General features: G+C 33.4%; 48 protein-coding genes, 1 tRNA gene and 1 pseudogene (1 of these 50 running past the window's edge). 19 read left to right on the top strand and 31 right to left on the bottom strand.

From position 1 onward, the window contains the following. Together ftsH and rsfS are read right to left on the bottom strand one after the other, a co-directional pair. On the bottom strand, positions 1–1,410 hold the 5' portion of the coding sequence (ftsH, locus tag FJV36_RS12760; protein WP_158729473.1) for an ATP-dependent zinc metalloprotease FtsH. The gene continues 516 nt to the left of window position 1, outside the view; only the first 1,410 of its 1,926 coding nucleotides appear in the window; it begins with the start codon at positions 1,408–1,410; the stop codon falls past the left edge of the window. 18 nt (positions 1,411–1,428) lie between these two features. Beyond that, a complete protein-coding gene (gene rsfS, locus FJV36_RS12755; RefSeq protein ID WP_158729472.1) occupies positions 1,429–1,800 on the bottom strand; it encodes a ribosome silencing factor in 372 nt (123 codons plus the stop codon). A 95-nt stretch (positions 1,801–1,895) separates the two neighbouring features. Here rsfS and FJV36_RS12750 point away from each other — a divergent pair, with 95 nt between their 5' ends. Continuing rightward, a complete protein-coding gene (locus FJV36_RS12750) occupies positions 1,896–2,624 on the top strand; it encodes a biotin--[acetyl-CoA-carboxylase] ligase (protein ID WP_158729471.1) in 729 nt (242 codons plus the stop codon). Between the two features lie 57 nt (positions 2,625–2,681). Here FJV36_RS12750 and FJV36_RS12745 read toward each other — a convergent pair whose 3' ends face one another. After that, positions 2,682–3,074 carry an SRPBCC family protein gene (locus FJV36_RS12745; RefSeq protein ID WP_158729470.1) on the bottom strand — a complete coding sequence of 131 codons (393 nt, stop codon included), beginning with the start codon at positions 3,072–3,074 and terminating at the stop codon, positions 2,682–2,684. Between the two features lie 22 nt (positions 3,075–3,096). Continuing rightward, complete coding sequence (gene pyrE / locus FJV36_RS12740) at positions 3,097–3,744, bottom strand: orotate phosphoribosyltransferase (protein ID WP_158729469.1); 648 nt, start codon at positions 3,742–3,744, stop codon at positions 3,097–3,099. A gap of 7 nt (positions 3,745–3,751) precedes the next feature. Here pyrE and FJV36_RS12735 point away from each other — a divergent pair, with 7 nt between their 5' ends. Further along, a complete protein-coding gene (locus FJV36_RS12735) occupies positions 3,752–4,354 on the top strand; it encodes an NUDIX hydrolase (RefSeq protein WP_158729468.1) in 603 nt (200 codons plus the stop codon). A 146-nt stretch (positions 4,355–4,500) separates the two neighbouring features. On the opposite strand, the gene FJV36_RS12730 is transcribed toward FJV36_RS12735, so the two are convergent. Next, entirely contained in the window at positions 4,501–6,231 is a 1,731-nt protein-coding gene (locus tag FJV36_RS12730; protein ID WP_158729467.1) for a M14 family metallopeptidase, read from the bottom strand. 154 nt (positions 6,232–6,385) lie between these two features. Between FJV36_RS12730 and FJV36_RS12725 the strand changes: the two genes are divergently transcribed. Further along, positions 6,386–7,732 (top strand): DEAD/DEAH box helicase, encoded by a 1,347-nt coding sequence (locus FJV36_RS12725; RefSeq protein WP_086453760.1) that lies wholly within the window; start codon positions 6,386–6,388, stop codon positions 7,730–7,732. A gap of 142 nt (positions 7,733–7,874) precedes the next feature. Here FJV36_RS12725 and FJV36_RS12720 read toward each other — a convergent pair whose 3' ends face one another. From FJV36_RS12720 to FJV36_RS12705, 4 genes are all read right to left on the bottom strand, one after another. Continuing rightward, positions 7,875–8,453: an alkylphosphonate utilization protein gene (locus FJV36_RS12720; protein WP_158729466.1), complete on the bottom strand. Its 579-nt coding sequence runs from the start codon at positions 8,451–8,453 to the stop codon at positions 7,875–7,877. Between the two features lie 124 nt (positions 8,454–8,577). Continuing rightward, positions 8,578–9,033: a pantetheine-phosphate adenylyltransferase gene (gene coaD, locus FJV36_RS12715; RefSeq protein WP_086453757.1), complete on the bottom strand. Its 456-nt coding sequence runs from the start codon at positions 9,031–9,033 to the stop codon at positions 8,578–8,580. A 44-nt stretch (positions 9,034–9,077) separates the two neighbouring features. Then, entirely contained in the window at positions 9,078–9,770 is a 693-nt protein-coding gene (locus FJV36_RS12710) for a DUF421 domain-containing protein (RefSeq protein WP_158729465.1), read from the bottom strand. Positions 9,771–9,779: 9 nt separating this feature from the next. Next, positions 9,780–10,754 carry a D-alanine--D-alanine ligase gene (locus FJV36_RS12705; protein WP_158729464.1) on the bottom strand — a complete coding sequence of 325 codons (975 nt, stop codon included), beginning with the start codon at positions 10,752–10,754 and terminating at the stop codon, positions 9,780–9,782. 242 nt (positions 10,755–10,996) lie between these two features. Between FJV36_RS12705 and FJV36_RS12700 the strand changes: the two genes are divergently transcribed. Both FJV36_RS12700 and FJV36_RS12695 read left to right on the top strand, forming a co-directional pair. Continuing rightward, the gene (locus tag FJV36_RS12700) at positions 10,997–11,620 is read left to right on the top strand and encodes a PASTA domain-containing protein (RefSeq protein ID WP_158729463.1); all 624 of its coding nucleotides are present in this window, start codon (positions 10,997–10,999) and stop codon (positions 11,618–11,620) included. Next, positions 11,610–12,650: an RluA family pseudouridine synthase gene (locus tag FJV36_RS12695; RefSeq protein WP_158729462.1), complete on the top strand. Its 1,041-nt coding sequence runs from the start codon at positions 11,610–11,612 to the stop codon at positions 12,648–12,650. The genes FJV36_RS12700 and FJV36_RS12695 overlap by 11 nt, the downstream gene beginning before the upstream one ends. A gap of 63 nt (positions 12,651–12,713) precedes the next feature. Here FJV36_RS12695 and FJV36_RS12690 read toward each other — a convergent pair whose 3' ends face one another. The 3 genes from FJV36_RS12690 to FJV36_RS12680 form a co-directional block, all read right to left on the bottom strand. Then, complete coding sequence (locus tag FJV36_RS12690) at positions 12,714–13,928, bottom strand: RsmB/NOP family class I SAM-dependent RNA methyltransferase (protein WP_158729461.1); 1,215 nt, start codon at positions 13,926–13,928, stop codon at positions 12,714–12,716. 131 nt (positions 13,929–14,059) lie between these two features. Further along, positions 14,060–16,021, bottom strand: coding sequence for a KUP/HAK/KT family potassium transporter (locus FJV36_RS12685; protein ID WP_158729460.1), 1,962 nt, complete (start codon positions 16,019–16,021; stop codon positions 14,060–14,062). Between the two features lie 115 nt (positions 16,022–16,136). Further along, positions 16,137–17,402, bottom strand: coding sequence for a hypothetical protein (locus tag FJV36_RS12680; RefSeq protein ID WP_158729459.1), 1,266 nt, complete (start codon positions 17,400–17,402; stop codon positions 16,137–16,139). Between the two features lie 110 nt (positions 17,403–17,512). Between FJV36_RS12680 and FJV36_RS12675 the strand changes: the two genes are divergently transcribed. Then, positions 17,513–18,580 (top strand): oxidoreductase, encoded by a 1,068-nt coding sequence (locus tag FJV36_RS12675; RefSeq protein ID WP_158981179.1) that lies wholly within the window; start codon positions 17,513–17,515, stop codon positions 18,578–18,580. Between the two features lie 58 nt (positions 18,581–18,638). On the opposite strand, the gene FJV36_RS12670 is transcribed toward FJV36_RS12675, so the two are convergent. The 4 genes from FJV36_RS12670 to FJV36_RS12655 all read right to left on the bottom strand — a co-directional run bounded on the left by FJV36_RS12670 (position 18,639) and on the right by FJV36_RS12655 (position 21,302). Beyond that, a complete protein-coding gene (locus FJV36_RS12670; RefSeq protein ID WP_158729457.1) occupies positions 18,639–19,097 on the bottom strand; it encodes a sensor of ECF-type sigma factor in 459 nt (152 codons plus the stop codon). A 23-nt stretch (positions 19,098–19,120) separates the two neighbouring features. After that, positions 19,121–19,540, bottom strand: a complete 420-nt coding sequence (locus FJV36_RS12665; RefSeq protein ID WP_158729456.1) for a hypothetical protein — start codon at positions 19,538–19,540, stop codon at positions 19,121–19,123. A gap of 33 nt (positions 19,541–19,573) precedes the next feature. Further along, positions 19,574–20,116: an RNA polymerase sigma factor gene (locus FJV36_RS12660; RefSeq protein WP_158729455.1), complete on the bottom strand. Its 543-nt coding sequence runs from the start codon at positions 20,114–20,116 to the stop codon at positions 19,574–19,576. Between the two features lie 61 nt (positions 20,117–20,177). Continuing rightward, positions 20,178–21,302, bottom strand: coding sequence for an SRPBCC family protein (locus FJV36_RS12655; protein WP_158729454.1), 1,125 nt, complete (start codon positions 21,300–21,302; stop codon positions 20,178–20,180). Between the two features lie 482 nt (positions 21,303–21,784). On the opposite strand from FJV36_RS12655, the gene FJV36_RS12650 reads away from it, so the two are divergent. Further along, entirely contained in the window at positions 21,785–22,174 is a 390-nt protein-coding gene (locus FJV36_RS12650; protein WP_158729480.1) for a nucleoside triphosphate pyrophosphohydrolase family protein, read from the top strand. A 53-nt stretch (positions 22,175–22,227) separates the two neighbouring features. On the opposite strand, the gene FJV36_RS12645 is transcribed toward FJV36_RS12650, so the two are convergent. Further along, complete coding sequence (locus tag FJV36_RS12645) at positions 22,228–23,295, bottom strand: branched-chain amino acid aminotransferase (protein ID WP_158729453.1); 1,068 nt, start codon at positions 23,293–23,295, stop codon at positions 22,228–22,230. Between the two features lie 297 nt (positions 23,296–23,592). On the opposite strand from FJV36_RS12645, the gene mnmD reads away from it, so the two are divergent. Then, positions 23,593–24,255 carry a tRNA (5-methylaminomethyl-2-thiouridine)(34)-methyltransferase MnmD gene (mnmD, locus tag FJV36_RS12640; RefSeq protein WP_158729452.1) on the top strand — a complete coding sequence of 221 codons (663 nt, stop codon included), beginning with the start codon at positions 23,593–23,595 and terminating at the stop codon, positions 24,253–24,255. 126 nt (positions 24,256–24,381) lie between these two features. Next, a complete protein-coding gene (locus tag FJV36_RS12635) occupies positions 24,382–24,579 on the top strand; it encodes a hypothetical protein (protein ID WP_158729451.1) in 198 nt (65 codons plus the stop codon). 25 nt (positions 24,580–24,604) lie between these two features. On the opposite strand, the gene FJV36_RS12630 is transcribed toward FJV36_RS12635, so the two are convergent. Further along, positions 24,605–25,546 carry a LysR substrate-binding domain-containing protein gene (locus FJV36_RS12630; protein ID WP_158729450.1) on the bottom strand — a complete coding sequence of 314 codons (942 nt, stop codon included), beginning with the start codon at positions 25,544–25,546 and terminating at the stop codon, positions 24,605–24,607. Between the two features lie 222 nt (positions 25,547–25,768). On the opposite strand from FJV36_RS12630, the gene FJV36_RS12625 reads away from it, so the two are divergent. From FJV36_RS12625 to can, 3 genes are all read left to right on the top strand, one after another. Then, entirely contained in the window at positions 25,769–26,062 is a 294-nt protein-coding gene (locus tag FJV36_RS12625) for a hypothetical protein (protein ID WP_158729449.1), read from the top strand. 74 nt (positions 26,063–26,136) lie between these two features. Then, entirely contained in the window at positions 26,137–27,963 is a 1,827-nt protein-coding gene (locus tag FJV36_RS16515) for a SulP family inorganic anion transporter (RefSeq protein ID WP_233264589.1), read from the top strand. Between the two features lie 58 nt (positions 27,964–28,021). Beyond that, the gene (gene can / locus FJV36_RS12610) at positions 28,022–28,657 is read left to right on the top strand and encodes a carbonate dehydratase (protein ID WP_158729448.1); all 636 of its coding nucleotides are present in this window, start codon (positions 28,022–28,024) and stop codon (positions 28,655–28,657) included. Positions 28,658–28,698: 41 nt separating this feature from the next. Here the strand turns inward: can and FJV36_RS12605 are convergent, their stop codons facing one another. Then, a complete protein-coding gene (locus tag FJV36_RS12605) occupies positions 28,699–29,898 on the bottom strand; it encodes an LETM1-related biofilm-associated protein (protein WP_158729447.1) in 1,200 nt (399 codons plus the stop codon). Positions 29,899–30,230: 332 nt separating this feature from the next. Next, positions 30,231–30,872: a superoxide dismutase gene (locus FJV36_RS12600; protein WP_158729479.1), complete on the bottom strand. Its 642-nt coding sequence runs from the start codon at positions 30,870–30,872 to the stop codon at positions 30,231–30,233. A 392-nt stretch (positions 30,873–31,264) separates the two neighbouring features. Here FJV36_RS12600 and FJV36_RS12595 point away from each other — a divergent pair, with 392 nt between their 5' ends. Beyond that, on the top strand, positions 31,265–32,185 hold the full coding sequence (locus tag FJV36_RS12595; protein WP_158729446.1) for a YihY/virulence factor BrkB family protein: 921 nt from the start codon (positions 31,265–31,267) through the stop codon (positions 32,183–32,185). Between the two features lie 147 nt (positions 32,186–32,332). Here FJV36_RS12595 and FJV36_RS12590 read toward each other — a convergent pair whose 3' ends face one another. The 5 genes and pseudogenes from FJV36_RS12590 to FJV36_RS12570 form a co-directional block, all read right to left on the bottom strand. Continuing rightward, positions 32,333–34,138 carry an acyl-CoA dehydrogenase family protein gene (locus FJV36_RS12590; protein ID WP_158729445.1) on the bottom strand — a complete coding sequence of 602 codons (1,806 nt, stop codon included), beginning with the start codon at positions 34,136–34,138 and terminating at the stop codon, positions 32,333–32,335. Positions 34,139–34,178: 40 nt separating this feature from the next. Continuing rightward, positions 34,179–35,360: an acetyl-CoA C-acyltransferase gene (locus tag FJV36_RS12585; RefSeq protein WP_158729444.1), complete on the bottom strand. Its 1,182-nt coding sequence runs from the start codon at positions 35,358–35,360 to the stop codon at positions 34,179–34,181. An 81-nt stretch (positions 35,361–35,441) separates the two neighbouring features. Further along, complete coding sequence (locus FJV36_RS12580; protein ID WP_158729443.1) at positions 35,442–37,832, bottom strand: 3-hydroxyacyl-CoA dehydrogenase/enoyl-CoA hydratase family protein; 2,391 nt, start codon at positions 37,830–37,832, stop codon at positions 35,442–35,444. Positions 37,833–38,011: 179 nt separating this feature from the next. Then, positions 38,012–38,464: pseudogene (locus FJV36_RS12575) on the bottom strand (MarR family winged helix-turn-helix transcriptional regulator); the annotation flags it as partial. Positions 38,465–38,735: 271 nt separating this feature from the next. After that, positions 38,736–40,511 carry a long-chain fatty acid--CoA ligase gene (locus FJV36_RS12570; protein WP_158729442.1) on the bottom strand — a complete coding sequence of 592 codons (1,776 nt, stop codon included), beginning with the start codon at positions 40,509–40,511 and terminating at the stop codon, positions 38,736–38,738. A gap of 478 nt (positions 40,512–40,989) precedes the next feature. Between FJV36_RS12570 and FJV36_RS12565 the strand changes: the two genes are divergently transcribed. Beyond that, positions 40,990–41,913 (top strand): LysR family transcriptional regulator, encoded by a 924-nt coding sequence (locus FJV36_RS12565; RefSeq protein ID WP_158981177.1) that lies wholly within the window; start codon positions 40,990–40,992, stop codon positions 41,911–41,913. Positions 41,914–41,991: 78 nt separating this feature from the next. On the opposite strand, the gene FJV36_RS12560 is transcribed toward FJV36_RS12565, so the two are convergent. The 6 genes from FJV36_RS12560 to FJV36_RS12535 all read right to left on the bottom strand — a co-directional run bounded on the left by FJV36_RS12560 (position 41,992) and on the right by FJV36_RS12535 (position 54,013). Continuing rightward, positions 41,992–42,951 (bottom strand): fasciclin domain-containing protein, encoded by a 960-nt coding sequence (locus FJV36_RS12560; protein WP_158981175.1) that lies wholly within the window; start codon positions 42,949–42,951, stop codon positions 41,992–41,994. 19 nt (positions 42,952–42,970) lie between these two features. Next, positions 42,971–43,855, bottom strand: coding sequence for a hypothetical protein (locus FJV36_RS12555; RefSeq protein ID WP_158981173.1), 885 nt, complete (start codon positions 43,853–43,855; stop codon positions 42,971–42,973). Positions 43,856–44,227: 372 nt separating this feature from the next. Further along, on the bottom strand, positions 44,228–47,890 hold the full coding sequence (gene purL / locus FJV36_RS12550) for a phosphoribosylformylglycinamidine synthase (RefSeq protein ID WP_158981171.1): 3,663 nt from the start codon (positions 47,888–47,890) through the stop codon (positions 44,228–44,230). A gap of 92 nt (positions 47,891–47,982) precedes the next feature. Beyond that, a complete protein-coding gene (locus FJV36_RS12545; protein WP_158729437.1) occupies positions 47,983–49,824 on the bottom strand; it encodes an endonuclease in 1,842 nt (613 codons plus the stop codon). Between the two features lie 385 nt (positions 49,825–50,209). Beyond that, positions 50,210–52,324 (bottom strand): endonuclease, encoded by a 2,115-nt coding sequence (locus FJV36_RS12540; protein ID WP_158729436.1) that lies wholly within the window; start codon positions 52,322–52,324, stop codon positions 50,210–50,212. 162 nt (positions 52,325–52,486) lie between these two features. Further along, positions 52,487–54,013, bottom strand: a complete 1,527-nt coding sequence (locus FJV36_RS12535) for a hypothetical protein (RefSeq protein WP_158729435.1) — start codon at positions 54,011–54,013, stop codon at positions 52,487–52,489. Between the two features lie 112 nt (positions 54,014–54,125). Between FJV36_RS12535 and FJV36_RS12530 the strand changes: the two genes are divergently transcribed. The 5 genes from FJV36_RS12530 to FJV36_RS12510 all read left to right on the top strand — a co-directional run. After that, a complete protein-coding gene (locus FJV36_RS12530; protein ID WP_086453826.1) occupies positions 54,126–54,563 on the top strand; it encodes a PaaI family thioesterase in 438 nt (145 codons plus the stop codon). After that, positions 54,563–55,654, top strand: a complete 1,092-nt coding sequence (locus tag FJV36_RS12525) for an isochorismate synthase (protein WP_158729434.1) — start codon at positions 54,563–54,565, stop codon at positions 55,652–55,654. Before FJV36_RS12530 ends, FJV36_RS12525 begins: the two co-directional genes overlap by 1 nt. 34 nt (positions 55,655–55,688) lie before the next feature. Then, positions 55,689–56,405: a bacillithiol biosynthesis deacetylase BshB1 gene (bshB1, locus tag FJV36_RS12520; RefSeq protein WP_158729433.1), complete on the top strand. Its 717-nt coding sequence runs from the start codon at positions 55,689–55,691 to the stop codon at positions 56,403–56,405. Positions 56,406–56,491: 86 nt separating this feature from the next. Then, positions 56,492–56,565, top strand: a tRNA-His gene (locus FJV36_RS12515). 681 nt (positions 56,566–57,246) lie between these two features. Further along, positions 57,247–57,671 (top strand): transposase (locus FJV36_RS12510; RefSeq protein ID WP_199251040.1); only part of this gene is annotated, 425 nt, incomplete at its 3' end.

The following is a 57,671-nucleotide window of genomic DNA, read 5'->3' as shown; positions in this document are numbered from 1 at the left end:
AGCTGCGTGCTCTAGCATCCAGCTCACAGTTGCGTGACCCGCCTCGTGTATTGCTATTGCTTTTTTCTCTTCTGGAGTTACAATTTTATTTTTCTTTTCTAAACCACCTACAATTCTATCAACAGCATCTAAGAAATCTTGTTTATCCACTGCAGATTTGTTGTTTCTAGCAGCTATTAAAGCAGCTTCGTTACATACATTTGCAATGTCAGCACCTGAAAAACCTGGAGTTTGTTTTGCTAAAAAGTCGGTATCAAGACCTTCAATTTTTTTCAAAGGAGCTAAATGTACTTTAAATATTTCGGCTCTTTCACGAATGTCTGGTAAGTCTACAAAAATCTGTCTGTCAAAACGACCTGCACGCATTAAAGCTTTATCCAGTACGTCAGCTCTGTTTGTAGCAGCAAGTACAATAACATTAGAGTTGGTTCCAAAACCATCCATCTCTGTTAATAATTGGTTCAATGTATTTTCACGCTCGTCGTTACCGCCTGACATGTTGCTTTTACCTCTTGCTCTACCTACAGCATCGATTTCGTCAATAAAAATGATAGCAGGTGATTTTTCTTTAGCTTGTTTAAATAAGTCTCTTACACGTGACGCACCTACACCTACAAACATTTCAACAAAATCAGATCCTGATAGAGAGAAAAATGGTACTTGAGCTTCGCCGGCAACAGCTTTTGCTAATAATGTTTTTCCTGTTCCTGGAGGCCCTACTAGCAAGGCCCCTTTTGGTATTTTACCACCTAGATTGGTGTATTTTTCAGGGTTTTTAAGAAATTCTACAATTTCTTGTATTTCTTCTTTTGCACCTTCAAGACCCGCTACATCTTTAAATGTAGTTTTGATATCCGTTTTTTCATCAAAAAGTTTCGCTTTGGATTTTCCAATGTTGAAAATTTGTCCACCACCGCCAGCACCGCCACCAGACATTTTACGCATAATAAATATCCATACTGCGATAATTATGATGATAGGAAGTAAACTGATTAAAATATCAGACCAATTGTTTTTTGGTAAAAAACTAAAATCTTTTAATCTTCCCTCAGCAACTGCTTTTTCTAATTTGTTTTGAAAAATTTGATCGTTACCAATGTCAAATGTGTAGTGAGGACCCTTGTTTTCTCTGTCAAAAACATCTTTCGATACTTTTTTGTGAGCTAATTCTTTGATAGCTTTTGCATTCAAAAATACTTCTGCTTCTGTTTTGTTGTAAACAATAACTTTTTCAATTTGTCCTTTTTGTAAGTATTCGTTGAATTTTGAAGCAGTTAATTGTCCTGGCTCATTTAGTCCATTTCCTTGGAAAGTGATACTTATGAATAAAAGAATTAAAATTACTGCTGAGTAAACAAGCCAAGGGCTTATTTTAAACTTATTCGGGTTTGGATTATTTTCTTTAGCCATTACTACGGATATGTGTCTTTAGTATTTGTTTTCTATGGTTGTTATTTTAGCATCGCCCCATAAGCTTTCGATGTTGTAGTATTCACGAATGTGTTTTTGAAATACATGAACTACGATATTTACATAGTCCATCAAAACCCATTCCGCATTATCAGTCCCCTCTACATGCCAAGGTTTGTCTTTTAATTCTTTGGATACTGTCTTTTGAATTGAATTTACAATTGCATTAACTTGAGTGTTTGAATTTCCATTTGAGATTATAAAATAGTCACATACTGCAGTGTCAATTTCTCTTAAATCTAGGATGGTGATGTCATTTCCTTTTACTTCTTCTATTCCTTTAATGATATTTGCCAGAAGGATATCATTGTTTATAGTCTTTTTCGCCATGAATTATTTTTATATAAGTTTGTAAAGTTACCATTTTTTGTGATTATTTTTGAACCTTAACACAATATTAAATTCTGTTTCACAAAAAACTATATATGAAACTAATCAAACTCGATGCCATAGATTCAACAAACGACTTCCTGAAAGGACTTGCGAGCAAACAAGACTTAGAAAATTTTACTGTAGTTACTGCAGAAAGTCAATCAAAAGGAAAAGGGCAAATGGGCGCTGTTTGGACTTCTGAAAAAAGTAAGAATCTAATAATGAGTGTTTTGGTTAAAAACGTTCTTTGTAATATAGATTCTATTTTTAATTTGAATATCGCTATTTCGTTGGCTGTAATAGCTGTTTTAGAAAAGTATCAAATTCCTAAACTAAGTATTAAATGGCCTAACGACATAATGTCAGATAACAAAAAAATAGGTGGCATCTTGATTGAAAATAGTATAAAAAGTGATGGTTCTATATTTTCAATTGTAGGTTTAGGTTTGAATGTGAATCAAACTAACTTCGAAAATTTACCCAAAGCTTCCTCTCTTGCATGTGTGAGTGCTGCGTCATTTGACATTTCAATACTAGTTCAGGAAATTGTTAGTGAGATGAAAGAAAAAACAAATCATTGGCCAGTTTCTAATTCCTTACATACTAAATTGTATACTCAATATTTGTTTAAAAAAGAGATCCCCACGGCTTTTAGTTTGCCTAACGGAGTTGCTTTTATGGGAATTATACAAGGGGTGTCAAGTACAGGAAAACTTCAGGTTTTACTGGAGGATGATACTATTAAAGAATTTGATATTAAAGAAATTCAAATGCTGTATTGAAAAAAAAGTCTTTAAGCTATTGCTTAAAGACTTTTTTATAGTTGTTAGAATAAAAAATTATAGTTTATTCATATTTGTAGCCAATGTTTCAATGAATTTGCCTATTGGACCTTTAATCATCATGGCCATCATAGGGTTAAAATCACCTTCGAAATCAAGTTTTACACTACTACTTGCCTCTGATATAGGCTCAATATTTGCAACAAGTGTAAATGGAAGTTTGTCACTAGCAGCTCCAAGAACAACTTTGTTAGGTGCTATTTTCTCTTTCATTTTTAATTTAATTTCTGGCATTCCTTTTAGTTCAAAAATGAAAGCATCTTCGCCAATTATCTCAAATTTAGCAATGTTGTCTGGCATTAACTTTTCAAAATTCTTGACATCACTTAATAAATTAAACATTTCAAGATCAGATTTTTCTACTGTAACTTTTGGGCTTTCTAAGTTCATATTTTGGGTTGTTTATTTCTGGTTAAACATTTTTATTCCAGGTTGATGGAGATAGATTCCATTCTCTTAAAGTTTGTTCTTCTTCTTCGGTGATGTATCTTTTGGCTACAGCCAAATTTAAAAGATTTTGATAGTTACTTAAGGTGAACAAATCAACATTTGCATTTTTGAAATTTTCTTCGGCTACGTTAAAACCATAGGTAAATATAGCTGCCATTCCTTTTACATTGGCTCCAGCTTCTTTCAAGGCTTCAACAGCTTGTAGACTGCTGTTTCCAGTACTGATTAAGTCTTCTACCACTACAACATTTTGGCCTTTTTGTAAAAATCCCTCTACTTGATTTTGTCTGCCATGTTTTTTTGGTTCAGGTCTTACATATACAAAAGGTAAACCCATACTCTCTGCTACGAGCATTCCTATGCCTATTGCTCCTGTGGCAACTCCTGCAATTACATCAGGTTTTCCAAATTGTTTCTCAATATTTTTGGAAAATTCATCGCGAACGTAATTTCTAACGGCTGGAAATGAAAGGATTAGACGGTTGTCACAATAAATTGGGGATTGCCATCCAGAAGCCCATGTAAAAGGATTTCTTGGATTCAATTTAATTGCATTTATTTGCAATAGAAATTCGGCTGTTTTTTCGGCTGTATCTTTATTAAAAATCATACCACAAATGTATAAAGTTTTTGTTAACGACAAACCACTTTTTTTGACAAATCATATTTCAAAGGAAACAGATTTTCAATTGTTTCTTCTAGAGAGTATTGATATTGAGCAGCTTATAGTGAAAATTTTTCAAAATAAAATTAATAAAGCCTATTTATATCATCCTGATGAGACCTTGATTATGAAGACTTTGAAAGCCAAAATTCCTGTTTGTAAAGCTGGTGGCGGACTGGTATATAATAAAAAAGGAGAGGTTTTATTCATTTTTAGAAACGGAAAATGGGATTTACCTAAAGGAGGAATTGAAAAAGGGGAAGATATTGAGGATACCGCAATGCGCGAAGTAGAAGAGGAAACAGGCGTAAATGGGTTGTCAATTTCTCACAAATTACAAAAAACGTATCATGTCTTTAAAAGAAATGGCAAGTATAAGCTGAAAGTTACTCACTGGTTTGAAATGCAGTCTACTTTTGAAGGAACGCCTCAAGGACAATTAGAAGAAGGAATTGAAAAAGTAGCTTGGATGAATCCAGAACAAGTAAAAGAGGCATTGAAAAACTCTTATGAAAATATAAAATTATTGTTTGAAGAAGAGAAGCTACTGGAATAGTGCTGCATTTCGGAAACATATAAAGCTGATTAAGCAGTTTTATACTTATGTATTAAAGTTAAACACGAATTTCACGTATTTCCACTAAATAATTAGTTTAAATTCGTGAAATTCGTGTTTTATAAATAATTCAACTGGAGTTTTTTTTATTTTAAAACTCGATATACAGGATATTGTAAATGTGCTTTTTCATAGTAAACCGAATGTTTGTATATCCAATCAAGTTGCGCTTCGGGATTTTTTAAAAAGGTGTTGTCATTTTGTTTTTTTAACTCAAATTCGGCTTTTAATGCTGGATTTTCTTTAAAAATTTGTGTTGCGGTATCTTCAAAAACATAGTCAGAATAGCCCTCTTTTTGTTGGAGTAGTGTATCAAAGAAATTCCAGTTGAAAAAAGAGTCCACACCTTCGGGTTCTAATGTTTCAAGGATGTATTTAATACCTTTTTGTTGCGTAGGAATCAGATAATCACCTTTGGCGAAAGCCTTTTTCTCAATTGTAGCGTTTACAGTTGTATTTCGATGTAAATAATGTCCTTCGTAGGCTGAACTGCTAGTTTTAAAATCAGCTATTTTATAACTTTCTACTTCAATAATAGTATCGTTTTTAAGTTGAGAATAAGTTATGGTATTGCTTTTTAATAAATCAATTACAGGCCAAAAACCTTTTGGAATAATGTAAGCATCTGGGATTGTAATTTCTTTTACAGATTTGTATTCTCTATTATATGTAATGTTTTTTTGAAATGGTTTTTTTTGATCGTAATAGAGTCGATTTCCTGTTGTAACGTCACTTTTTTTATAGCTAGATTCAAAACCTCTAAAAAAGAATGATTCGGTTTTAGTGGTGTCAATTTCCCATTTTAAGCTGTATTTTTTCTTTGGAGCATATTGGTTTTCGTTTTTTAACCTCAGTTCTTTGATTGTTTTGTAATTTTCATCGGTGTAATCAATCGTTGATTTCATGTATTCATATGTAACTTTTACACGATCAGCATATTTTTTCAGCATGTGAGTCTCCACCACAAAGCCTATTGTATTGAATAGTGAAGTGTATCCAGTAGCATACCTTGGACTTTCAAAAAATTGTGCAAATCCCTTATCAGGAGTGTCTTGAAAAGCGTTTACATACGGTGTGGTTTCAATATTCTTTTTTTGTAAATCGCCTACAATTGACGGCATCATTTTAGCATTTAAAAAATCGCCTAAGACAGTTCCTAATTTATTGTGTTGAGTCATGATATAAGTGAGTTTATATTGGTAATCAGATCCATTACTAACATGGTTGTCAATAAAAACATCAGCATTTATTTTATGAAAAATGTCCACAAAACTTTTTGTATTTCGGGTGTCTGATTTGATGAAATCCCGATTCAAGTCAAAATTTCTTGCGTTTCCACGAAAACCGTACACTTCGGGTCCGTTTTGATTGGCTCTTGAGGTCGAATTTCTATTTAAAGCTCCTCCAATATTATAAACAGGTATACAAACGATTACCGAATTTTTGGGTTCTTTTATTTTGCCCAAAGCTAAATCTCTAAATAGTTGCATACTAGCATCAATTCCGTCTGGTTCGCCGGCATGAATACCGTTATTAATCAGGATTACGGCTTTGTTTTTTTGGATTTCTCCAAAATTAAATTGCTTTTCAGGATTAAAAACAACCATATGCAGCGGCTCTCCGCTGTCTGTTAACCCCATTTCTTGCATCTTGATGGTTGGGAAATCATTTGCTAATAATTTGTAATACGCAATAGTTTCTGGGTAGGATGCCGATTGATTTCCGTTGCCCTTCTCAAAAAAAGTATCGTATTTATTTTGATTTTGTCCCAAAGAACAAATGCTAAATAAAAGCAAACAATAGTGTAAGTATTTCATGGTTTTGTAAATATAAGAGCCTCAAATTTAGCTTTTTTTATAGAATCTTTAAAAGGAATATAGAATAATAGGAAGGATGCATGAAATTATGGAAATTTTGAGCGTCTAAATTCATTAGTCACAATTTAAAAGTACCTTTGCACAAACGAATAAAATGAATACGAAACACCACTCCAACAATATACTTTTGAATTTAGGTATAGAAAGCCTGAATGAAATGCAAGAAGTAGCACAAGATGCTATCCTGAATGACAATAATATTTTATTACTTTCGCCAACAGGTTCAGGGAAAACACTTGCTTTTTTACTACCAATATTTGAAATGCTACAGCCTGAAATACTTTCGGTGCAATGTTTAATTTTAGTTCCCTCACGTGAGTTGGGACTACAAATAGAACAAGTTTGGAAAAAAATGGGAACTGATTATAAAGTAAATGTATGCTACGGTGGGCACTCCATAGATACTGAAATTAAAAACTTAAGCAATCCACCAGCTGTTTTGATAGGAACTCCAGGTAGAATTGCAGACCATATTGACAGAGGAACTTTTAGAGTAGATAAAATTCAAACCTTAATTTTAGATGAATTTGATAAATCATTACAGCTCGGTTTTCATGAGCAAATGTCATTTATCATTGGGAAATTAACCAAATTGAATAAACGAGTGTTGGTTTCGGCTACTTCAGATATTGAAATACCTAAATATACACGTGTACTTAATCCTACTATTTTGGATTTTATTCCTGAGCATGTTGTTGAAACCAATCTTTCTATGCGAATGGTTGTTTCTAAAGACAAGGATAAAATGGGTAGTTTGTTTAACTTAATTTGTTCTTTGAAGTCACAGGCTGCAATTGTATTTTGTAATCATAGAGACGCTGCAGAACGCATTAGTGATACTTTGAATGCAAAAGGTATTTATGCTACGTATTACCACGGCGGCATGGATCAAGAGGAGCGGGAGCGAGCGCTTATACAATTTAGAAATGGCAGTATGACGTATTTAATAACCACTGATCTTGCTGCTCGTGGACTTGATATACCAGAGATGAAACACGTTATTCATTATCATTTACCATCAAAAGAAGATGAGTTTACGCATAGAAACGGACGTACTGCTAGGATGCAAAACTCAGGTACCGCTTACATTATTGTCAATGAAAGCGAGAAAAAATTAGATTATATTGATTACTCCATGACGGAATTAAAAGTGGAGAATACTGTTAGTTTACCAAAACCGCCTGAATTTCAAACTATATACATTAGTGGTGGGAAGAAAAATAAATTGAATAAAATAGATATCGTAGGCTTCTTTTCGCAGAAAGGAAAATTAGAAAAAGGGGATTTAGGTCTTATCGAAGTCAAAGATTTTATTTCATTTGCAGCAGTAAAATTCAACAAAGTAAAAGATTTATTGCACGCCATCAAGGATGAAAAAATGAAGGGTAAAAAATATAAAATTGAAGTTGCTCGGAAGGTGATCAAGAAAGAGGAGGAGTAGCCTCGAAGTTTCGGTATCAGTCTCATTGTCAGTTTTCAGTAAAAAAAATCGTTAAGAGTAAATTTTGTTTTACTGTTAACGATTTTTAGTTTAATGTATATTTTTTTCTGTTCTCTTTTTATTGCAAACTGATTGCTATAAACTATGTTTTCTTTACATACTGAGTGATAATAACAATGGTTTGACCATCAACTTTTCCTTCAATATATTCAGCGTTTTCATGATCAAGTCTAATGTTACGTACAGCAGTTCCTTGCTTGGCAACCATGCTAGAGCCTTTTACTTTTAAATCTTTGATTAAAACAACGGAGTCTCCTGTTTCTAGTATTACTCCATTACTATCGCGGTGTATGATTTTGTTTTCGTCTTCCTCTCCTTCGCCTGTAGCTTGGGCCCAAGCTAAAACTTCTTCATCAAGATACATTTGGTCTAATAATTCTTGAGGCCATCCTGCATTTCGCATACGACTTAACATTCTCCATGCAACAACTTGTACCGCAGTATGTTCACTCCACATGCTATCATTTAAACATCTCCAGTGATTTAAATCTAGTTTATCTGGATTTTCAATTTGGTCAATGCATGTAGTACAAGCCATAATACTTTCGTCAAGTCCGCCTTTTTTGGTAGGTAATACTTGATAAACTTTTAGATTCTCAGTTGAACCGCATAGTTCACATTTTGACCCGCTGCGTTTGCTTAATTCTCTTTCTATACTCATGTTTGATGGCTTTTATTTTTGGCGAATGTACGTCTTCACATTACTTTCGACAAATTTTAGTGTTGCATAATTTTAGCAGATAGTAACTATATTAAAACTTAGACTGACCACTTTTTACTGATCACTATTTCACTCTAACCGCATCAGGAACTAACATTTCATATTGCCCGCCGTTACGAATTACATCTCTTACTATACTGGAACTGATATACGACGTTTTTGCTGCGGTCAATAAAAACACCGTTTCTATTTTTGATAACCTACGATTGGTGTGCGCAATAGCTTTTTCAAATTCAAAATCAGCGGGATTGCGTAATCCACGCAGGATAAAATCAGCTTTTAATTTTTTACAAAGATCAGTGGTTAATCCTTCATAGGTAATTACTGAAACTTTAGTTTCGTCCTTAAAAGTCTCCTCAATAAATCTTTTTCTTTCTTCTAGAGAGAACATGTATTTTTTTTCGGCATTTACACCAATCGCAATAACTATTTCATCAAATAAGGGTAAGCTTCTTTTGATGATGTCTTCATGTCCTAAAGTGATTGGGTCAAATGAACCCGGGAATATGGCTTTTCTCATTTTACAAGTTATAATTAAATCAAAATGATTTTCTTTGGGTTGAACTAGGTTTTTCGGATTGTTTGAATAGCCTCAACCCATTCAGACTTTGTGCAAATACTGCATAGGGCATTACCTGGCTTATGACTTTCTGTGTTGCCGCAAAACGTACAGGAATACATACCTTCTATCGTGATTTTTTTACTTTTTAATTTGAATAAAAAAGGCAAAATTGGCAATCCTGGCTGGACTTCGTGGTCTTCGTAATAGAAAACACTAATCTCTCCACTTGTTTCCATAAATGCATTCTTAACCTGTCCTAAATGCTCTATTGATTTCAATCGAAGTTCCGAAAAGAATTCATCTTGTGCCAGGCTCTCTTTTTTGAAAGTAGCGATTGAGAATTTCCCTTCGCTGATGATACATTCGGTTTTTCCTTCTATAAACTCTTCAAAGCGTTTACTTTTTCCGGTGAGCCAAGTTACTAATCGGTACAAAAGGATAATAACCAGAAATACGGTTATGGGTGGAATGATACCAACTTCTTCATAAAACATAGGATCTCCCGCTGCTGATCCTAAGGCAATAATGATGACCGTTTCAAATACGGATAATTGTTTCACACCCCGTTTGCCAGCTACTTTTAATGTCAATAGCAAAACGGAAAACATTATGGTAGAACGGAAAATGACCTCTAAAAGAAAGGATTCTGGTAGATCATTGTATAATAATCGGTTCCATTCAAAGATTTCTGTCATAATGGAAAGTTAGTTATTTAAAGCCAATTCTATCGCATTAGTAAACAAATCTTCCAATGAAATGCCTGCAGCTTTGGCTTGTTGCGGAATTAAACTTTCGGTTGTAAGTCCAGGAATAGTATTCATTTCAAGCATGTGTGGTTCTTCATTTACAATTATAAATTCGCTTCTGGAGAAACCTTTCATTTTGAGTACTTCGTAAGCGCGTTTTGCTATATCACTTACTTTTTGTGTCATTTCATCTGAGATTCTTGCCGGTGTGATTTCTTGTGATTTACCTAAATATTTGGCTTCATAATCGAAAAAATCATTTTCTGAAACGATTTCGGTTATAGGTAAAACAGTCACTGTTCCTTTATAATTGATAACACCTACAGAAACCTCAGTTCCGTCAAGAAAACTTTCTATTATTATTTCGTTGTCTTCTTTGTAAGCAACTTCAATCGCGATAGGTAATTCTGCAGCAGTTTTTACTTTAGAAATTCCGAAGCTAGAACCCGCTTTATTAGGTTTTACAAAGCAAGGCAAGCCAACTTTATTTACAATTTCATCGGTATTGATGACATCGCCTTTGTTTAAATAGTAAGAAGTAGCGGTTTTTATACCATATGGTTTTAAAACCGACAGTAAATCGCGTTTATTGAAGGTTAATGCGGCTTGGTAATAATCGCAAGAAGTTTGCGGAATGTGTAATAGTTCAAAGTAGGCCTGCATTAATCCATCTTCGCCGGGTGTACCGTGAATGGCATTGAAAACACAATCGAAAGTAATCTTGTTACCTGCAACAGTTACTGAAAAATCATTCTTATCTATTGGGAATTCAGCATCATTTGCGTCAACGTAAACCCATTTTTCTTTAAAAATATGGATGCGAAAGCCATTGTATTTTGTCTTGTCAAGGTATTGATAGACAACGTTTCCGCTGATGAGTGATATTTTATATTCGCTTGAATACCCGCCCATGATGATGGCAATATTTTTCATTTTATTCAGTTTTAAGTGATGTGTTTTTTGTTTAAAAAAGGTAAGACAGCTTATGATTTGTTTTAGCCCCGATAGCAGCGGTATCCTTTGTTTTTTTTTCTTTAAAAAAGCAAAGATACAAGCGGATAGCGGGAATAAGCTCCAAAAAAATAGCGCGTATAATTCCTAAAAACGATTAAACAAAATTATCATTTTTTTTGAAACGAAATAGCTTTATCTTTGCCACAATTAAAAATTATTTTATGAATTTACGTAAGTATCTTACCAGTCGTGTTTTTGTTGTTCAAGTAATTTTAGCACTTGGGATTCTTGTTGCTTTAGTGTATTTATTCATGCATTGGCTTACATTTACCACAGATCACGGTAATGAAATTTCGGTTCCAGATTTAAGAAAATTAACAGAGGAGCAGGTAGAAGAAAAACTCGACGAGCTTGATTTAGACTATGAACTATTAGATAGTGTAGATTATAGAAGTGATTTTCCTCAGTTTAGTGTTGTAGAGCAAGATCCTGCACCAGGTACTAAAGTAAAAGTAGGTAGAAAAATTTATATAAAAATTAATACCTCAGGATATTCATCTGTGCGAATTCCTGATTTAGTTAATAAAACGTACCGTGAAGCTGTTCCTACCTTAAAAGCGCTAGGACTTGATGAAGGTTCTATTACATATGTACCAAACTTAGGAAAAGATATGGTGCTTGAGATGCGATACAAAGGAAGAAATTTGAAAGCAGGTGATAGAGTGCTTAAATCGTCCAAAATTGACTTGGTCTTGGGAGATGGAAAAATGAGTTTTGAAGAAGAAGAAAGCGCTGCAGATACCCTTGCGGCACCAATAGAAGAAATACCAGTTGATGAACAATAATATAGATACAATAGATTTAGAAGACAAATTATTTGAACATTTTAGGTTTGAAGTTCCTAAAGGGCAAGCCTCTTTAAGGATTGACAAATACTTGATGGGTTTAATACAAAATGCAACCCGCAATAAAATTCAAACTGCAGCCAGTGAAGGTAATATTTTTGTAAATGATGCCACGGTTAAATCAAATTACAAAGTTAAGGCACATGATATAGTGCGAGTTATGCTTTCGCATCCTCCGTATGAAAATCATATTATTCCAGAGGATATTGCGCTTGATATTGTTTATGAAGATGATACTTTATTGTTGATCAATAAATTACCTGGAATGGTTGTGCATCCTGGTCATGGGAATTATACTGGAACCTTAGTTCATGCGTTAGCCCATCATTTTGATAATTTGCCTATGAATAGTAGTGAACGTCCTGGACTTGTTCACCGAATTGATAAAGACACATCAGGCTTGTTAGTCATTGCAAAGACCGAAGCTGCCATGACGCATCTTGCCAAGCAATTCGAAGCGAAAACATCTGAAAGAGAATATGTTGCTCTTGTTTGGGGTAATGTGGCTGATGATAGTGGCACGATAGAAGGAAATTTAGCGAGACATTTGAAAGATCGTATGCAAATGGCCGTTTTTGCTGATCCTGAAATTGGGAAACCAGCTGTAACGCATTATAAAGTATTAGAACGTTTTGGATACGTTACTTTAATAGCTTGTCAGCTAGAGACTGGACGTACACATCAAATTCGGGCCCATATGAAACATATTGGGCATCCTTTATTTAATGATGAGCGTTATGGAGGTCACTTGATCTTGAAAGGAACTACATTTACAAAATACAAACAGTTTATAGACAACTGTTTTAAAGCGTTACCAAGGCAAGCACTTCACGCAAAAACACTAGGATTTATTCATCCTACAACTGGTGAAATGATGCGTTTTGATACAGAGTTGCCTCAAGATTTTCAAGATTGTATTGAAAAATGGCGTGGTTACTCTAAATCACACATGACAGACGAAGAGAACTAATAAAAAAAACTCCAATTTCTAATTTAGAAATTGGAGTTTTTTTTGTGCTATAAGCTTTTAATATTATTCTTTACGTTCTAGAAGCGCCATGTAAAAGCCATCAAAACCTGACTCTGATGCTAGGATTTTATGATCTTTAACGAAAGTAAATTGTTTTCCAATTTCGGTAGTTAAAAAACGTTTCACTTGATCTTGGTTTTCAGATGGTAAAATAGAGCAAGTTGCATAAACTAATTTCCCTCCTGGTTTTACAATTTTAGAATAACTTTCTAAAACTTCAGATTGTACTTTACGAATGTTATCAATGAACTCGGGTTTCAATTTCCATTTAGCATCAGGATTTCTTTTTAAAACCCCTAAACCGCTACATGGAGCATCAATTAAAACTCTATCAGCTCTCTCGTGTAATTTTTTTATAACTTTAGTAGAGTCGATAATGCGGTACTCAATATTAAAAGCACCATCTCTTTTGGCTCTAATTTTTAATTGCTTTAATTTACTTTCATATAAATCCATTGCAATTAATTGTCCTTTATTTTCCATCAAAGAGGCGATGTGAAGTGTTTTTCCGCCTGCACCTGCACACGTATCAACTACTCTCATTCCTGGTTTTACATCTAAAAATGCTGCAACTAGTTGAGAATTTGCATCTTGTACCTCAAAGAATCCTTGTTTAAAAGCATCTGTCAAAAATACATTGGCTCTTTCTTTTAAAACAAGTGCATCTGGTTGATCTTTGAGCGTATCTGTTTCAATGTTTAAATCCATTAAAATAGCACGCAAAGCTTCACGGGTTGTTTTTAAGGTGTTTACTCTAAGGATTACTTTTGCAGGTTGGTTTTGAGCTGTGATTTCTTTAGACCAAACTTTTTCTCCAAGTTCGCTTACGCCAAGCTCATCCATCCAATCAGGTATAGATTCTTTCAGAGCTCTTACTTTTGACAGTTCATCAAAACGACCTTTTATTTTTCGTTCAGGAGTGCCTTCAAGCTGGCGCCAATCAGGGATTGGGTAGCCTCTTAAAACGGCCCATACAGAGAACATTCTCCATAAATTATCTCTATCGTACGGCTCTTTAACCTCCGCAATTTCAGAGTATAATCGTTTCCAACGCACAATTTCATAAATGGTTTCGGCTACAAACTTCCTGTCTGAACTTCCCCAACGTTTGTCTTTTTTTAAGGATCGTGCTACTACTTTATCGGCGTATTCGCCTTCATTAAAAATAGCGTTTAAAGCATCTATTGTTGTGTAAACTAAATTTCTGTGTAATCTCATTTTAAATAATTGAGGTGCAAAGGTACTATTAATTGATTTGAATGTTAAATTTTAGTACTGAATGTTGTTTAAAAAATTTTCATAAAAAAAGCATTGTATTGCTACAATGCTTTTTTTAAAGGATTCTTAATTTATTTTACTCGCGTGAGCCCTATGTTTTCTGGTGCATGAAGTACCATTGGGAATTTTTCAATTTTTACAGAACTACTGTCTAAACCAAAAGCGCGCTCCTCAGAAAGGCTTAGTTTTTTAATAAAAAAGTATGAGTTCATGATTAATTTTTCATGCCATCTTAAATCACTATCGTTTGAAAGGAATTTTTCGGATAATACGAATTTAAAATCTCCAATGATGTTGTTTTTGTTTAGAGATTCGTACCTACTTGTGATATCTACTTCACCTTTTTTCACCATGTCACGAATTACTTCACGGAACATGAGATTGATTTTAGTAGGTTCTCTAAAACCGAGATTAAAGTCAACACGGTATAAATCGTCTTTTACAATTTCGGTAACTTTGTATTCGGTTTTGTAAGGTTCTGTAAGAATGTTGACATGTACAAACCAATATATGTCAGCTCTTTTGGGTCTTTTTTGTAAGATAGAATACATTACTTTTTCCTCAATTTCATCAACTCTTCCAGCGTTAGTCATGTAGACTAAATGTGTTGCATATTTTGGGATTGATAAATCGGCACTTAATTCAACAAGTACTTTCTTGTAGTCTTCAATTTTAACCAATTTGGTGTAACTTTTATTAATTTTCTTAGCCAAATACCAAATTGTCATTACTGATATTAATGCTATAGCGATAAAAAGTGTTACGTAACCACCTTCGGCAAATTTGGTGATATTTGCAGCTAAAAAACTGAATTCGATTACTAAATAAATCGTGATTAAGGGAACTATAAAATATAATTTTACCCTTTTCATAATCAAATAGTAATTCAATAGAATGGTGGTCATGATCATACATAGAATAATAGCTAGTCCGTAAGCATGCTCCATGTTGCTAGACTCTTCAAAATGTAATACAATACCAACGCATCCTATAAATAACAACCAGTTGATTGACGGAATGTACAATTGTCCTTTTAATTCTGTAGGATATTTGATTTTAACTTTTGGCCAAAAGTTAAGCCTCATAGCTTCGTTTATTAAGGTAAAAGAACCACTAATCAAAGCTTGAGAGGCAATAACAGCAGCAAGTGTAGCTATTACAATCCCTATAGGTTGAAACCAATCTGGCATGATTAAGTAAAACGGATTCCCATTCTTTCCACCAATACTTTGTAATGTTTCACCTTCATGTTTTAAAAGGTATGCGGCTTGTCCAAAATAGTTTAGTACCAATGCTAGTTTTACAAATACCCAACTAATTCGGATATTTTTACGCCCGCAATGTCCCATATCAGAGTACAATGCCTCAGCACCAGTTGTACACAAGAAAACAAAACCAAGTACAAAAAATCCTTCAGGATGGATAGATAATAAGTGGTAAGCATAGTATGGGTTGACTGCTTTTAAAACTTCGGTATTTTGAGTAATCTGCGAGACACCAAGGATCGCTAGCATTGCAAACCAAATGAGCATCATGGGAGCAAAGAATTTACCGACTAATTTTGTCCCAAATTGTTGAATCATAAACAATATGAAAAGTATTGTTATTACAATTGGAATGGTATTAATTTCAGGATAATACGTTCTTATACCCTCAACGGCAGAGGAAACCGATATGGGTGGTGTAATGATACCATCGGCAAGTAAAGCGCTTCCTCCTATAATTGCGGGTACAATAAGCCATTGAATTTTAGTTTTCTTGACTAGTGCGTATAGTGCAAATATTCCGCCTTCACCGTGATTGTCTGCACTAAGTGTGATAATCACATATTTAATGGTTGTTTGTAGTGTTAGAGTCCAAAAAACACAGGAGATACCTCCTAATACAATATCTGACACTATTAAATGAGTGCCAAGGATGGCTTTCATCACGTACAAAGGCGAGGTACCTATATCTCCGTAAATGATTCCTAATGAAATTAATAACCCGCCTAATGTCCATTTAGTATGGAGGTCTTTGTGTGAAGCGTTCATGAAATTTTTTTTAAAAACGTTTCAAATTTACACTTTTAAAATATATTAGAAGCTTTTTGTATAAAAAAAAACACGACTATTAATGTCGTGTTTTTCTGTTATTTTTGAATTTTAATTAAGATCTTCTATTTTCTAATCTTTCAGAACTTCCTCTTTGATTGCTATTCCCTCTAGTTTCAGATCCTCTGTCTGAGTTACCTCTGGAACTTGATTCTTGTCTTTGAGGTGCAACTTGAGTTGACGAACTGGTTCTATTTTGAGAATATTCTCTTGGTGTGCTTTCTCTTCTTGATGGTAAACTGTTTTCAGAATTTGATCTGCTTGAGCTATTAGCACGAGGGGATTCACTTCTTTGCGATTCTCTTTCGGTAGTTGTTGTACCTCTATTTTGCGAGTAGCTTCTATCAGATCTACTGTTTATAGTGTTTGAATCACCATTAGTTCTTGAGCTATATCTGTTGTTTTCAGTACTTGTAGCTATTCGATTTGAATTGGGATTACTCTCAGTGCGTGTTCTCCCTTGGGATTCATATCTGCCCGAAGTATTGTTTTGTGTGGTTCGGTTTCCTCTAGTATTGTCTGTATTGTATCCATTATCTGTAGTTCTTCGGCCGTAACTGTTCTCAACTCTGTAGCTTGTTCTTCTTTGATCTAGTTCATATCGGTTTGAGACAGCTACATTACGTCTTGAAAAGGCATAGTTAGGATATTGTTTTTCATAGCTATTACAACGTCTGGAATTATAAAGTATTACTGATCTGCTGCTTGATCTATAATTTACATAATTGTAGCTATTATAGCTATTTAAACATATTGAAATATTATTTCGATATCTAAAAACAGGAAAAGGATTCCAAGTATAATAGTACGAAGGGTAATATCCCCAGTTCCATCTCGAAGTATAGGCACGGTAAGAAGGTCTCCAAAATGATGCGTAAATTACAGGCGTAGTATAATACACGGGCTCATAAATATAATTTTCACCATACATGTATACATCGCCTATTACTTGTACCTGAACTTTATTGTTTCTATCTCTTTCAACATCTATTGTCGCTACATCTTGATATACATCTCTTTCAAGTACAGCTTGAACAACAATTAGGTGTGTGTTGCTCTCTACTGATTCTACAACTCTTAAATAATCAACTTGATTGTCATTATTTAAGTCTAGATTGGATATCTGAGCTTTTGGGTCGTTTAATCTTCTTTCAAAATCATCAAGATCTTTGGAATCACCAAAAATAGAGGCAATTGCTCTTAGGTCAAGATTATCACTTATTTCAGCATTCGTAGCGCTCACAGAGGTTCTGTCTTGTGCCTGTAACGTATTGACTAATAGTATAGTCATTACGCTGAATAGGAGTAGTTTGGTTTTCATATTATTTCGATTTAGTTTCACATGAAAGTGGTATCCAATTACTGTGCCAGTATTTTTTTAGCCAATTACAGTTGATTTTTAATTGTACATTAGCGTAAAATTATTATTTTATGAATTGTCGTTTTACCTTTGTTTTATGGATCCTTTTTACCATTTCTTGTAAAAGTCAAGTTGATGCTAATCAAACTAGTGTGGAAAGTTCCGTTTTTAAGAATGTAAGTATTGATACCTTATTTGAGGATAAAATTAGCATTCGATCTTTAGTGGTTGATGGTACTAAAATTTGGTATGCAGCTGATAAAAATCGATTCGGGTATTTTGATTTGGTAGCCAATAAAAAAACTGAAAGCAGAGTTTTAAAAGATACGTTGCAACTCGAATTTAGAAGTAGTGCACAAACTATAGATTACGTTTATGTTTTAAGTGTATCAAATCCTGCTTTGTTATATCAAATTTCAAAAAAAGATTTATCTTCTAAATTGGTCTATCAAGAAAATCATGAAAAGTTTTTTTTTGATAGTATGCAATTTTGGAACAATAAAAAAGGTATAGCTATGGGAGACCCCGTTTCTACGGGTTTAAATGTGATTGTTACTCGTGATGGCGGTGCTTCATGGGAAAAAGTTCCTGATGCACTAATGCCCAAAACCAGTTTAGGAGAAGCTGCTTTTGCGGCAAGCAACACTAATATTGTAGTAAAAGGGTCTTCAACTTGGATTGTTTCTGGGGGAGTTAAGTCAAGAGTTTTTTATTCGCCAAATAAAGGAAAGTCTTGGACTGTTTATGAAACGCCTATTGTACAAGGTAAAAGTATGACAGGGATATTCACGGCTGATTTTTATGATGAAAAAATAGGTTTTATATCTGGTGGAGATTATGAAAATAGAGATCAAAATCATTCTAATAAAGCCATAACTGTTGATGGAGGAAAAACTTGGAAACTAGTAGCTGAGAATGTTGCTTTTGGTTATGCATCTTGTGTACAATATGTGCCTAATAGTAAAGGGCAGGGTATTGTTACTGTGGGGTATTCTGGAATATTTTATTCTGGGGATGGAGGTATTTCTTGGAAACAATTAGCAACAGATTCAAAACTTAATACCATTCGTTTTATTAATGCAACCACAGCTGTTGCTGCTGGTCAAAATAAAATGATTCGGTTGCGATTCTATAAATAAAAACTACCCTCAGTATGCTAGACACTGAGGGTAGTTCTTGAATTAATAAAAAAGGAAATTAATTTTTTTGTCCGTTATTGCGGTATTGTTGGAGTAGCTTTTTATTGAAATCTTCTTCAGCCTTTTTTAATTTTACAATCTTTACAGCTGGTAAAAACGTTCTTAAATTTTGTAAAAAACGTTTTCGTACTAAAAATAATTCCTCTTCTGTACCTTCAATTTGGGCTAAAAAAAGTTTGGCTTCTTTCTCGGTAATTTTATCCAGTGAGCCATCACTCATTCTTTTCACATAAGACTTCATTTTTTGATGCCTTAATTCAAATTGTTTATCGTCATAAGTATTATAAACTGGCCAAAATTTTTCGGCTTCAGTGGTTGTAAATCCTATTTCAGTGGTAAAAAAAGCGACTTTTAAAACTTTAATTTGCTCTCTTTTTTCTTTCATACTTTCGCCTTGAGCGTAAAAATTAAAAGAAACAAATAATAAAGCAAGAAGTATTATTTTGGAATTGTTCATCGTGTTTTATTTAAATCTTTAAATTATTCTAAAATTAAATTTTCTAAATTAGCATTTGTTGAAAAATGTTCTTCAATAGTCTCGTCTTCTAGAGCAATTGGGGTTTTCATGTTTTCAATTTCTTCATAATTCAACCCATTTATCAAGTCGTACTGATTCATATTAGATTGATAGGTTATGTAATTTTCTATAGCAGCTGATTCCATTTCATCATTTATTACATTTTTATTTTGGAATAATAAAGGAATCGTTAAAGCGATCAAAAATACGGCCGCTATAGCCGAAAATAGTAAAGTCTTCTTTTTTTGAAAAATAGAAATTACTGGAGTTTCATTTTGTTCCAATTGCTGCAACATTCTTGCAGAAAAAGTGTCAAAATAATGATCTGGAACTTTAAATCCAGGCTCTATTTTAGGTTCGTTATCTAATTTAAATGTCTTCATAATAGTGTTTAGACCAATGTATTGCTAAAAGGTTTAAGTTGAGGAAACAAATGCTTCTATTTTTTTTACCGCAAGATGGTATGATGCTTTCAATCCGCCTACTGTTGTGCCTAAAATTTCAGATATTTCTTCATATTTCAGTTCTTGAAAGTATTTCATTTTAAAAACCAACTGTTGTTTTTCTGGTAATTTGGCTATGGCGCGTTGCAATTTTAATTGCATTTCATTACCATCAAAAAAAACATCAGCTTCAAGATTATCCAGCGTTTTGTTTTGCAAAGCTTCTGATGAAATGTTATTGGCTCGTGCTTTTTGTTTTAAGAAAGTTAAGGCTTCATTTGTTGCTATCCTGTACATCCATGAAAAAAGTTTACTATCTCCTTTAAAACCTTTAAGATGTTGAAATATTTTTATAAAACAGTTTTGTAAAACATCATCTGTATCATCGTGATTTAAAACAATGGTGCGAATGTGGTTGTATAAAGGTTTTTGATATTCCAATAACAACCGTTGAAACGCTTGATTTTGCGTTTTGGGGTTTAATAATTGGTTTATAAATTCCTGTTCTTCCTGCAAAATATGTTTTTTAGTATAAGACAGTTTTTGAATAATAAGGTTTAATACTGATGATTATTTTTTAAAATTCAGTTTCCTCTTTTTCCTCTATTGCAGGTGGTTCTAGTTTTCTGATTGGTGTGGTTGCTGCAGCAGTTGTAGTTTTTACAGGAACCATTACAGGAATTACTTTAGGTGGTAAAGGTACGTAAATTTCAGTTTCCCATTTTGAGGCATTTTTAACCTCTGTTTTATTGATTTTAAAAATTTCTAAATGACTAAAATTTGGATTTACAATAATCTTATTTTTAGCAATATAGGCATTTGATTGTTGGATGGCTTTGTTGATGTGGGTGTAGTTACCTGTTAATAAGGTTTTTACAGCTTCGAATGGTTCAAGGTTTCCAGATAAAATATCACTTCCTGAACTGGTTAAAATTCGATTCTTTGTAGGTACGCAAAAAGATATTTTGGCTAATCCTGTAGTGGTATTGTAACTATGAAAAAGTAAAAAAGGTTTTCCGTTTAATTCGATACCATTATTTGAGCAAAAAGTAGTTATGGTATTAAATATTATTAATGCATTTTTATACACACTAGGAAGCTTGCTGGTAAAGGTTTGTCTTAGGAAATTTGTTCCAGATTTAGTTGTTAATCCAATTACTTTTACATTGAATGTATTAGTCTCGAAAACCAAAGTTTTTTCTAATTTCTCTAAACTTTTCTCGTAAACGCGCCCCATTATTTTGTCAATTCCCCCTTTCATTGCAGCCATTATTTTCATGGTGAAGCTCATCTTTCCTTGAGATTTCCATGTAATTTTAGTTCCATTTAAGGTATCCTTAAAACGAAGAACAATTGATAGATCACTTCCCTTGTAATCCATTTTTTGGAAAATACTGTCGTTTTCTTTTGAAGAGAGGTTTTTTAAAGAGCCTGAATTATCTTGACTTTCCCATGTCATGGTAGCTCCATTTCCCGTTGATTTTTCTGAATATGAAAGTTGCGTTGTAGGGTCCTCTGTTGTCCAAGTTGCAAAATCCTCCCAGTTTCTTAAATCATTTACAAATTGATAAACTGTATTTTTTGGAGCTTTAATAATATGACTTCTTTCTACTGTGAAATCTCCTTTTTGGGTGGCTATAAATATGGTTAAAGCTACAAGACTTAACAAAAGTAAAAGAAAAATATATTTTAAAATTCGCATGATGGTTTAGTTTGTTAATTTTTGTAAAGTTATTGATTTTATTTAAAAGTATTTCAAACGCTAAAACTTTATAAATTGATTTTCTATAGCAGTAAAAGTACTATAGTATTTTATAACGAATAATTAATTGCTGTTTTTTTATGGTCTTATAAGTCCGTTATTGTTATCAATAAAAAAGCCCACAAAATGTGGACTAGTTAACAGGTAAAAAAAAACTACCTTTTAAAAAATACTTTAATTAAAAAGAGTATTCCAATGAATGCAATAAAACCTAACAAGATTTTATAGTTCCCTTTGTAAAATTCTTTGTGAATATTGATGTCCTTTCTATAAGAGTATATCGCGGCAATTACAAAAGCGATAAAAAATATGATTCCAAAAATGATTTGACCTTGACTGAACATGTTTTATAATTTTTTGTAAAATTAATCAATAGTTTAGAAATAGTTGCTATTTTGCTGTCTCATTTAATAAGAATCAACATGAAAAAACAATTTGACGCAGTAAAACAATTTCATTCAGCTTTTAAGTTAGGATTTCATGAGACGCCAGTAGCTAATTTAGGCGAAATGAAGCATATGCTTCGTTACAATTTGATGAAAGAGGAAAATGAAGAGTACCTAGAAGCGGTCAAAAACAATGATTTGGTAGAAATAGCTGATGCTCTTGGTGATATGATGTATATTTTATGTGGAACTATTATAGCCCATGGATTACAGGATAAAATGGAAGCCGTATTTGAAGCCATCCAGCTTAGCAACATGAGTAAATTAAATAGTGACGGAACTCCTATTTATCGTGAAGATGGTAAAGTGATGAAAGGACCTCATTATTTTAAACCCGATTTTTCAAGTATATTAAAGCAGGAATGAAAAAAAGTGATTTCCGAGAGAAAATCACTTTTTTTATTTTATTGGATTCAAAGTTATATTTTAACGGTCCAGCCAAAAGTATCTTCTTCAAGTTTATTTTGAATGTTTGTTAATTTTTCTTTCAGTAGAATGGCCACTGAATGATCCACTTTAGGGAGATCATAATAAACATCTTGGAATGAGAATCCTGATATTGGACTAATAACTGCCGCTGTTCCAGCACCAAATATTTCTTTTAACGATCCATTTTTTGCTGCTTCAACTAATTCTGATACTAGTACAGAACGAACTTCAACGTCAATCCCTTCACTTTTTGCTAAGTCAATAAGGGTTTTTCGCGTTACACCATCAAGAATTCTTTCGCTAACTGGTGCAGTCAATAAGGTGTCGTTTATTCTGAAAAACACATTCATAGTTCCCGCTTCTTCTAGCTTAGTGTGGGTAGCATCGTCTGTCCAAATAACTTGTTGAAAACCTTCTTGATTTGCTAAAGTAGTAGGGTAAAATTGTGCAGCATAGTTACCGGCAGCTTTTGCAGCACCAATTCCTCCATTTGCAGCTCTACTGTAGTGTTCAGCAATAAGAACCTTAACATCTCCAGAATAATAAGAGGTAACTGGAGATAGTATAATCATGAATTTATAATCGTTTGATGGATTTGCTATCACACCTGTTCCTGTAGCAATCATAAAAGGTCTTATGTACATTGAGTTTCCGTTCCCTTTTTTAATCCAGGCTTCGTCTAGTTGAAGCAATTGGTTTAATCCAGACATAAAAATAGCTTCAGGAACTTCGGGCATTGCCATACGTACCGCAGATTTATTAAAACGATTGTAGTTTTCGTCAGGTCTAAAAAGCCAAATGTCATCATTTGTATCTTTGTAAGCCTTCATTCCTTCAAATATTGCTTGTCCGTAATGAAAAACCCTTGTTGATGGATCTATCAAAAATGGAGCATATGGCTTAATGACAGGGTTTTGCCATTCACCGTTTTTGAAATCACATTCAAATAAATGGTCAGTAAAAACAGAACCAAAGCTTAAGTTTTCAAAATCTACATCATTTATTTTTGATGTTGTGGCTTTTATAGTTTCAATTTTAGTAGTTAGAGTGTTACTCATAATAGTTTACTGTTTGTTTATTTTTGGTTCAAACAAAAAAATAATTCTTATTAATTAAGTATTACTTATTGTTTAATGCCTGCAAAATTAAATAAAAAACAATGAATACTTTTATGCAATTCGTTTAATTCTGCTTTAAATGTGTGATTTGTTAGTTATTTAAAAAAATACCTTCAAGATGTTTCATTTTATTAGCGTTTTCTAAAAAATACGGACAGTATGTAAAATAAAGTTTTTGTTTTCACTAATTTTGGTAAAAACTTCTGTTTATATTCATTTATACCTATACTATTTATTTTGAAAAGAGAGATTATTCAAACCTTAGATGGTTCTACAACTATTCGTTTACCTGATTGGGATGAATGTTACCACTCAAAACACGGTGCTATACAAGAGGCAGAGCATGTTTTTATCAAAAACGGATTGGCACTTTTTCCTGATTCAAAAGTGTCTATTTTAGAAATTGGTTTTGGAACGGGGCTCAATGCCTTTATCACTTTTTTAGAATCGATAAAAAGAAATCAAACCATTAATTATGTAGGAGTAGAGGCGTATCCTGTTGCTGCAGATGAAGTTTTGGCAATGAATTACGTAGCTGAACTAGATGCAGCGCAACATGCTGCAATTTTTGAGGTTTTACACACCAGTAATTGGGAGGAAAAAAATACTCTTGCAAACCATTTTGAAATTACAAAAAGAAAACAATTTTTTGAAGAAATCGATGATATCGAGTTGTTTGATTTGATTTATTTTGATGCTTTTGGGTATAGAGTACAGCCGGATTTATGGAGTACAGCAATATTTGAAAAAATGTATAAAGCCCTAAAGAAAGAAGGAGTTCTAGTAACATATGCTGCAAGAGGAGTAGTTAAAAGAAGTATGATTGAAGTTGGTTTTACGGTAGAGAAACTTGCTGGACCTCCAGGCAAACGCGAGATGTTTAGAGCATTTAAAAAGTAATTTTATTGGGTTATAAATTCAAAATTTATTTTCAAAACTAAAAACAAAGTTAAATAATAGTGAGATGAAAATATTTTTATACTAAATTTACATTGTTTAAAATAAGAAATTTAAATAAATTGCACTATGTCGAAAATAATGTATGACTATACAAAAACAATTTTAGAAAGGGTAAGTTTTGACCCTGCATTGTTTTGTAAAGAGTTAGAAAAAGCAATAAAAGCATTATTGCCATACGAAATGGAGCTTTTAAGAGAATGGCTGTTAAATTACACCGTAAGCAAGCCCGAGTTAAAACAGTGTTTAATATTAGTAAATTCATAAAAAAAATAAGGAACCTAAGTGTTCCTTATTTTTTTGACATAGAACTAATAATTTGTACGTTTTGAAATACAATAGCTCCTTTAATGACTCCAGCGATTGTTGATCTTAAGGCATCAATGATTTGAATTTTTAATTCGCTTTTAGGGAAAATTAAGCTTACCTCTCTGGCAGGTTTTGGTTCCTTAAAGTGTCTCAGTTTTAGAGCGTCACTTTCTTTAAGGTCTAAGGTGTGTAGGTAAGGTAATAATGTTGTTCCTAGGCCTTCATCAGCAAGTTTAATTAGGGTTTCAAAACTTCCGCTTTCAATCTGGAAATGACTGGTTTCGTTTCTATCTCCGCTTTTACAAAGATTCAAGATCCCATCTCTAAAACAATGACCATCTTGAAGTAATAAAATTTCGTCTAAATTTAAATCAGATACTTCAATTTCATTTTTTTGAAAATGATGATGGCTCTCTGGTATGTAAGCAACAAAGGGTTCATAGTAGAGCACTATTTCTTTAATTTTTTCTTCAAGTAAAGGCGTAGCGGCAATTCCAGCATCTAGATGGCCGTTGTTGAGTTTTGTTATAATTTCATTTGTGTTTAATTCTTCAATTATAAGTTTAACTTTAGGATATTTCTTTATAAAATTATTCAAAAACATAGGCAAAAGCGTAGGCATAATGGTAGGAATGATTCCAAGTCTAAATTCACCACCAATAAACCCTTTTTGTTGTTCCACAATATCTTGAATACGATCAGCCTCTACAACTATATTTTTTGCTTGGTTAACAATTTTTTGTCCAATGTCTGTAAGCTGTATCGGTTTTTTTGTTCTATCAAAAATTTGAATACTCAATTCCTCTTCAATTTTTTGAATTTGCATACTCAATGTGGGTTGCGTAACAAAACATTTTTCAGCTGCAAGTGTGAAATTTTTATGTTCTGCAACTGCCAAAACATATTTTAGTTGTGTAATTGTCATGTATAGTATTTTATGATACAAAGATAAAAACAATCAATTTACTTTATGATTAATTTGTAAATATTATGCAAAACATTAATACTTGTCGGTTTTTTGTTTAAAAAAATTAAATGATTACAATTTAAAATATTTATTATCTTTATCCCAAGATTGCACATAACTTAATTTATTATCTTTTCAACAATTTTGTAGTTCTATTTACTTGAATTTATTACTTTATCAATGAAAGTGTTTGCGCGTTTTTTTTTATTTTTATTTTTATTTTTAGCTTTCTTAGCTGCGCCCACTATTGTAATTATTATTAAAAAGAGCTGTGACATTTCTGTATTCTTTGATTTTGCCGAAGAGGAAGAAGACTCTCAAAAGGAAATAAAGAATTTTGTTTATCAAGAATTGGTAAATATTGATCTTATTAATGTTTCTTTTGAAGAAATTGAGTTTCTTTTTTCAAATAAGATAGCTAAACATGATAATGTAATCTCTTTTATTTTTGCACCTCCTCCTAACTTAGGGTAATGTAATTTTCTAGAAAAAAATGTCTATATCTTTTTGATATGGATAATTCTTTGTATATCAATTATCATTATCTTATGAAAAACAAAAATAATCTTTTTGCTCACCTCAAGTCTGATTTTGCATCTGGATTAGTGGTTTTTTTAGTTGCGCTTCCGTTGTGTCTAGGTATTGCTTTGGCAAGTGGGGCACCCTTATTTTCAGGTATTATTTCAGGAGTTGTTGGAGGAATTGTAGTAGGCTATTTAAGTCAATCGCATTTAAGTGTTTCAGGACCTGCGGCTGGTTTAACAGCAATTGTTCTAACAGCAATTACCGATTTAGGTTCATTTAATTCTTTTCTTTTGGCAGTTTTAATCGCTGGAATTCTTCAGTTAATTCTAGGTTTTGTTAAAGCAGGAACAATTTCAAATTATTTTCCAAATAATGTTATTGAAGGAATGCTAGCAGGGATTGGAGTCATTATTATTCTAAAACAAATTCCTCACGCTTTCGGTTATGATCCAGACTTTGAAGGTGACGAATCCTTTTTTCAAGTTGATGGTCAAAATTCTTTTTCTGAAATTTTTCAAATTGTTAATCATGTTCAATTAGGTTCTATAATTATAGCTTTACTATCTTTAGGGATTTTGATTCTTTGGAATAAAGTAGCATTTTTGAACAAAATCAAATTAGTACCACCTGCTTTAATTGCTGTAATAGTGAGCATTCTATTAAATGAATTTTTTATTCAATCAGGTAGTGATTTAGCTATAGTAAAAGAGCATTTGGTGAGTTTGCCTGTTCCATCTACTTTAGAAGAATTTAAAAAAATCATTGTTACTCCAGATTTCACCTCAATTTCAAATTCAAAGGTTTGGATTGTTGCTATTACAATTACAGTGGTTGCTTCCATAGAAACGTTATTGTGTATTGAAGCGTCTGATAGAATGGATGCATTAAAAAGATTTACCAACACTAATGTTGAGTTAAAAGCACAAGGAATAGGCAATATTTTGAGTGCACTTTTAGGAGGTTTACCAATGACCTCCGTTGTCGTTAGAACTACAGCCAATAATAGTGCAGGAGCAAAATCAAAAATGTCGGCGATAATTCACGGTGTACTTTTGTTAGTAAGTGTTTTAGCAATTCCATCATTATTAAATAAAATTCCATTAGCAACATTGGCGGCAGTTTTATTATTAGTTGGTTATAAATTAGCATTTCCTAATATCAAGCATTTTTTACATTATATGCCAAAAGAAATTAATCTATTGATTACTTCGTTGGTAGGTATAAAAATTGCTTATGATGCGGTTCATAAATTTAATAATGTTGTTATTTTTTTCACGACTATTTCTCTAATTATTTTAATTTTTTGTTTTTTTAAATTCAAAAGAGATATTGATTTTAAAAAAACAATTACACGTAATCAGTATTTGTATTTTCCTTTTTTTGCAACTACAATTGCAGTTATATTCACTGATTTACTTAAAGGTGTAGCGCTTGGTATCTTTATTAGTATCATTTTTGTATTAAAAGGAAATTTAAAACGCGCTTATAACTTTCGAAAAGAGAAGTATGAATCAGGTGATGTTATTCACATTGATTTGGCTCAAGAAGTTTCGTTTTTAAATAAAGCAGCCATCAAGCAAACTTTGAATGACATTCCTGAAAAGTCAAAGGTAATTATTGATGCTAAAGACACCGTTTATATTGCTCACGATATTTTAGATCTTATTCATGAGTTCAAAACAATTAAAGCTGTTGATAAAAAAATAAAAGTAAAACTGAAAGGATTTAAAGATGCTTACGAACTTGAAAACTCGGATGATTCTAACAATCATGTCACATTTGGACATTATTATGATGCAGCTAAACGAGTTATGGTTAAGAAGCCCATTGGAGATGAAATAGATTTTTAGTTTAAAAGAATTATATAAGCTATTAGAAAAAAATTTAGAAACATTAAATTAAAATAGAATGAGTGATTTTTATAAAAAAATATTAGATAATAATAAAAAATGGGTTGAAACATCACTAGCAAGTGATCCTAATTTTTTTGCTGATTTAGCCAAAGGTCAAACACCACCATTATTATGGATTGGATGTTCAGATAGTCGTGTTCCGGCTAATGAAATTGTAGGCGCAAAGCCAGGAGAAGTTTTTGTTCATCGAAACATTGCTAATATGGTGGTGCACACAGATATGAATATGCTAAGCGTTTTAGATTATGCTGTAAATGTTCTAAAAGTAAAGCATGTAATCGTATGTGGGCATTATGGTTGTGGTGGGGTTAAGGCCGCTATGGGTAATCAATCTATTGGTATTATTGACAACTGGATTCGTCATATTAAAAATGTGTACCGCTTACATAATACTTACTTAGACAGTATTGAAGATGAAACAGAGCGTTTCAATACTTTTGTAGAGCTCAATGTAAAGGAACAGGTTTTTGATTTAGCAAAAACATCTATTGTTCAAGGAGCATGGAGAAACAATCAGGATCTTACGTTGCATGGATGGGTATACGGTTTAAATTCAGGTTTTGTAACAGATTTAAATGTAAACATAAGCTCAGAAGATGACCTTGATGAAGTATACCAATTAAAATTTTAAATTATTTAAGGCCCAAAAAGTAAATAGCTTTTTGGGTTTTTTTATTCTTCGTCGAGGTTTTCGTTGAACGCATTGGGTAGTAGAGTAGGAATGAATTTTATCAAAATAGGCAATAATAAACTTCCCCCTGGGAGTAAAAAAATAGTCAAAGATGGTATGGTTTTACAAATTTCTAACAATTGTTTTTTGACTTTTTTCTTTTCTTTTTCATCAAGATCTCTTCGGGTTGAATAAGCAAGTAAAACCATTAACTCCTTACTTTGATAGATTTCTTTTAATAATCGATTTTTATTTCTACTTATTAACGTGACAACGCTCTGTGTTGTTTGATCGTAAAAATGTTTTACCGGATTTGAATAATTAAAATATGGAATGTCTTTTTTGTGTAGTGCAATAAAAACAGTTGTGCTTTTTAAGCTTTGTACTACAAATGAATCATTAATGTTTAGAATAGTGCCAAGTGAGTGTAAAAAATAATTTTCTTCATTTTCAATTTCTCCATCGCTCCATAAAGCCATACAGGCTAGATCTATCAAATAATATTTTTCAAGATCATTTGTAAAATAATCCAGTTGTAGTGTATCTAAGTTCTGTGTTGTTTCTTTAGAAAACTTACTGTATCGTATTGATGCCTCAAAAAGTTTGATTAAAAGATCATCATATTGTGATTTTTTTGATTTTATTTTCAGAGCAATAGTCACCACATTTACTATGGTTTCTTCTATTTTTTTTAAATACTTTTCTGGAATTTCTCCTTGAACAAGATACTGTTGAAATGCAATAACATCTATGAATAATAAAGCATTGGTAACCAAGTGTGAAAAATTTTTATTGATAATACTCTCGTTCGTTTGTACTCGATCATCAATAATTTTTTCAAGTGTAAGCGCTAGTGAATCTTTGGGTAATATTTTTTTAAATAAATTAAATCCTTCAGGATTCATTTGATGATAAAAAGCTACCGTTTCTTTTATGAAAAGATCACTTTGATTTTCTCCTTTTGTCAAACAAAAAACATCATAGAGTAGTGTAAGTAATGCTACCTTTGATATTTCATCTTTAAACCAGCCTTTGGTTTGAATTTGAGTAGGTGTGTTAAAACCAATGATATGTCCATAGATAAAACCGGTTGCTCTTACTTTTTCATAAAAGGCATCAGCGGTTAGTGCAACTGATTTTGTTGAAAAATCTTGCTCACTAAAAAATTTGTCTATCCAACCTATTGCTGACGGGTTAATCATTGTTTTAATTTCAGATTACAAAGCTATTCTTTTTTAGATAAGTTTTTCAACCATTAATTTAGTTTAACAAAAGAATTACAAATGCTTTAAATTATGCAAAAAAAAAATAACAATATAACCTTTTAGTCTTCTATCGAAATTAAAGTAGTAGGGACAATGGGAGTGAAATTTAAGGTCAATATTGCTGATTTAATTATTTATCAGTAATATTAATTAGTAGTTTAACCTGATGTAATATTTTGATTTTCTCGTAGCTGTAGTATTCAAATTTAACCAAGTCTCAAAAAATATTGAGACTTGGTTTGCAGGAAAGTATATTAAAAAAAAAAATATTAAGAATTAAATAGTTGTTCTGCTTTTTCCCAGTTAATAACATTCCAAAAAGAGTTAATGTAATCAGCTCTTCGGTTTTGATTTTTGAGATAATAAGCATGTTCCCAAACATCTAAGGCTATGATTGGTTTACCTTTAAGACCTTTTCCTTTCAAACGCATTATAGGATTGTCTTGATTGGCTGTGGAACCAATTATGAGTTGACCATCTTTAACTACTAGCCATGCCCAACCTGAACCAAAACGTTTCATAGAAGCGTCAGCAAATTGTTTTTTGAATTCATCAAATGATCCAAAACTACTAGTAATTGCTTCGGCTAGTTTCCCCTTGGGCAAACCACCTCCAGCAGGAGATAGTAACTCCCAAAATAAGGTGTGATTGTAATGGCCTCCAGCATTATTTCGTATTGAATCAGGAAACTGTGACATTTTTTCAAATATAGTTTCGAGTGAGCTAGAAGATTCAACAAGTTTTTTATCAAGAGTTTCTATTGCCTTATTTAAGTTGGTTACGTAGGCTTGATGGTGCTTTCCATAATGAATTTCCATTGTGGCTTTATCTATGTGAGGCTCAAGAGCATCAGTAGAAAAAGGTAATTTTGGCAATACAAATGGTCCTCCTTCAAAGCTATTAGTTAACATATCGCTCCCAGTTTCTTCGGGTAGGGGCTGAGTAGTATTTGCAAAAGCGTCCTGTAATAAAGTATTCCCTATCAAGGTTACTGTTGAAAGTATTGCTGTTTGCTTTAAAAAACTTCTTCTGCTAGTATTATTTTCCATTAGTTTTTTTGTTTTGACGTGCCTTAATATTTAATTTATAAAATTATGTAAATACATTTCAAATGGGGTTAAGAAAGACTTAAATTTTTGGATGTTTTATTTTTATTGGTTGTTTAAAAATATTTTGAATTAAATTATATAAAATTCATTTCAATTCGGTGTTCAACTTCTTTGTAATTTTGGTATTCACAATCGCGTTGAGACCTAAGATAAATTAGGGTTCTTTTAACTTCTAGATAGTAATCTTATTTCAAATGAATAAAAGAAAGTTGGCTAAAGATGGTTTGAGCCTTTTAAAACGAACCTATGAAGAGTTTGAAAATGATAATGCAATCAAATTGAGTGCATCTTTATCTTATTTTACTATTTTTTCGTTACCTCCATTATTAATAATTATACTGTCTATTTTTAGTTTTTTCTTTGGAAAAGAGGCTGTTACTGGGCGGTTTTTTGGTCAAATAAACGGTATGGTAGGCAATCAAGCTGCTTTGCAAATTCAAGAGACTATTAAGAATATTGAACTTTCAGATAGTAATACTTTTGCAGCCATCTTTGGTGGAATCATGCTTCTTATTGGAGCCTCGGGAGTTTTTGCTGAAATTCAAAGTTCTATCAATTTTATTTGGGGTTTAAGAGCAAAACCTAATAAAGGGATCATGAAGTTTGTTAAGAACAGATTAATGTCTTTTTCAATGATTGCATCTGTAGGGTTCTTGCTCATGGTAAGTTTAATGCTCAATACAGTTATGGATGTTATAAATGCACGTTTGATAGTTTATTTTCCTGATACAACGGTATACATTTTTTATGTACTCAATATTATATTGCTTTTTTTTACAACAACTGTTTTGTTTTCGGTGATTTTTAAAACATTACCAGATGGCGAAATAGTGTGGAAAGATGCCTTAATAGGTTCTGGTTTTACTTCTTTCTTTTTTATGATAGGGAAATTTGCAATAGGTTTTTACTTAGGAAGCTCAACGGTTGCCACTGTTTATGGTGCAGCAGGCTCTATTGTAATTATTTTAGTTTGGGTTTATTACTCGGCAATTATATTATATTTTGGAGCTGAGTTTACCAAAGTATATGCCAATGCTCATGGCAATAAAATTGTCCCAAACGACTATGCAGTAGCCATTAAAGTAGAAGTACTAGAGGTGAAAGAAGTGAAATAATTTTTTTGAAATATTTATTGGATCTTATTTTATTTAAATATCATTTTTAAGTAGTGGAAGATTTTTTAAAAATAGTTTACATAAAAAAACCGCCTTGTTTTTTTCAGGTACAAGGCGGTTAAAAAAAAAACTAAAAACTAACTTTTATTAGAAACAATATTCATTTTCTGCTACTAGTTTAGCAGTGATTATTTCTCTTAATGCCACTACATTTGGCATGTTTGTGTATTTTGTAAAACGACGTAATCCCATTAACATCATACGTTGCTCATCACCTTCAGCAAAAGAAATAATGCTTTCTTTTCCTTTTTGGTTTACAATATCAACGGCTTTGTACAAGTAAAGTTTAGCCATTGCAATTTGCTCTTGAACTTTGTCTTCTCCCTCTTTTTTGGCTAATTTTTCAGTTCTCAAGATAGTACTTTCTGCCATGTAAACTTCTATTAGCATATCCGAAGCAGCCATTAATAATTGTTGGTGTGCATCTAAGTCAGCTCCAAATTTTTGAACAGCACTACCAGCAACCATCAAGAAAGATTTCTTTAAGTTTTTGATGATTTCTTTTTCCTCTGCAAATAATTCTGAGTAGTCTGGTGTGTCAAATGATGGAATTCCCATCAACTCTTCAGATACTTTCATAGCAGGTCCTAATAAATCAACATGCCCTTTCATTGCTTTTTTAATTAACATACCTACTGAAAGCATTCTGTTAATCTCATTTGTACCTTCGTAAATACGAGCAATTCTGGCATCTCTCCAAGCACTTTCCATTGGAGTATCTTCAGAGAATCCCATACCTCCAAAAATTTGAATTCCTTCATCAGAACAGTTTTGAACGTCTTCTGATACAGCAACTTTCAAAATAGAGCATTCTATAGCATATTCTTCAACACCTTTTAATTCAGCTTCTTGATGAGAAGTTCCTTCTGCTTCACGAGCGATGATTCTGTCTTCAATATCTTTTGCTGCACGGTAAGAAGCACTTTCTCCTGCGTAGCAAGAAGTTGCCATCTCAGCTAATTTAGAACGAATTGCACCAAATTGAGAAATAGCTGTATTAAATTGGATTCTCTCATTAGCATATTTCACAGATCCTGTGATTACTCTACGTTGTGCATCAAGACATGCTGCTGCCAATTTGATACGACCTACGTTTAGTGCGTTCATCGCTATTTTAAAACCGTTACCTCTTTCTGATAACATGTTTTCAACAGGAACTTTTGTTTCGTTAAAGAAAACTTGACGAGTAGATGAAGCACGAATTCCTAGTTTATGCTCTTCTTCACCCATTGAAATTCCGTTGTTATCCGTATTTTCAACTATGAAACCTGTAATGTTTTTATCATCACCAATTCTAGCAAAAACAATAAACAAGCTACAGAAACCTGCATTTGATATCCACATTTTTTGACCAGTGATAGAATAATGTGTACCATCTTCAGATAAAACTGCTTTAGTTTTTCCTGAATTTGCATCAGATCCAGCTCCTGGTTCCGTTAGGCAATAAGCACCAAACCACTCTCCTGAAGCAAGTTTAGGTACGTATTTTAATTTTTGCTCCTCAGATCCATATAATGTGATTGGCATAGTACCAATACCTGTATGAGCTCCAAAAGCAGTTGAGAACGATCCAGTTGCTCCAGAAATGTAATCGCACACTAACATAGTTGATACAAACCCCATTCCTAATCCACCGTAAGCTTCAGGAACTGCAACTCCTAAAAGTCCTAATTCACCTGCTTTTCTCATGGATTCTTCTGTGTAAGCATAATCCTTTTTTTCAAAACGATCTTTGTGAGCCCACAATTCTTTGTCTACAAACTCTTTTACAGAGTCACGCATCATTAATTGCTCTTCTGTAAAATCTTCAGGTGTGAAAATATCTTCACATTTTGTTTCTTTAACTAAAAACTGACCACCACGGGTTACGTTTTTTTCAATTGTATCTGCCATTTTTTTATTTTTTTAATATGTTTTTATTTTAAATCTAAGCTTACAAAAGTTCGTAAATACCTGCAGAACCTTGACCAGTCCCTACACACATGCTTACAATTCCGTACTTGCTTCCTCTACGTTTCATTTCATCAAATAGTTGTACTGATAATTTTGCTCCCGTACATCCTAGTGGATGACCTAATGCAATGGCACCTCCATTTACATTAATGATTTCTGGATTTAAGTCTAATTCACGGGTTACAGCTAATGCTTGAGAAGCAAAAGCTTCGTTTAACTCAATTAAATCAATGTCATTAATTGTCAAACCTGCTTGTTTTAAAACCTTTGGGATTGCTTTTACTGGTCCAATACCCATAATTCTTGGTTCAACTCCTGCCGAAGCGAAATTTACCAAACGAGCAATTGGCTCTAAGTTGTACTCTTTTACCATTTCTTCGCTCATGATCAACACAAAAGCGGCACCATCACTCATTTGTGATGAGTTTCCTGCAGTCACACTACCATTTGCTTCAAAAACAGGACGTAATCCAGCCAAAGCTTCTTTTGATGTTCCAGCTCTTGGACCTTCGTCTTTATTTACAACGTATGATTTGGTTTCTTTTTTTCCGTTTTCATTAAGGAATGTTTGTTCCACTGTAATAGGAACAATTTGCTTGTCAAATTTACCATCAGCTTGAGCTTGTAAAGCTTTCATGTGAGAGTGGTATGCAAATTCATCTTGATCCTCACGAGATACTTTAAATTGTTGTGCTACTGCCTCAGCAGTAAGACCCATTCCCCAGTAGTAATCCTCGTTTCCAGCTTTTGCAACAGCATAATCCGGAGTTGGTTTGTAACCTCCCATTGGGATAAAACTCATGCTTTCAGCTCCACCTGCAATGATACAATGTGCCATTCCTGATTGAATTTTAGCTGTAGCCATACCAATAGTTTCCAAACCAGAAGCGCAATATCTATTAACAGTTACACCAGGAACATCTTCTACTTTTAAACCCATTAAAGAAATAAGTCTTGCAACGTTTAGTCCTTGTTCTGCCTCTGGCATTGCATTTCCTACCATAACGTCATCAATGCGTGTTTTATCAAAACTTGGCAACTCATTCATCATAAACTCGATGGTTTCTGCTGCTAATTCATCAGGACGTTTAAATCTGAACACTCCTTTTGGGGCTTTCCCCACGGCTGTTCTGTATGCTTTTACTATATAGGCTGTTTTCATAACTAGTATTTTGAATTTTGACTCGTAAATTTTTAAACGATAATAATTTTTAATTTATAAGTCTTAATTTATTGTTTAAAATTAATTTCTCAACGGTTTCCCTTTGGTCAACATAAATTGGATTCTTTCTAATGTTTTTCTTTCTGTACATAATGACAAGAAAGCTTCTCTTTCGATATCCAATAAATATTGTTCGCTTACTAGTGTTGGCTCAGATAAATCACCACCTGCCATTACGTAAGCTAGTTTATTAGCTATTTTTTTATCATGTTCAGAGATGTATTTTCCAGCTTCCATTTGATCTGTACCTACTAAGAACATACCAAGAGCTTGTTTTCCTAGTACTTTTACATCCTTTCTACGTATTGGTTGTGTGTAACCAGCTTCGGCCATCAATAGAGCATGTTTTTTTGCTTCTGCAATCTGTCTGTCTTTATTGATTACAATAATATCTTTACCGTGCTGTAATAATCCACTGTCAAATGCTTCGTATCCTGATGTAGATACTTTTGCCATTGCAATAGTCAAGAAATATTCTTGCAGTACATTTAACTCCACATCATTTTTATGGAATAAATCAGAGGCACGCATAGCCAATTCTTTAGATCCACCACCGCCAGGAATAACCCCAACACCAAATTCAACTAATCCCATATAGGTTTCTGCCGCAGCTACAACTTTGTCAGCATGCAAACTCATTTCGCAACCACCACCAAAAGTCATTCCGTGTGGTGCTACTACAACTGGAATTCCAGAGTAACGTACGCGCATCATCGTGTCTTGGAACATTTTGATAGCCATATTCAATTCATCATACTCTTGCTCCACAGCCATCATGAAAATCATTCCAATATTAGCACCTACAGAGAAGTTTGCTGCTTGATTCCCAATAACCAATCCTTGATATTCTTTCTCAGATAAATCAATTGCTTTATTGATAGCTTGTAAAACATCACCACCAATTGTATTCATTTTAGATTGGAATTCTAAATTCAATATTCCATCTCCTAAATCTTGGATGATTGCACCGCTGTTACTCCAAACTTTTTTGCTTTCGCGAATATTATTTAGAATAATAAAGGCATCTTGTCCTGGAATTTTTGTTTGTGATTTTGTATCAATATTATAGAAAAACGTAGATCCTTCTTTTACTGAATAGAAACTAGTGTTTCCAGAAGCTAACATTTCATTTACCCATGCAGCAGGAGCTAAACCTTCTGCTTTCATGATTTCAATTCCTTTTTCAACACCTATAGCATCCCAAATTTCAAATGGTCCATTTTCCCATCCAAAACCTGCTTTCATAGCATCGTCTATCTTGTAAAATTCATCTGCAATTTCAGGAATTCGGTTAGACACATAAGCAAATAATCCAGCAAAACTTTTTCTGTAAAATTCACCTGCTTTATCTTTTCCTTTTACAAGAACTTTAAAACGGTTGATTGGTTTATCAATAGTTTTGGTAAGTTCAAGTGTTGCAAAAGATGCTTTTTTTGCAGCTCTATATTCTAATGTATCTAGATCTAAGGTTAAGATTTCTTTTCCTTCTTTTTTATAAAATCCTTGTCCTGTTTTGCTACCCAACCATTTGTTTTCCATCATGGTGTTTACAAATCCAGGAAGTTTAAACAAGTCGTGTTGCTCATCATTTGGACAGTTTTCATAAATACCATTGGCAACATGAACTAAAGTATCTAAACCTACAACATCAACAGTTCTAAAGGTAGCCGATTTTGGACGACCAATAACAGGTCCCGTTAATTTATCAACTTCTTCAATAGTAAGTCCCATTTCTTTTACCAAGTGAAACAAACTTTGAATTCCATAAATTCCAATACGGTTTCCAATAAACGCTGGAGTATCTTTGGCCAAAACCGAAGTTTTCCCTAAAAACTTCTCTCCATAAACGGTAAGAAAATCTAAAACCTCTGTGCTTGTTTGTGGCCCAGGAATAATTTCAAATAATTTTAAGTAACGCGCTGGGTTAAAAAAGTGGGTTCCACAAAAATGCTTTTGAAAATCTTCACTTCTACCTTCACTCATAAAGTGAATAGGAATACCAGAAGTGTTAGAAGTAACCAATGTTCCAGGTTTTCTAAATTTTTCAATTTGTTCAAAAACTAATTTTTTAATATCAAGTCTTTCTACAACAACCTCAATAATCCAATCTACACCAGCAATTTTTGCCATGTCATCTGTTGTATTACCAGTTGAGATGCGGTTTGCAAATTTTTGACTGTAAATAGGAGATGGCTTTGATTTTAAAGCTGTAGCTAAACTATCATTTACCAATCGATTTCTAACAATTTTACTCTCTAGTGTGAGTCCTTTTTTTGCTTCGGCATCCGTTAATTCTCTTGGGATAATATCCAAAAGCAATACTTCAACTCCAATGTTAGCAAAATGACAAGCAATTCCAGAACCCATAATTCCGGATCCTATTACTGCAACTTTTTTGATGGTGCGTTTCATACTTCGTTTATATTTATTTTTTTTTAATTTGTATTGATTTATCTATGTAGTGATACATTTGACTCTAATTCAACTGTTTCCTCAGTGTTTACTTTTTCGACAAGCACATCAAGTGAGTTGTTGTTGTTGTTGTTGTTGTTGTTGTTGTTGTTGTTGTTGTTGTTGTTGTTGTTGTTGTTGTTGTTGTTGTTGTTGTTGTTGTTGAAAATGTTTTTTTCTACAATTAATTCGTTAATAATATCAGCAACTTCAATAAAGTGTTGTAGTTTTTCTTCTGAAATTGATTTCCGTACGGCATCATTAAATTTTAGAACTGTATTTTTCGAAAGCTCTCTTTTTTCTTTTCCAAATTCTGTTAAGTAAATCAATACTCCACGTCCATCCTCAGGATTTTTCTTGCGAATAATCAAGCCCTTTTCTTCCATGGATTTAAGAGTTCTGGTTAAGCTTGTGGCTTCCATTCCCATTTTAGGTCCTAATGAAGTTGAGGGTGTGCCTCCTTCTTTATCTATGCTCAGTAATGCAAAACCAGTTGCCATGCTAGCATCATATTTAGATGCCTCTTCATTGTACATTCTTGCGACAGCCTGCCAAGTTGCTCTTAATATGTAATCTATTGTTTTATCTTTCATGGGAGACTATATCGATTTCAAATATAATAAAAAAAATACTATGCACGCATAATAAAAACGTTTTTTTTATTAAATATTTATTAAATATAAAAAAACATTATTGAATATGAGAACTTTATAGCGTTAAGTGTCGTGGGAATGGATCTGATCACTTTGTTGTAGCCATTAAATTCTACACAAAAAAAAGCCACAAGCAAATCTTGTGGCTGATAATGGGAAACATTATATTTTAAATTTATTAAAATTAATATTATGAATTTAGGACCTCATATTAATTGTAAATCTTATTAAATAAGTCGGCATATTTTTGTAAAACTATTTTTCGTTTTAATTTAAGGGTAGGAGTAAGTTCTCCACCTTCTATAGACCACACATTTGGGGTAAGTTCAAAACGTTTTATTTTTTCCCAATTTCCAAATTTTTCATTTAAAGTATCTACTTCTTGCTGAATGCGTTCTATGACTTTTTCATTGGCTACAATGGCTTCATTACTGTTACCTAATTCAATTTTATGAATTAAAGCCCATTCTTTAATGAAATCAAAACTAGGTTGAATGAAGGCTCCTGGCATTTTTTGCCCGTCACCTATTACCATGATTTGCTCAATAAAGCGAGATTGTTTCATGGTATTTTCAATAAGTTGTGGTGCAATATATTTTCCTCCTGAGGTTTTAAACATTTCTTTTTTACGATCTGTTATCTTCAAGAATCCTTCTTTGTCAAATTCTCCTATGTCTCCAGTATGAAAGTAATTATCTGTAATTACTTCGCTTGTTAGTTGTGGGTCTTTGTAATAACCCATCATTACATTAGGACCTTTGCAAAGAATTTCACCATCTTCCGCAATCACTACTGATACGTTATCAATTACTTTTCCTACCGTACCTACTCTAAAACCTTTATTTCTAATGTCGTTTACAGATATTACAGGAGAAGTTTCAGTTAAGCCATATCCTTCCATAACCGGGATTTCTGCTGCTGCAAAAATTCTGGCTAATCTAGGTTGCAAAGCAGCACTTCCAGATACCATCAGGTCAAGTTTTCCGCCTAAACCTTCTTTCCATTTGCTAAAAATTAGTTTTCGCGCAATTTTAAGCTGGAATTCATACCAAAATCCGTTTTTGCCGTAAGGCTCATAAACAAGACCTAAATCAATAGCCCAGAAAAAAAGTTTTTTCTTTATTCCTGTGAGTTCTGTTCCTTTGGCATAAATTTTATCATATACTTTTTCAAGAAGTCTAGGAACAGCAGTAATTACCGTAGGTTGAACCTCTTTAATGTTGTCACTAATGCGTTCTATAGATTCTCCAAAATAAATAGATACACCATAATATTGGTATAAATAAAGGATCATTCTTTCAAAAATATGACAAATTGGTAAGAAGCTCAATGCTCTACTTTTTCCTGCTTCAAAAGGAATTCTTTTGGCGCTGTCTAACACATTTGAAACTATGTTTTGGTGCGATAGCATTACGCCTTTAGGCCTTCCTGTTGTTCCAGATGTGTAGATGATTGTGGCTAAATCTTCTGCTTTTACTTCGTTTTTACGTTGTTCTACTGCGTCTTGATAGCTCATGTCTTCGCCTAAAACTAGCAATTCTTTCCAGTTAGCGCATCCTTCGATTTCGTTAAAAGAATAAATTCCTTTTAGGGTAGGAACATTTTTTTGAACCAAAAGCAGTTTTCGTAAAACCTCACTATCTGATACAAAACAGTATATAGATTCAGAGTGGTTCAAAATATATTCGTAGTCATCCTCAGCTATGGTAGGATAAATAGGTACAGTTTGCGCTCCTGTTTGTAGCACACCAATATCCATTACATTCCATTCGGTTCTATTATTGGTAGAAATAATAGCTATTTTATCATTTTTTTGTATTCCTAGTTTGATCAATGCACGAGATATGGCATTGGCATTAGCAATATACTCCTGAGTAGAAGTTTTAATCCATTCTCCATTTTGTTTGGTAACCAAAGCATCTGGAATAGATGTATATTTTTCTTGCTGGTAGTAAGGGAAATCAAAGAGGCGGGTGATATTTATCATTATGGAAAAGTTGTTTTGATGTGCAAATTAAAAAAAAATTAGTGATAAATTTTTAAAATTAGAAATTTTATAGTGAAAATTAATCATAATTGATGTTTTATAGCGCTCAATTCAGGTTTTCTACTACATTAAGGGGTAACTATAAATACATTATATGACGTTCAATTATGTAATTTAGAACTATATTAATACTTTTAAAAAATATTGAATTTACTTGTTGCCCTGAGTTGAAAAGGAATTAATTCGCTTAATTATTTTGATTTAATTAAGCGAATATAATGTAAACAAGAAATATTGACGTTACCGTATTTGAGTACTAATTCAAAATATCAGAAATCGAACTACAATATTTTATTTAACTTCATTAAAGAACTAATTCCCCAAAAAAAAAGCTTCTTAAATAATTTTTTTGCTAAAGTAATATTTAAGATACATTAATTTTTATTTATATTTGTAATGATTATCATAAAGTATATATATGAACTACACGCTCCATCAACTACAAATATTTCTCAAAGTAGTTCAAACCAAAAGTGTTACTAAAGCAGCCGAGGCGTTGCATCTTACTCAACCTGCAGTTTCTATTCAATTAAAAAATTTTCAAGATCAATTTGATATTCCTCTTTCTGAAGTTGTGGGTAGAAGGCTTTACATCACTGATTTTGGTCAAGAAATTGCAGATGTAGCGCAAAATATAATCAACCAAGTGGAGACTATAAACTACAAAACAATGGCCTTCAAGGGGCAATTGAGTGGTAGATTAAAAGTGTCAGTAGTGTCTACTGGTAAATATGTTATGCCGTATTTTTTATCTCGTTTTATGAAGCTGCATTCAAGTATTGAACTTCAAATGGATGTGACTAATAAAAGTATGGTTTTAAGTAGTCTTGAAAAGAATGAAATAGATTTTGCCTTAGTTTCTGTTTTACCTTCTAATTTGAATGTGGAACAATTAGACCTTTTGCAAAATAAATTGTATCTCGTTGCTAATTCAAATTTAGACTATTCAAAACTTAAAAGTTCCAGTGCTATTTTTGATGAAGTTCCTCTTATTTTTAGAGAAAAAGGATCGGGAACACGCCAATTAATGGAAAATTTTATAGATAAAAATGCTGTTATGATTCCTAAAAAAATGGAATTAACCTCAAATGAAGCAGTAAAACAAGCTGTAATTGCAGGACTAGGATGTTCTATTATGCCACTTATTGGAATAAAAAATGAGTTGGCTAATAAAGAACTTCAGATTATACCGTTTAAAGGATTACCTATTACCACAACTTGGAGTATTATATGGCTTAAAGGAAAAAAACATGCACCAGTGGCAGCAGCATTCTTAGCGCATTTGGCTGATGAAAAAGCAACTATTATTAAAGAAAAATTCAACTGGTCTGAAGGGTATTAATTTTTTTTTTTGGTACAACCAAAAAAAATAGCCTTACTTTAGGTAAGACTATTTCATTTATATTAGGAGTTATAATTTTTATGGTAATAAAACTTTATCAATGATATGAACCACACCATTGCTGCATTGGATATCAGGAATAACCATGTTAGCTGGAATAGTATTACCATTACTTTTAACTGTAAATACTCCGTTTAAGAACGGGCTGTATGTTAAAGTACCACCACCAGCTGTTGTAGCTGTTGTTGCAGTTTGCTCAGATGTAAATTTACCACCACTAATTGCATGGTTTAAAAGTACTTGTGCTAATACTGCCTTAGGAGCATTGGCTACGTCTTGTATTGTTGCAAAACCAGCGGCTTTAAATGCAGCATCTGTAGGCGCATAAATGGTAAAATTATTATTAGGATCTGCTAGTGTAGGTGCTAATCCAGAAGAAATAACAGCTTGAACTAAAAATGTAAGTTCTGGTGATTTAAAAACTTTAGAATCTTTAAGTAGTATTGCTGATTCTACAATGTTTACTCCGGTTGCAATCATTACTTTATCTATAGCGTGTACTGTTCCGTTACTTGCTGCTACGTTGGTAAGAATTATTTTTGATCCGTTGATGTATAAATCACTTCCTCTACTAATAAAACGTCTGTTTATGGCTAATGCAGATGCAGATGTACCTCCAGCAGTAATTTGGTTTGCCATTAAACTTCCGTTAGAAACGTGGTATAATAAGGTATTCGTTAAAAAACTGTTTTGCAAAACGCCAAGGCTTCCACTATTTACAAATCCTAATTTTGCAAAAGCATCATTAGTAGGAGCAAATACGGTATACTGTCCAGATGGATCGTTTGGGTTGTTGTTGCTTAGTACACCTGCAACTCCACCTTGAACGGCAGCGCCTTCAAGAGTACTAAAATTTGCGTTTGCTACTGCAATTGCTGCAATACTTGGTTTCTCATCTTGGTAATCATTCTCACATGATGACAATGTAGCTAGTAATGTTAGCGCAACTACGACGCTTTTTATGTTTACGTTTTTCATTTTTGTTATCTGTTTTTTATTAAAATTTGTATACTAAACCACCGTATAAACCAGTTGCTTTACCTACGTTTCTACCTTCAATTAGCGTGCTTGCACCTGCTGAAATACCTACCGCTTTAGTAATTGGGGTATAAAGATTTAATCCTATTTTGGTATAATTTACTTGGGTGCTTGGGAAAAAACCTGTGAATCCCTGTCCAAGGATATCAACTCCGCTTGTTGATGTTTGGTTAGCAATAAAAGCATCAGCGTAGAATAATGATGCTGCATATCCTAATTTTACTTCACTTGAATAAGAATTTGGAACTTCATCTGAAGCAAAGTTTCCAGCAAATTGCGCGGATGCAAATACTCCCGAATTCATTTTATACATGGCCATACCTGTTGTGCTTACTGTTGTAGAACGGTTTCCAATAGCGATGATAGATTGTAATCCTTCATTGACATTGTAATCTCCTAGCGGTGTTTTAAGTCCTAAAGCTCCGATTAGGCGGAGCGATGAGTTGTCGAAATCAAAATAAAACGGACTGTACTTTACAAAAACAGAAATATCTTGAAGACCTTTTCTTTCGTTTTCAAAATTATTGTTTGTCAATACTTCTTGTGATGCATTACCAGTTGCTGTGATGTATGGTAAAACCATAACTACATCAACTTGGTCTGAAATTCCATAAACACCATAAATGGATGCGCTAGTAATTTTTACATCATTAAATACAGGAACGCTCTCAACTTCTTCTGGAACCAGAAAAACATTATCATATTTCTCAAAACTATAAGAAAGCGCAACATTTCCCTTTCCTTTTCCTTGCATAAAACCGCTAATTGGGCTTTGTGAAAATGCAGTGGTTACACATCCTAGTGTTGTTACTGCAAGCAATAGTACTATTTGTTTTTTAATCATAATGGTTGTTGTTTATTGTTGAACTTTATTTTTTCATTTACGGAGATACTTCTCTTTTGGTTTTATTTTTGTTGAAAAGAAATCAATTTATTTATAAGTGTTAATTTTTCAATGTGTTATGCTTGCTAAAGTAAGGATTGCACACCTCCCTGTAAAGTCTCTTTCTTAATTTTTATTTATTTTAAATAAATCCTGTATCGCGTTGTTTTAAGTAATTAGATTCCGTGAAGTATTGTATTAATTCTAGTTTAATTGAGATTCTTTACTAGTTAACGTTCAAAATAGTGATGAAGATCAAAGTATTATATAAAAAAAGGCGCTTTTGTAAAAAAAGCGCCTTCTTAAAAGTTAGTTTCACTAAAATGATATAACTTATTTTTTATTTTCTATCCAAGTTCTGGCATTTACAAATGCTTCTAACCAAGGTGAAACTTCATCTTTTTGATCTCTTTCTGGATAATTAGCCCAGTTCCAAGGGAAAGTAGAACGCTCAATATGTGGCATCATTACTAAATGTCTTCCAGTGGTGTCACACATCATGGCTGTGTTGTAATCAGAACCATTTGGATTAGCTGGATATTCTTCGTAGCCATATTTGGCAACAATGTTATAGTTTTCTTCAGCCATTGGTAAGTTGAATTTTCCTTCACCGTGAGAAATCCAAACACCTAAAGTAGCTCCTTCTAAAGTAGAAAGCATTACCGAATTATTTTTCTGAATTTTCACAGAAGTAAAACCACTTTCATGTTTGTGCGAATCGTTGTGTTTCATTTTTCCATGCACTTCATGTTCTGGATTAATCAACTCTAATTCCATCATTAACTGACAACCATTACAAATTCCAACAGAAAGTGTGTCTTCTCTTTTGAAGAAGTTTTTTAAGGCCGTATTCGCTTTTTCATTATATAAAAAGGCTCCAGCCCAACCTTTTGCCGAACCTAAAACATCTGAATTGGAGAATCCACCAACAGCTCCAATAAATTGAATGTCTTCTAAGGTTTCTCGTCCAGAAATTAAATCCGTCATGTGAACGTCTTTTACATCAAAACCTGCTAAATACATCGCATTCGCCATTTCACGTTCCGAATTACTTCCTTTTTCGCGAATAATTGCTGCTTTTGGTCTGTTCGTATTGGAAACTACTGGTAATTTTCCATCAAAATGCGATGGGAAAATAAACGATAAAGGTTGATTCGCGAAATTTTCAAAACGCTCTAATGATTTACCGTTTTTAGTTTGTTTCTGGTCTAATAAGAAAGACGTTTCAAACCAAATTTCTCTATATTTTTTTGAAGAGAATTCAAATGTGTCTTCATGATTTACAATAGAAATAGTATCCGAATTCGTAACCGATCCAATATTGAAAATTTCAACACCATTTGCTTTAAATGTAGCTTCTACTTCAGCATCCGCTTGGAAAACTACTGCAATATTTTCAGAGAATAACAATTTGGTAGAATCCTTTTCGTTAATAGAAGTTAAGTCGAAATTCGCACCTAAATTCACATCTGCAAAACACATTTCTAATAAAGTTGTGATTAATCCACCACTTCCAATATCATGTCCTGCTTTGATTTTTCTATTTTTAATTAAATCTTGTAACGTATTAAATGCCGTTTTAAAGAATGCAGCATTTTTGATAGTTGGCGTTTCATTACCTACTTTATTTTGGGTTTGATTGAATGAAGAACCACCTAATTTAAACGAATCTTGCGATAAGTTTAAGTAGTAAATGTTTCCACCATTTCGTTGTAAAACTGGTTCTACAACTTTCGTAATGTTTGAACAATTTCCAGCAGCAGAAATAATCACTGTTCCTGGTGCAATGACTTCATCATTCGGATATTTTTGCTTCATCGAAAGCGAATCTTTTCCGGTTGGAATATTGATTCCTAATTCGATAGCAAAATCTGAACAAGCTTGAACCGCTTCATATAAACGAGCATCTTCACCTTCATTTTTACAAGCCCACATCCAGTTTGCCGATAAGGAAACAGAATCTAAACCATCTTTCAATGGTGCCCAAACTAAGTTAGAAAGCGATTCTGCAATAGCATTTCTTGTACCAGCAACTGGATCAATTAATGACGAAATAGGAGCGTGGCCAATGGATGTTGCAATTCCTTCTTTTCCTTTGAAGTCTAAAGCCATTACACCTACATTATTTAAAGGTAATTGTAACGGTCCAGTACACTGTTGTTTCGCTACTTTTCCACCTACACAACGGTCGACTTTGTTAGTTAACCAATCTTTACAAGCCACAGCTTCAAGTTGTAAAACTTGCTCTAAATAGGTTGGAATTTCTTTTGAGTTATATTCTGAATTGCTATAATTTCTAACAATTGTTGAATCAGTCATAATGGTTTTTGGCGAACTTCCGAAAAAGTCTTCCAAAGCATAATCCATAGGTTTTAAACCTGTAGATTTCGATTCGAATGTAAATCTGTGGTCATTAGTAACTACACCTACTTCATACATTGGAGAACGTTCTCTATGTGCAATTCGTTGTAAGATGTCCATGTCTTTCGCACCAATTACTAATCCCATTCTTTCTTGAGATTCGTTTCCGATGATTTCTTTAGCAGAAAGCGTTGGATCGCCAACGGGTAATTTATCTAAATCGATTAATCCACCTGTTTCTTCTACTAATTCAGACAAACAATTTAGGTGTCCACCTGCACCATGATCATGAATCGAAACAATTGGATTGTGATCACTTTCCACTAAACCACGAATAGCATTTGCGGCACGTTTTTGCATTTCTGGATTAGAACGTTGGATGGCATTTAATTCAATTCCTGAACCAAAAGCTCCTGTATCTGCAGAGGAAACCGCAGCGCCACCCATTCCAATTCTATAATTTTCTCCCCCAAGAATAACAATTTTATCACCTTCTTGTGGTTTCTTTTTAATCGCTTGATCTAATTTTCCGTACCCAATTCCACCTGCTTGCATGATTACTTTATCGTAACCAATTTTGCGATTTTCTTCTTCGTGTTCGAAAGTTAAAACCGAACCAGTAATTAAAGGTTGCCCAAATTTATTTCCAAAATCCGAAGCTCCATTTGATGCTTTAATCAAAATATCCATTGGCGTTTGATACAACCAAGGACGTTCTGCCATAGCTTCTTCATACTTACGATTGTTAGTCAATCTCGAATAAGAAGTCATATAAACTGCAGTTCCAGCTAATGGTAACGAACCTTGTCCACCAGCCAATCTGTCACGAATTTCTCCACCTGAACCAGTTGCAGCTCCGTTGAAAGGTTCAACTGTTGTTGGGAAATTGTGTGTCTCTGCTTTTAAAGACAATACAGAATCAAATTCCTTTTCTTCATAAAAATCAGGTTTGTCTGCACTTTTTGGTGCGAATTGTGTGACTTTCGGACCTTTAACAAAAGCTACGTTATCTTTATAGGCTGAAACGATATCGTTTGGGTTTTCTAGAGATGTTTTTTTGATTAACTTAAATAGGGAAGTTGGTTTTTCTTCTCCATCCACTACAAAAGTCCCGTTGAAAATTTTGTGACGACAGTGTTCTGAATTGGCTTGTGAGAAAGCAAAAATTTCAGAATCTGTTAGTTTTCTTTCTAATTTGGTTGCTAAATTATCTAGATATTCTACTTCTTCTAAACTTAAAGCTAAACCTTCTTGTTTGTTATAGGCATCAATATCATCAATTTCTAAAATAGCTTCTGGTTGAATAGCAATTGTAAAAATGTCTTGATGTAATTCGGTGTATTTTTGAAGTAACATCGGATCAAAATCAGTGAATTCAGCAGCTACTTTTTCGAATTCTTCAATTCTAATAATTCCAGAAATCCCCATGTTTTGGGTGATTTCCACTGCATTGGTACTCCATGGAGTAACCATAGCGGCACGTGGTCCAACAAAAAAATCCGTTAGTACGGATTTTTCTAGGATATGTGCGTCGGCAAAAAGCCAATTGAGTTTTGAAATGTCTTGAGCTGAGATTTCGTTTTGCGTTTGTACTGCAAAAACGGTTTTACTTTGGTTTTCAAAGAAATGAATCATTGTTGTGTAGTTTGTTGTATTGCGGTGCAAATTTAGGTAATTAAGATTAAATTCAACGCATAAAAAAAGCGGCAATTTTGCCGCTTTTAGTATTATTGAATAATGAGTTTTTTTATAATCTCGTTTGAGTCAATTTGTAATCGTACGAGATAAGTTCCTGGTGTGCTATTCGGAATCGTTATTTCAGATTGAGTGGTGTTTTTCAAACCGTAAATTTTTTGACCAAGAATAGAATACACTTCAATTGAATAAACAGTATTAGCGTTGTTGATACTAAATGTGCCTCGTGATGGATTAGGATATATCTCTACCGTATTTGTTAATGTATTTATGCTGTTTGTTGGAGTTTTACTTGTAGTTCTACTGCCTAAGTTAGAGCAGGTGTCTAAAGCAAAGACATCCCATTGAGTAGCTTTGTTAAAAGTGGTTGAAGGCGCCGTTACAGTCGCTTTTCTGCGGATAGTTTCATCTATAGAGAAATTGGCAGTTCCTCCATTAAAAGTTCCAATGATATCTATAAGAACTCCGTTTTTAAACAAACCTACAGCGTCGTTTCCGTTAAAAGTCATTTCGGTTGCGGATGTTGACAAGTTGGCTGAACTCGTAGGATAACAACTAGAAGCCATTAAACTGTTCACAATAGTGTATTTTCCACCACTGCTGATAGTTCCTGTTAAAGCCAAACCGGTACTCCATGCTCCAGCGCCATTCGCTTGCCTCTTGATACTATATAACGACAAATTGACTGATGTACCTGTTGCATTTGAAATCTCTAATGCTTTGTTGTTTGAAGAGCCTTCAATGTATTCAGAGAAAAGTAAATCAGTTGCGGTGTTGTTTGAATTGGTAACAACAGTCACTGTATTACTCACACCAGAAAGATTTCCTGCTGCATCTTTTGCTCTTACAGTAAAGGCATAGCTAGTAGCTGCTGTTAAGCTACTAACCACCGTGTTTAGCGTTGTTACTGTAGTTCTTAAAACACCATTAACATATACATTATAACCTGTTACTCCTATGTTATCAGTTGAGGCATTCCATGCAAGTGTTACTGATGTTGTAGTTTTAGCTGTTGATGTTAGTGATGTTGGTGTGCTAGGAACCGTAGTATCGGTTGTACCACCTCCTGTAGTTCCACCCCAAATAGCGTTAACGTAAGCGGGGTTGTCTATAAAAGGATTTCTATTACCTTGTCGTGCATAAATAGCATTGTTTCTTTCAATTTCTCTTGAACTTACAGGATCATTAGCATGCCAAGAAAGAAGTACGTTTAAAAAAGCAGTTGTAAAAACTTGATTGCTACTTCCATTAAACATAGCAAAAGGATAGCTAGCTACCGTATTTTCATAACGTGTAGCAAAATAAAAATACATACGAGCTATATCGCCTTTGAAAGCCGCGGCAGGTTCAAAAACAGTTCCAGTATATCCAGAAACAGCACTTGTGCCTAATTTACTTCCGTTTAAAGTGGTTGTTGAAGCTGTTGCTACATTTCCGTGCGGAAAATTAGATCGTAAACCGTTTACTTTTCCATCAGTTGGCGGAATAAAATGGGCATCCGATACCATAGGTGCTGCCGAGTTAAACACAGATTGCGGAATCATGTGTTCTCTGTTGTAGCAATCACCTTCTACTGCATAAGTACCACATTGCTCTGTTGTAAGAATAAAAGTATATGGATCAGTTCCATTTTGATTTTCAGAATACAAGTCGAAAATAGTGTTGTCATTTTCATTTTGATGGTCTCTATCCGATGTTGCATAGGTGGTCCATAATCCGGCATACCCTTGATCAGTATGGCCTTTTATTACATTGTATAGTTGGGTTTTTAAAGTGTATCCCGTTCCCGTTGCTGTACTGTAATAGCCGCTCGGTGCTTGAGCTGACGCAATAGATATAAATAAAAATAGTAATGCATTGTAGATGTGTTTCATAATTGTGTTTTAAAGTAGTTTGCTTTGTGTTTGTTTTAAATACCTTACAAGTTGTTTATGAGGGTTTTAAGATGACGCAAATTTATAATTTTAAACAGCTTTAATGTTATGAAATTGTAAAGATAAGTACGATTTTGTTATATAATATTGTAAATAATTATCAAAAGTAAAATTATTCTTATTTTAATTTACGAATTTTGTATTTTTAATCCGCTAGTGTATTTTATAGATTTTTTTTAGAATTCATTCTAAAAGAATATTTCTTACATCCTCTATTTTTAAACTTTATAAGATGTTATAATAGTATTTTAATTCTAATTAAATTGAAAAATATGGATATAAAAAAAGCGGCACTCAGTGCCGCTTGGTATCTTCTAGAATGCTCTTAATTTACAATCAATTTTTTTGTAAATGTTTTGCTTGAAGTTGTAATTTTAACAATGTAAATTCCTCTTTCAAGACCATCTAAAATTGCTGTGTTACTATTGTTAAAGTTTTCTTCAAATACTTTTTGCCCTATAATTGAATACACTTGAACAGCATATTTTTCGTTTTCACTTGGGAAATTGACTTTTACCACTCCGTTTGATGGGTTTGGATAAAGCAAAATTCCGCTGCTTTCAAAATCTTCGCTAGATAAAGTTGTTACTGTGTGAGTACCTATTCCGTCACAAGTATTGCTTGCGAAAGAGTCCCACTCTGTAGTTTTGTTAAAAGTAGTATTAGGAGCAGTAATGCTTGGTTTTCTACGTATGGTAACATCTGCGCCAAATTTTGCTGTACCACCGTTGAAAGTTCCAATAATATCAATTAATACTCCGTTTTTGAATAGTCCCATAGGATCATCTCCATTAAATGACTCTTGCGCTGACGATAAATTAGCATTTGCTACCGTATAACATGTTGTTGCCATTTGTGGATCAACCAAAACAAATACAGCACCCGAGTTTAGTGTTCCTGTTAAATTTAATCCTGTTGTCCATTCTCCAGCACCATTAGATTGTTTTTTAATGGAATAACCAGTCAAATCAACAGCAGCGCCTGTGAAGTTAGCTATTTCTAATGCTTTGTTAAAACTACTTCCTTCTACATATTCAGAAAAGAAAAGTTCTGTAGCGCCTGATCCGCCTGCAGGTGCAGCAGTAGTTGTTACTGGTACTGATTCACTAGCCACAGATAAGTTTCCAGCCTCGTCTCTTGCTATAATGTAAAACGTATAACCGGTCGATGGCAGTAATCCGGTTACAGTTTTAGTTAAGCTAGTGGAAGTGGTTTTTAACGAGCCATTTAAATAAATATCATAACCAGTTACAGCAACATTATCAGTGGCAGCGTTCCATGTCAAAGTAACAGTATTAGAAGTTGTACTACTAATGGTTAAATTGCTAACTACTGAAGGGGCTTGCGTATCTCCGGGTTCCGTAGTTCCTACTACTGATTCACTTGCCACAGAAGAGTTTTTCTCGTCGTCTCTTGCTATAATATAAAACGTATAATCAGTTGAAGGTAGTAACCCAGTTATAGTTGCAGTTAATCCAGTGGAAGTAGTTTTTAATGAACCGTTCAAATAAACATCATAACCAGTAACGGCGACATTATCAGATGCGGCGTTCCATGTCAATGTAATTGTATTAGAGGTCTTATTGCTAACCGTTAAATTAGTAACTGCTGAAGGGGCTTCTGTATCTGCAGGTTCTGTTGTCCATACAGCTGCAACATAATCTGGGTTGTCAATATATGGATTTCGGTTGTTTTGACGTGCATAAATTGCATTGTTTCTCACAATTTCTCTTTCACTTACAGGATCTTGATTGTGCCAAGCAATCAATTGAGCTAAAAAAGCGGCTGTAAAAACTTTCCCAGTTGAGTTATTAAACATTGGAAAATTATAACTTGCAACGGTGTTTTGATAGCGTGTAGCAAAATAGAAATACATACGCGCAATATCTCCTTTGAATTCATCAATAGGTTCAAATACTGGTCCGCTGTATCCTGAAATGGAACCTGTGCCTAGTTTACTTCCATTCAAAGTTGTTTGTGATGCAACTGTAACATTTGCATGCGGGTAATTGGAACGTATAGCGTTTACTTTTCCATCTGTCGGAGTAATAAAGTGTGCATCAGATACCATAGGAGACTGGTCGTTGAATATAGATTGTGGTATTATATGTTCTCTGTTGTAGCAATCTCCTTCTTTGGTGTAATTTCCACATCTTTGTGTTGATGCGATGCTATAAGTATACGGATCAGTTCCTGCAGGGTTTTCTGAGTACATGTCTAATACTGTTCCGTCTTTTTCAAAAAAATTATCTATATCAGATGTCGAATAAGTTACATATAATTCTCCATATGATAACGTAGTATGGCCTTTTATAATATTGTACAATTGTGTTTTGAGGGTGTAACCTGAACCTGTTGCAGTAGCGTAATACCCAACTGGAGCTTGGGCAAAAACAACAGTAAAAAATAATAAAAAGAACAAAGAGTAAATTTGTTTCATAATCTGATTTAAAGTTAGTTGAATTAAAATTGATTTGTTTTTGGTTTTAAAAATCGCGCAAAACTACTACTTATTTCTTAAATGTAGGTTTCTAAATCTTCAATTCAAATAAACTTTATTTTTTTACGGTAGAAAAAATGTAAATAAATGATTTACAGTGTTTTATTTCGGTAAAACTTTGTTTTGAAATGCTCCTAAATCCGGCGGAAGTGTTCTTGTATTTCCAATAATATCTTGATTTATAAGATAAGACGTATTTCCTTTGGCGAAAGCCGCCGAAGTATTATCAATATTTAATTTGTTTTTTGATATGCTTAAAAATTTAGGGTCTTTATTGAGTAAAATAGCATTATAGTGAGCAGGATCTGTATCAAATAGATATAAAGGATTTGTAATTGCAGTACTTGAGCGGTTATCAAACTTAATCAAGCAATTGTTAAATTGGTATTCAAATGCAGCTGTTGTTTTTTTACTCAATGTCATTTCGGTTGCATACGATCCGTAAATAATACAATTATTAAATTGAGCTTTCGTAAGGTCTTTAGCCTCTGGAACAGCACCCGTAATAAAATTGCTTACAATCAAAGCTTGTTGTTGTGAGCTATTCCAGTTGTTGTTAAAAGTGCAATGTGTAAAAAGGTAACTACCTCCATAAGTACAAGCAAGGGTTGCTTGTCCTGCTGCATTTATTACAATGTTTTGACCTTCAATTTTTGCGGTCTGCGCCAATATTCCGTAGTTGCTGCTGTTGTAAATTTGGGTATTCTTAATATGAACTGTGGATCCGTCATTATTTTGAATCAACAAGCCTATGCTGGCATTTTTTATGGTTAAGTTTTCAAAGCTGTTGTTAGTACTGCCGCTGCTAAGCCATACAGTTCCCCATTGTCCGGGCACGTCAGCAAATGCGGGTTCTAATCGGTCGCCTTCAAAAACAACTTCGTTTTCCATTTTAGGTGTTAAGGATTGTTTTCCTTTGACTTGAATAGATCCTTTATTGGCCACTACAATTCCCGAATTGGCATGAAAATAAACACGAGCGCCTGCTTCAAAAATGGCTGTCTTTTCTGGAGGCACTGCGGCGTAACCATAAATTACATAGGATTTTGTTTTGGTAAAAACCAATTCGTTGCCATGTACAGGATCATTTTCGTTGAGGTAAAAACCATTTATTTTTTCATTACCCACAGGAAGTGTTTCGGTTGTTCCATCGGCAAAGCGTTCGGGATATAAAAAAATAGCATCTTGAACAAGCGTAACTAGTTCTACGTTTTGTTGATTGCTTCCACTGTCAAATTCAATTTGATCAGTATATAAAAACGTATCCGAACTGACATCAGTACTCGCTGCGGTAGTTTCTATAAAAATAAATAAGCTGTCGCGCGCAAGTATGGGAACATTACTAAAAATTTTCCCATTGTTTCCTTGTAAACCGTCAACTGTCATTCGGTATTTTGAATTCAAACCTTTACCAAGTTTTATGGTAGGGATTGAAATATCATTTTTACTGCGGTTATATACCTTTAGCATGTAGGTGCTTGAGCTGATATTTGAAAAAACAGTATCCAGATAAACGGTATCTTTTGAAAATTTTAAATCACCAGTACTTGCTACTGTTTCAAAATCAGATCGGCAAGAACTGAAAGCAATTGTTAGTACACCAAATAGGATAAGTAATTTGAAACGCATGGTAATTTTTTTGTAAAAATAACAAAAATCTATTTTGTAAAACATATTAACAATTGTATTTGCGCATTGCTATTGTTACTTTATTTATTTTTACATTCTTAAACCAACAATTATGACTTTCGATAAAGAGAAAATTTTAAACTACTGCAATCATGTTTCTAAAAACACTTTAATGCAAACGTTGCAGATTGAGTATGTAGATGCTGGTGAAGATTTCTTAGTAGCTACTATGCCAGTTAATGCTACAGTTCATCAACCTATGGGATTGTTGCATGGAGGTGCATCTGTAGCATTAGCAGAAAGTGTAGGAAGCGCTGCATCTATGATTTATGTCAACTCGGATGTTAGCGAAGTACGCGGAATTGAAATATCTGCCAATCATCTTAAAGCTAAAAGAGAGGGAATTGTTACGGCAACAGCTCGAATCATTCACCGAGGTAAGAGCATTCACTTGTGGGAAATCAAAATTACAGATGAAAATAACGCTTTAATTTCACTTTGTAAATTGACAAATATGGTGCTTCCTAAACGTAAAACTACCGATAAGTAATGGATGAAATGTTCCAGAAAGTACAAAATCATTTGCTTGACAAGCTACCCTTTGTTTTGTACAGGAAACCCAATCAAAAAGAAATTACGGGTTATTTACAACAAGAGGATACTTTATTTTCTATTAATGATTTTAAAGAAAAAGGATTCGTTATTTCTTCATTTGATGGAGCAAATACGTACTATATCCCTGAAGAAAAAGCCGAAAAATTCCAATGGAAGTACCAAGAATCATTTATTCAAAAGGAAGAAAAAAGCGTTCCTTTTTTTGAAAGTAAAGATAAGGAAGTATTTGTAAGCGTGGTTAGTAAAGGGGTTCAAGCTATTAATAATAAGGAGTTTGAAAAAGTAGTATTGTCTAGAAATGAAATTGTAGCTCTAGAAAATAAAAGTGTATTTGAGATTTATGAATCCTTGGTGTATAGCTATCCTACCGCTTTTGTCTATTGTTTTTATCACCCAAAAATAGGCGCTTGGCTGGGCGCAACTCCAGAATTACTGCTAAATATAAAAGAGGGTGTTTTAAAAACCATTTCACTGGCAGGAACTCAAAAAAATGCTGGTACTCCAGCTGTTTATTGGCAAAACAAAGAAATTGAGGAGCAGCAATTTGTGACTGATTTTATTGTTTCAAAATTGCAGAACGAGTTGGAAGCAGTTACAGTGTCTAAACCTTACAGTTATCAAGCGGGTTCTTTATGGCATATTAGGACAGATATCTCCGGAAGAATTACACCTGAAACATCATTTAAAAAGACAATTCAAGTCTTACATCCTACACCAGCTGTATGTGGCTTACCAAAGGAAAGTGCTAAAAAATTTATTATTGAAAACGAAAATTACGATAGGGAATTTTATACGGGTTTTTTAGGTGAGTTGAATTGTGATGTGGATAGCGGTCAACAAAACGCTGATTTATATGTAAATCTGAGATGCATGCAAATTAAAGCTAATGAACAGGAACTGATAGACAAGCAAAGTATAAAACAAGTACATTTGTACATGGGTTGCGGTGTAACAAAAGACAGTATTCCCGAAAAAGAGTGGGAGGAAAGTGTTAATAAATCCATGACCATGAAAAAAGTGTTGTAATCATTATCATATCAATTAATAATAATAAAAAAGTATGAAGCTAGACATATTAGCCTTTGGCGCTCATCCAGATGATGTAGAGTTAGGATGTGCAGGAACTATTTTAAAAGAGATCTCACAGGGTAAAAAAGTAGGTATTATTGACTTAACTCGCGGAGAATTGGGCACGCGTGGCTCTGCAACCATTAGAGATCAAGAAGCGGCTGCTGCTGCAAAAATACTCGGCGTAACTGTACGAGAAAACTTGGGGATGCGTGATGGTTTTTTTGTAAATGACGAAACACACCAATTAGAGGTAATTAAGATGATTCGGAAATACAAACCTGAAATAGTGTTGTGTAATGCCGAAGACGACCGTCATATTGATCATGCTAAAGGAAGCAAATTGGTATCTGATGCTTGTTTTTTATCTGGGTTAGTTAAAATTGAAACTGCTCTAGTTGGGGAAGTACAAACGGCTTGGCGCCCAAAACTGGTATATCATTACATTCAATGGAAAAATAGCGTTCCAGATTTTGTGGTGGATATTACAGGTTTTACAGATTTAAAAGTTGCATCTATATTAGCCTATGGTTCTCAATTTTATGATCCTAATTCAACAGAACCAGAGTCGCCAATTTCAAGTAAAAACTTTCTAGAAAGTTTAAATTACCGTTCTAGGGATTTGGGAAGGCTCACGGGCGTAGATCATGCTGAAGGTTTTACGGTAGAAAGATGTGTGGCTGTCAATAGTTTAGGTGATTTGATCTAAAAATGATGTAAATTTTTTTAAAAAATTTTTAAAAAACGTTTGCAAAAGTAAACTTTAGTTGTATCTTTGCCACCGCTAAGCAAATGGTGGTTGTAGCTCAGCTGGTTAGAGCATCGGTTTGTGGTACCGAGGGTCGCCGGTTCGAACCCGGTCATCCACCCAAAAAAGCAAAAGCCTCGAAGAAATTCGAGGCTTTTTTTGTATCTATAATTCAGCTACATTTTGTGGGTTTTAGAAATATTATAAAGCCTATTTTTTTTGATGTGTGGTAAAGGAGTCGTTTAGTTTTCTAATGGCTTAAAACAGGATTAAAATAGTATTTAGTTGCACTCAATAGTTTAATTTGCTTTGGAAGGAAAGAGATCTGTTTAATGTTTATAAACGGTTAGGAAGTACGGTTTGTACTGCTAGATTGTTTTGGGTTTTGAATAAAAAAAATACGCCTCAAAATAATTGAGGGCACTGAAAAAGTCCCTCGAATAAGGAAAATGAAAATAACTAAAAAGGAGCGAAAACACAATGGTTTCGCTCCTTTTAGTTATTACAAACCCCTTGTAATCTAAGAAGATTAAATTTGACTAAAAAAAGACGATTAAATAAAATCAAAGCCTTATTTAATCACTTTTTTTAATGATTTTTGAAAACAGGGACTTTTTCAGTGCCCTCTAGCCCGACCCGCAGTTTTTACGGACGGTCATGCCCAAAAACAAAAAACCCTCACATTACTGCGAGGGCACTGAAAAAGTCTTTTTTCGAATAAATTGATAAATAAAAGAAGTAGAAAGCTTAGTATTTCTACTCCTTTTTTGGTATATTTAGCTGTAATTATAAGAGCTTTTAGATGTTAGTACAACAGCAATCAATACAGTTCAGTGAACATTCTTCTTTATATGATTTAATTATTCCAAAGAATAACATTCTGAGAAAAATCAATGATTTAATAGATTTTTCCTTCATTTATGATGAATTATTAAATAAGTACTGCACCAATAATGGACGTATGGCAGAAAGCCCTGTTCGTATGTTCAAGTATTTGCTTCTTAAAACAATTTACACTGTTTCCGATGTTGATGTAGTGGAACGTTCGCGTTACGATATGTCCTTTAAATATTTTTTGGATATGAATCCAGAAGAAGATGTTATCAATTCTAGTTCGTTGACAAAATTTAGAAAACTACGCTTGAAAGACACCGACTTATTAAATCTATTGATAAATAAAACAGTAACTATTGCTATTGAAAAAGGAATAATTCGTTCGAAGTCTAT

It is taken from the genome of Flavobacterium sp. I-STPP5a, from assembly GCF_009764685.1.
Classification (GTDB): Bacteria; Bacteroidota; Bacteroidia; order Flavobacteriales; family Flavobacteriaceae; genus Flavobacterium.
Note: the sequence above shows the minus strand (reverse complement) of the source record. Positions and strands in the feature narration are given on the sequence as shown.

Bases quoted from the DNA above. Each gene is read 5' to 3' on its own strand.
- rsfS (WP_158729472.1), bottom strand. From the start codon at position 1,800: ATGGCGAAAAAGACTATAAACAATGATATCCTTCTGGCAAATATCATT.
- FJV36_RS12750 (WP_158729471.1), top strand. From the start codon at position 1,896: ATGAAACTAATCAAACTCGATGCCATAGATTCAACAAACGACTTCCTG.
- FJV36_RS12745 (WP_158729470.1), bottom strand. From the start codon at position 3,074: ATGAACTTAGAAAGCCCAAAAGTTACAGTAGAAAAATCTGATCTTGAA.
- pyrE (WP_158729469.1), bottom strand. From the start codon at position 3,744: ATGATTTTTAATAAAGATACAGCCGAAAAAACAGCCGAATTTCTATTG.
- FJV36_RS12735 (WP_158729468.1), top strand. From the start codon at position 3,752: ATGTATAAAGTTTTTGTTAACGACAAACCACTTTTTTTGACAAATCAT.
- FJV36_RS12730 (WP_158729467.1), bottom strand. From the start codon at position 6,231: ATGAAATACTTACACTATTGTTTGCTTTTATTTAGCATTTGTTCTTTG.
- FJV36_RS12725 (WP_086453760.1), top strand. From the start codon at position 6,386: ATGAATACGAAACACCACTCCAACAATATACTTTTGAATTTAGGTATA.
- FJV36_RS12720 (WP_158729466.1), bottom strand. From the start codon at position 8,453: ATGAGTATAGAAAGAGAATTAAGCAAACGCAGCGGGTCAAAATGTGAA.
- coaD (WP_086453757.1), bottom strand. From the start codon at position 9,033: ATGAGAAAAGCCATATTCCCGGGTTCATTTGACCCAATCACTTTAGGA.
- FJV36_RS12710 (WP_158729465.1), bottom strand. From the start codon at position 9,770: ATGACAGAAATCTTTGAATGGAACCGATTATTATACAATGATCTACCA.
- FJV36_RS12705 (WP_158729464.1), bottom strand. From the start codon at position 10,754: ATGAAAAATATTGCCATCATCATGGGCGGGTATTCAAGCGAATATAAA.
- FJV36_RS12700 (WP_158729463.1), top strand. From the start codon at position 10,997: ATGAATTTACGTAAGTATCTTACCAGTCGTGTTTTTGTTGTTCAAGTA.
- FJV36_RS12695 (WP_158729462.1), top strand. From the start codon at position 11,610: ATGAACAATAATATAGATACAATAGATTTAGAAGACAAATTATTTGAA.
- FJV36_RS12690 (WP_158729461.1), bottom strand. From the start codon at position 13,928: ATGAGATTACACAGAAATTTAGTTTACACAACAATAGATGCTTTAAAC.
- FJV36_RS12685 (WP_158729460.1), bottom strand. From the start codon at position 16,021: ATGAACGCTTCACACAAAGACCTCCATACTAAATGGACATTAGGCGGG.
- FJV36_RS12680 (WP_158729459.1), bottom strand. From the start codon at position 17,402: ATGAAAACCAAACTACTCCTATTCAGCGTAATGACTATACTATTAGTC.
- FJV36_RS12675 (WP_158981179.1), top strand. From the start codon at position 17,513: ATGAATTGTCGTTTTACCTTTGTTTTATGGATCCTTTTTACCATTTCT.
- FJV36_RS12670 (WP_158729457.1), bottom strand. From the start codon at position 19,097: ATGAACAATTCCAAAATAATACTTCTTGCTTTATTATTTGTTTCTTTT.
- FJV36_RS12665 (WP_158729456.1), bottom strand. From the start codon at position 19,540: ATGAAGACATTTAAATTAGATAACGAACCTAAAATAGAGCCTGGATTT.
- FJV36_RS12655 (WP_158729454.1), bottom strand. From the start codon at position 21,302: ATGCGAATTTTAAAATATATTTTTCTTTTACTTTTGTTAAGTCTTGTA.
- FJV36_RS12650 (WP_158729480.1), top strand. From the start codon at position 21,785: ATGAAAAAACAATTTGACGCAGTAAAACAATTTCATTCAGCTTTTAAG.
- FJV36_RS12645 (WP_158729453.1), bottom strand. From the start codon at position 23,295: ATGAGTAACACTCTAACTACTAAAATTGAAACTATAAAAGCCACAACA.
- FJV36_RS12635 (WP_158729451.1), top strand. From the start codon at position 24,382: ATGTCGAAAATAATGTATGACTATACAAAAACAATTTTAGAAAGGGTA.
- FJV36_RS12630 (WP_158729450.1), bottom strand. From the start codon at position 25,546: ATGACAATTACACAACTAAAATATGTTTTGGCAGTTGCAGAACATAAA.
- FJV36_RS12625 (WP_158729449.1), top strand. From the start codon at position 25,769: ATGAAAGTGTTTGCGCGTTTTTTTTTATTTTTATTTTTATTTTTAGCT.
- FJV36_RS16515 (WP_233264589.1), top strand. From the start codon at position 26,137: ATGAAAAACAAAAATAATCTTTTTGCTCACCTCAAGTCTGATTTTGCA.
- can (WP_158729448.1), top strand. From the start codon at position 28,022: ATGAGTGATTTTTATAAAAAAATATTAGATAATAATAAAAAATGGGTT.
- FJV36_RS12605 (WP_158729447.1), bottom strand. From the start codon at position 29,898: ATGATTAACCCGTCAGCAATAGGTTGGATAGACAAATTTTTTAGTGAG.
- FJV36_RS12600 (WP_158729479.1), bottom strand. From the start codon at position 30,872: ATGTTAACTAATAGCTTTGAAGGAGGACCATTTGTATTGCCAAAATTA.
- FJV36_RS12595 (WP_158729446.1), top strand. From the start codon at position 31,265: ATGAATAAAAGAAAGTTGGCTAAAGATGGTTTGAGCCTTTTAAAACGA.
- FJV36_RS12590 (WP_158729445.1), bottom strand. From the start codon at position 34,138: ATGGCAGATACAATTGAAAAAAACGTAACCCGTGGTGGTCAGTTTTTA.
- FJV36_RS12585 (WP_158729444.1), bottom strand. From the start codon at position 35,360: ATGAAAACAGCCTATATAGTAAAAGCATACAGAACAGCCGTGGGGAAA.
- FJV36_RS12580 (WP_158729443.1), bottom strand. From the start codon at position 37,832: ATGAAACGCACCATCAAAAAAGTTGCAGTAATAGGATCCGGAATTATG.
- FJV36_RS12570 (WP_158729442.1), bottom strand. From the start codon at position 40,511: ATGATAAATATCACCCGCCTCTTTGATTTCCCTTACTACCAGCAAGAA.
- FJV36_RS12565 (WP_158981177.1), top strand. From the start codon at position 40,990: ATGAACTACACGCTCCATCAACTACAAATATTTCTCAAAGTAGTTCAA.
- FJV36_RS12560 (WP_158981175.1), bottom strand. From the start codon at position 42,951: ATGAAAAACGTAAACATAAAAAGCGTCGTAGTTGCGCTAACATTACTA.
- FJV36_RS12555 (WP_158981173.1), bottom strand. From the start codon at position 43,855: ATGATTAAAAAACAAATAGTACTATTGCTTGCAGTAACAACACTAGGA.
- purL (WP_158981171.1), bottom strand. From the start codon at position 47,890: ATGATTCATTTCTTTGAAAACCAAAGTAAAACCGTTTTTGCAGTACAA.
- FJV36_RS12545 (WP_158729437.1), bottom strand. From the start codon at position 49,824: ATGAAACACATCTACAATGCATTACTATTTTTATTTATATCTATTGCG.
- FJV36_RS12540 (WP_158729436.1), bottom strand. From the start codon at position 52,324: ATGAAACAAATTTACTCTTTGTTCTTTTTATTATTTTTTACTGTTGTT.
- FJV36_RS12535 (WP_158729435.1), bottom strand. From the start codon at position 54,013: ATGCGTTTCAAATTACTTATCCTATTTGGTGTACTAACAATTGCTTTC.
- FJV36_RS12530 (WP_086453826.1), top strand. From the start codon at position 54,126: ATGACTTTCGATAAAGAGAAAATTTTAAACTACTGCAATCATGTTTCT.
- FJV36_RS12525 (WP_158729434.1), top strand. From the start codon at position 54,563: ATGGATGAAATGTTCCAGAAAGTACAAAATCATTTGCTTGACAAGCTA.
- bshB1 (WP_158729433.1), top strand. From the start codon at position 55,689: ATGAAGCTAGACATATTAGCCTTTGGCGCTCATCCAGATGATGTAGAG.